We start from the raw sequence: 56466 nt of genomic DNA, 5'->3' as shown, positions 1-56466 counted from the left end.
GTTCTCGATGGCCCGCGCCGGCAGCAAGCGGTTCCAGTGCTGGCGCCGTGCGCCCGGCCAGTTGGCGGTGTACAGCAGCAGGTCCGTGTCCTGCGCATCGCGACTCCACACCGGGAAACGCAGGTCGTAGCAAATCAGCGGCCGCACTCGCCAGCCCTTGAGTTCGAACTGCACCTGGCGTTCGCCCGGGGTGAAGTGATTGTGCTCGCCGGCCATGCGGAACAGGTGACGTTTGTCGTAGTGCCACACTTCGCCGTCCGGCCGCGCCCACAACAGGCGGTTACGATGGCTGCCATCAGCGGCCTGCACAATCACGCTACCGGTGATCACTGCCTCGAATTTTGCCGCCTGAGCCCGCAACCATTTACTGGTCGGTCCGTTTTCCGCTTCAGCGAGGGTCTCGGACTCCATCGAGAAACCGGTGGTGAACATCTCCGGCAGAATGATCAGGTCCGCGCCGCGAGCCTGTTCCAGCAAGTGCTCGAAATGCTCCAGGTTGGCCTGGCGATCGTGCCAGGCCAGGGTGGTCTGGATCAGCGCAACGGTCAGGTTCGGCAGCGCACTCAGATCACGCATAATTTTTCCGCTGCTTCACGCAGGGTCTCCTCACGTTTGGCAAAGCACAGGCGTATCAGGCGCTGGCCTTCAGGCGGCGTCTGGTAGAACACCGAGATCGGGATGCTCGCAACGCCGTGTTCACGGGTCATCCACAGGGCCATCTCAACGTCGTTGAGATCCGGGCGGATCTGCGAGTAGTCGACCAGCTGGAAATACGTACCGCTTACCCGGGTGAAGCTGAAGCGCGAAGGCGCCAGCAGGTCGCAAAACAGGTCGCGCTTGGCCTGATAGAACGCCGGCAACTCTTCCACGTGTTCCGGGTGTTCGGCCATGAAGTCGGCCAAGGCATACTGCAACGGTGTGACGCCGCAGAAATTCACGTACTGGTGCACCTTGCGCAGCTCTGCCGTGAGCGCCGGCGGCGCGACTACATAGCCGGTTTTCCAGCCGGTGACGTGATAGGTCTTGCCGAAGGAGCTGACCACGAAGGCGCGCTGATACAGCTCTTCATGGGCCAGCACACTGACGTGGGGCACACCGTCGTAGACCAGGTGTTCGTAGACCTCATCGCTGATCACATAGATGTCACGATCGCGGATTAACGCCGCCAGTTGGTCCAGCTCCGCACGGTTGATCAGTGCGCCGCTGGGATTGTGCGGAGTGTTGAGGATGATCATCCGCGTACGCGGACTCAGTGCCTGGGCGAGCTTCTGGAAATCGATGCTGAAGTCATCCAACCCCAGTTGCACATGAACGCAACGACCACCGGCCAGCTCAACCGAAGGCTCGTAACTGTCATAAGCCGGGTCGAACACGATGACTTCGTCACCGCTGTGGATAACGGCCTGGATGGCGCAGAAAATCGCCTCGGTCGCGCCGGGCGTCACGGTCACTTCGTTGTCCACATCGACGCTGACGCCATAGCTGCGGGCGATTTTCGCCGCGATCTGCTGACGCAGTACCGGCAGCCCGGTCATTGGCGAGTATTGGTTGTGGCCATTGGCAATATGCCGGCCGACCGCATCGCACAGGGCCTGCGGAGCAGCGAAATCGGGAAAGCCCTGGGACAGGTTGAGCGCCCCGGTTTGCGCCGCGAGCTGAGACATCTGAGTGAAGATGGTGACGCCGACATTCGGCAGCTTACTGGTGATCATCGAGGATTCCCTGCTCTACACCCGGCTCTAACGGCGGCGCGGGAGAGCCCGAGGATAGCCCAAACGGCGCCCATAAAAAAAGGGCGCCAAAAGCGCCCTTCTTCTCGTCCTACCCTGTGGGAGCGAGCCTGCTCGCGAAGGCGGTGTGTCAGTCGCGATAAACGTTGACTGACAGATTGCATTCGCGAGCAGGCTCGCTCCCACATGAGTGAGGCAAGCCTTAGATCAGCGCTTGTCGCGGCGCTTCTTGTCGGCTTTCTTGTGGTGCGACATCAAGCGACGCTTCTTGTTGACCTGGCGGTCGGTCAGCGAGTTCTTGTTGCCTTCATACGGGTTCTCGCCGCCCTTGAACTCGATGCGGATCGGCGTACCGACCAGCTTCAAGACACGGCGGTAAGTGTTTTCCAGGTAACGCACGTAAGACTTCGGCACCTTCTCGATCTGGTTACCGTGGATCACGATGATCGGCGGGTTCGCACCACCCAAGTGGGCGTAACGCAGCTTGATCCGGCGGTTGTTGACCATTGGCGGTGCGTGCTCGCCAACCGCGTCTTCCAGGATCTGGGTCAGACGGTTGGTCGGCCAGCGGGTGACCGCGGACTTGAACGAGTTCTGCACCGAGGCGTAAAGGTTGCCCACGCCAGTGCCGTGCAGGGCCGAGATGAAGTGGATGTCGGCGTAGTCAACGAAGAACAGACGACGCTGCAGCTCGACCTTCACGAAGTCGCGCTCGCTCGGCGTCATGCCGTCCCACTTGTTGATCGCGATGACCAGCGCACGACCCGACTCGATGGCGAAGCCCAGCAGGTTGAGGTCGTGGTCCACCACGCCTTCGCGGGCGTCCATCACGAAGATCACCACGTTGGCGTCTTTGATCGCTTGCAGGGTTTTGACCACGGAGAACTTTTCGACTTCTTCGTGGATCTTGCCGCGCTTGCGCACACCGGCGGTGTCGATCAGCGTGTACTTCTCGTCGTTACGCTCGAACGGGATGTAGATACTGTCGCGGGTGGTGCCGGGTTGGTCATAGACGATCACCCGGTCTTCACCGAGCATGCGGTTGACCAGGGTCGACTTGCCGACGTTCGGGCGACCGATGATCGCGATCTTGATCCCGTCTTTTTCGCTCGGGCCAGGAATGCGCTTGGCTTCCTCGCCTTCGGCGACGTCCTCTTCCTCGCCTTCTTCCGGCTCTTCTGCGTCTTTCGGGAACTCGCTCAGGGCGATTTCCAGCATCTGGGTGATGCCACGGCCATGCGCACCGGCGATCGGGATCGCGTGGCCCATGCCCAACGGAGCGAATTCGGCGCGGGCCATGTCAGGGTCGATGTTGTCGACCTTGTTGGCAACCACGTAGGAACGCTTGTTACGTTTGCGCAAATGCTCGGCGATCATCTGGTCGGCGGCGGTGAAACCGGCCTTGGCATCTACCAGGAATAGAACGACATCCGCTTCTTCAATGGCCAGCAGCGACTGCTCGGCCATTTTTTCGTCCATACCATGCTCGTCACCGGAGATACCGCCGGTGTCGACCAGAATGTAGGAACGCCCTTGCCACTTGGCCTCACCGTACTGGCGATCACGGGTCAGACCGGACAAGTCGCCGACGATAGCGTCGCGAGTCCTGGTCAGGCGGTTGAACAAGGTGGACTTGCCGACGTTCGGTCGGCCCACCAGGGCGATTACGGGAACCATGCGGCTCTCCACTTCGTTTATTTCAGAAAATACAAAAGCCGCTGCGAGGGCAGCGGCTGGTGCTCGGGGCAACACTGTGCGCTTGTCTGTGGGAGCGAGCCTGCTCCGGGCGGCGTTCCGACGAAAAACGCCGGAGCACCGCGTTTATTCAGGATGCAAACGTTATCGTTGACGTCCATCGCGAGCAGGCTCGCTCCCACATTCATATCCACAAGTGAAGCAGCCCGGGGGATTAACCCCAAGCATAGTCGTTACTTAATGGTCAGGGCTTCCAGTTTGCCGCTGTTGCCATATACATAAATCGTGTCACCCACCACCAGCGGACGGGCACGCAGGCCGTCGCTGTCGATGCGCTCGCGGCCGACGAATCGACCGTCCACCTGACTCAACAGGTGCAGGTAACCTTCCAGGTCACCGACTGCAACATAACTGGAGAACACTTCTGGAGCCGACAGTTGGCGGCGAGCCAGCGAATCGTTGCTCCACAAGGCTGTGGTGGAGCGCTCGTCGACGCCTTCAACGGTGCCCGAGGACAGGCTCACGTAGACGCTGCCGAAACCCTGGGCGACACCGGCATAGCTGGAAGCATCACGCTGCCAGAGTTGCCGACCGCTTTGCAGGTCCAGTGCCGCAACGCGACCCTGGTAGCTGGCGACATAAATCGTCTCACCGGACAACAGCAAGCCGCCATCGATGTCGACAACACGCTCCAGTTCCGAACGACCTTGCGGGATCGCTACACGCTGTTCCCACACCGGCACGCCGTTGGAAATGTCGAGAGCGACCACTTTACCAGTCGAGAAGCCAGCCACCGCGAGGCGGTTGGTCACGATCGGTGCGCTGGTACCGCGCAGGGTCAGTACCGCAGGCGTGCTGTCATACAACCAGCGCTGGTTGCCAGTGGCGGCATCCAGACCGATCAAACGATCGTCCTGGGTCTGGACCACGACCACATCGCCATTGTTGGCCGGCGGTGCGAGGACTTCACTGGACACGCGCGCGCGCCATTTCTCTTCGCCGTTGATGGCGTCCAGGGCAACGATTTCACCCTTGATCGTACCCACCGTCAGCAGACCGTAACCCACGCCAACAGCGCCGGAAACAGGCAGTTCGAGATCTTTCTTCCATTTGACGTCGCCGTTGCTGCGATCCAACGCCATTACCACACCGGTGACATCGGCGGCATAGATGGTATCGCCATCGATGGCCGGAACCAGCATGTTGTAGGTTTCGCCCTGACCGTCACCGATCGAACGACTCCACTGCTTCTGCAGGACCACTTCTTCCTTGAAGTCGGTCAATTCGGCCGGTGGCAATTCTTTCTTGCTGTTGCTGCTGCAACCCGCGGCCAAAATGGCCAGGGCCAGCAATGCTGCATGCTTCCAACGAATCACGTCACGCATCCCCTTTGGCCAGGTCGTCCAGCTTGATTTGCAGGCCACCGACCGCCGCTTCATCCGACAGTGCCGCCTTGGCTTTTTGATACGCCGCGTGCGCTTCGTCGGTACGACCCAACTGCACCAGCAGGTCGCCCTTGAGTTCTTCGCGAGTGGCCAGGAAGGCCTTGTCGGCATCGCCTTCCAGCAGCTTCAGGGCTTCATCGACCTTGTCCTGCGCGGCCAGTACCTGCGCCAGGCGCTGACGGGCGATTTCGCCCAGTGCCGGGTTGGCCGGCTTGGCGACGATGGCCTTGAGCTCGCTGGCTGCGTCATCGAGCTTGCCACTGTCGACCGCGACTTTCGCCACGAACAGGCTGCCGTATTGCGCATAGGCGCTGCCGCCGAACTCGCTGTTGAGCTTGCCGGCCAGGTCCGAGACACGCGCCGCATCTGGCTTGCCGTCAGGCGTCAGCGTGGTTTCGAGCAATTGCTGATAGAGCATCGAGGCACCTTGCGACTGGTTGCTCTGATACTTCTGGAACGCCTGCCAACCGAACACGATGACCAGCGCCAACAGGCCGCCAGTCACCAGGGGCTTGCCGTTGCGTGACCACCATTCCTTAAAATCCGCCAGCTGTTCGTCTTCGGTACTCGACACCCCAATACTCCTTAATCGCTAATTCGGCTGTTATGACAGCTTCAACCCTGCACGACGCAGGTGGCCAGGTGTGCAGCAAGCGCATCCCAGGCAATGCTTTGTTGTTCGCCCTGGCCACGCAGGGGTTTGAAACCTACCACTTGCTGGGCCATCTCGTCGTCGCCGAGGATCAGTGCGAACAGCGCACCGCTCTTGTCGGCCTTCTTGAACTGGCTCTTGAAGCTGCCAGCGCCGGCATTGACTTGCAGGCGCAGGTTGGGCAACTGGTCGCGCACGCGCTCGGCCAAGGCCAGGCCTGCCAGCTCGGCGGCTTCACCGAAGGCACAGAGGTAGACGTCGACCTGACGGGAGATTTCTTCCGGGATCTGCTCCAGGGTTTCCAGCAGCAATACCAGGCGCTCGATACCCATGGCGAAACCGACGCCGGCAGTAGGCTTGCCGCCCATCTGCTCGACCAGGCCGTCGTAACGACCACCGGCACACACTGTGCCTTGGGCGCCAAGTTTGTCGGTGACCCATTCGAAAACGGTCTTGCTGTAGTAGTCCAGCCCGCGAACCAGCTTCGGGTTGATCACATAGGGGATGCCGGCGGCGTCCAGGCGAGCCTTGAGGCCCTCGAAGTGCACGCGAGATTCTTCGTCGAGGTAGTCGGCCATTTTCGGCGCATCGACCAGAATCGCCTGTGTATCGGCATTCTTGGTGTCCAGGACCCGCAGCGGGTTGGTTTTCAAGCGGCGCTGGCTGTCTTCGTCCAGCTTGTCCAGGTGACCGGACAGGAACTCGACCAGCGCTTCACGATAGCGGCCACGGGACTCGCTGGTGCCCAGGCTGTTGAGTTCGAGCTTGACCGCATCGCGGATGCCCAGCTCGCCCCACAGGCGCCAGGTCAGCACGATCAGTTCGGCGTCGATGTCCGGACCGTCGAGGTTGAAAACCTCGACACCGATCTGGTGGAACTGGCGGTAACGGCCTTTCTGCGGACGCTCGTGGCGGAACATCGGACCGATGTACCAGAGCTTCTGCACCTGGCCACCGCCGGTGATGCCGTGCTCGAGCACCGCACGCACGCACGCTGCCGTGCCTTCGGGACGCAGGGTCAGGGAGTCGCCGTTACGGTCGTCGAAGGTGTACATCTCTTTTTCAACGATGTCGGTCACTTCACCGATGGAGCGCTTGAACAGCTCGGTGAACTCGACGATCGGCATGCGGATCTGCTTGTAACCGTAGTTATCCAGCAGGCGCGAAACGGTGCCTTCGAAATGACGCCACAGGGGGGTCTGTTCGGGCAGGATGTCGTTCATGCCACGAATGGCTTGCAGAGACTTGCTCACATTAAATCCTTAAATTCCGTTCGGCTCTTCAGTCGGCTCAGCCGCGCGCGATAACCGCTGCGTCGGCTTCGACCTTTTCGGCCGCTTTCTCGCGGATCAAGCGTTCAAGCTCATCCACCAGATTGTCATTCGTCAGTTTCTGCGACGGCTTGCCGTCGATGTAAATCAGGTTTGGCGTGCCGCCGGTCAAGCCGATATGGGCTTCCTTGGCTTCGCCCGGCCCGTTGACCACGCAACCGATGACCGCGACGTCAAGCGGCACCAGCAGGTCTTCGAGGCGCCCTTCCAGCTCGTTCATGGTCTTGACCACATCGAAGTTCTGCCGCGAGCAACTCGGGCAGGCGATGAAGTTGATGCCACGGGAACGCAGATGCAGGGACTTGAGAATGTCGTAGCCGACTTTCACTTCCTCGACCGGATCAGCCGCCAACGAGATGCGAATGGTATCGCCAATCCCTTCGGCGAGCAGCATACCGAGGCCCACGGCAGATTTCACCGTGCCTGAACGCAAACCACCGGCTTCGGTGATGCCCAGGTGCAGCGGCTGGACGATTTCCTTCGCCAGCAAGCGGTAGGCTTCGACGGCCATGAACACGTCGGAAGCTTTCACGCTGACCTTGAAGTCCTGGAAGTTCAGGCGCTCAAGGTGTTCGACGTGGCGCAGCGCCGATTCAACCAGCGCGGCTGGCGTCGGCTCGCCGTATTTTTTCTGCAGGTCTTTTTCCAGGGAGCCGGCGTTCACCCCGATACGGATCGGAATGCCACGATCGCGGGCGGCATCGACCACCGCGCGCACGCGGTCTTCGCGACCGATGTTGCCCGGGTTGATCCGCAGGCAGTCAACGCCAAGTTCGGCCACGCGCAAGGCGATGCGGTAGTCGAAGTGAATGTCGGCGACCAAGGGCACCTTGACCAGTTGCTTGATCTTGCCGAAGGCCTCGGCGGCGTCCATGTCCGGCACGGACACCCGCACGATATCGACACCCGCGGCTTCCAGGCGATTGATTTGCGCGACGGTCGCAGCGACGTCGTTGGTGTCGCTGTTGGTCATGCTTTGCACAGCGATGGGCGCATCGCCGCCAACAGGTACATTACCGACCCAGATCTTGCGCGATTCGCGACGTTTGATTGGAGATTCGCCGTGCATGACTTATTGACCCAACTTCAGGCGAGCAGTCTCGCCACTGGTGAACGGAGCGACATTGACCGCCTGACCGTTGTAGCTGACCTGCGCGCCGCGGGCATAACCCAGGCGCACGGAAAACGGCGGCTTGCCATTGAGGGAAACGCTTTCGCCTTTACGCTTCAGGCCGCTCAACAGCACCTTGCCGTTGCCGTCGGTGACCTGGGTCCAGCAGTCGGCGCTGTACTGTAGTTGGACCTGGCCCTGGCCTGCCACCGCAGGCGCTGCTGGCGCCGGTGCCGCAGCGGTTGGCGCTGCAACACTTGGAGCAACCGGTGCAGTCACCGTCGGCGCTGCAACAGCTGGAGCTGCAGGAACAGCCGGGGCTGGCGTCACAGGCGTGGCGGCGGTCGGTGCGGCGGCTGTCGGTGCAACGGGTGCCGGCGCTGGCGTTTCAGCCGGAGCCGGGGTCGCGGAGTCGGCCTGCGGCAATGCCAGGGCCGTGGTGTTTTGCGCCTCACCCTCGGCCACCGCCTGGTCTTCCGGCTCATCCAGCGGATGAATCTGGGTAGTGCCATCGGCACCTTCGACTTCCACGTGTTCCGGGGTCAGGCTGATCAGGTCCTTGGTGCGCAGCGAGGTCTGGTCCTGCCACCAGACAAAACCACCACCCACCACGGCCACCAGCAACAACAGGCTGACAATGCGCAAGATGGTGTGGGACACGCGAACTGGCTCTTCGATACGGCCCAGGCTGTGAACGCTGCTGCCCTTGGAGTCGGTACCGGTGGATTGGTCGAACTGCTGGACCAGGACGGCCTGGTCCATGCCGAGCAATTTGGCATAAGCACGGATATAGCCGCGGGCGAAGGTATGCCCTGGCAGCTTGTCGAAATCGCCGGCTTCCAGATTGCTCAGGGAATTGACGGTAAGGTTGAGCTTAAGGGCCACTTCGGCCAGCGACCAGCCATTGCTTTCGCGGGCCTGGCGCAAGGTCTCACCGGGGTTAACGCGATTCGCTGCTACAACTTCGGGATGCGCCGCTTTCATCATTGCTCCGACAGGTATTGCTGATATTCCGATGTACCGGGATAAAGTCGTTTTAATTGCAGGCCCGCACTGGCGGCCTTGTCGCGATCATCAAACACTTTTGCCAGGCGAATGCCGAGCAATAGACTACGTGCATTTTGCTCGGCAAGCAGGCTAAAACGGTCGTAAAAGTCACGCGCGGGCACATAATGCCTGTCTTCGTAAGACAACTCAGCCATTTCCAACAATGCCCGAGGCTGTTGTCGATTCAAACGCAGGGCTTTTTCCAGTTGCTGCTGGGCCAACTCGCGCTGGCCGAGCATCGAAGCCGTCATGCCCAGGTTCTCGAACACGCGCGAACGCTCAGGATACAGGGTATCGGCGGCGGCCTGTTCAAAACGCTCGTAGGCTTCCTTGTAACGTTTCTGCTCGTAGAGAAAGCTGCCGTAGTTGTTGAGGATTCGCGCATCGGCGGGACGGGAAGCCAGCGCCTTGCGAAAATGCTGGTCAGCCAGTTCCGGCTCCATTTCGGCCTGGAACACCAACCCCAGCGCGGCATTGGCGTCCGGGTCTGCGGCGTCCAGCTCCAGCGCCTTCTTCAGGGGCACTTTTGCTCGCTCGGTCATGCCTTGTTGCAAATAACCGATGCCCAGTTGCACGTAGGCCTCGCGCGCCTCGCCACGGCCTTTGCTGGTCTTCATCGGGTTGTAGTCGCCCGAAAGCACACAGCCAGCGCACAGGCTGGCCATTAGCAAAAGCAGCGCAAAGCGCAGGGACATGGAGATCCTCTCTTGATTACTTCGCAGCGTTCGACGCCATATCGTTGTCGGCGCTCAGTTCACGCACGGCGATATAACGTTCGCTGCGACGGGTGCGATCCAGCACCTGCCCTACCAATTGACCACAGGCCGCGTCGATGTCTTCACCACGGGTGGTGCGTACAGTGACGTTGAAACCGGCATGATGAAGCTGATCCTGGAACCGACGAATGGCATTGTTGCTAGGCCGCTCGTAACCGGAGTGCGGGAACGGGTTGAACGGGATCAGGTTGATCTTGCACGGGATGTTCTTGAGCAGCTCGATCATTTCAACGGCGTGCTCGACCTTGTCGTTCACGTCCTTGAGCAAGGTGTACTCGATGGTCAGCACGCGCTTTTCGCCCAGGGACGACATGTAGCGCTGGCACGATTCGAGGAGCATCTTAAGCGGATACTTCTTGTTGATCGGCACCAATTGGTTACGCAATGCGTCATTCGGTGCGTGCAGGGACAACGCCAGGGAGACGTCGATGTGCTTGGACAGCTCATCGATCATCGGCACCACGCCGGAGGTCGACAGGGTCACGCGGCGCTTGGAAATGCCGTAGCCCAGGTCGTCCATCATCAGGTGCATGGCCGCGATGACGTTGTCGAAGTTCAGCAGCGGCTCACCCATGCCCATCATCACCACGTTGGTGATGGCACGGTCGACGGTTGCCGGGACGCTGCCAAAGGATTTGTTGGCAATCCACACCTGGCCGATGACTTCGGCGGCGGTGAGGTTGCTATTGAAGCCTTGCTTGCCGGTGGAGCAGAAACTGCAATCCAGGGCACAGCCTGCCTGGGACGAAACGCACAAGGTGCCGCGCTTGCCCTGGGGAATGTACACAGTCTCGACGCAGCTGCCGGACGCCACGCGCACCACCCACTTGCGGGTGCCGTCGCTGGAGATGTCCTCGCTGACCACTTCCGGACCGCGAACTTCAGCAACGGCCTTGAGCTTCTCGCGCAGGGCCTTGCTGACGTTCGTCATGGCGTCGAAATCATCGACGCCAAAGTGGTGAATCCATTTCATTACCTGACCGGCACGGAAACGCTTCTCCCCGATTGAGTCGAAGAATTTTTCCATTTCCTGTTGAGTCAGACCCAGCAGGTTGGTTTTTACAGTCGATGTAGTCATGGATTCACCTTCACTCTTAAGCCAATGCTTAGCGAGTGGTTACTTCAGTAGCTGCGAAGAAGTATGCGATTTCGCGAGCGGCAGCGGCTTCGGAGTCCGAACCGTGTACGGCGTTGGCGTCGATCGATTCAGCGAAGTCAGCACGGATGGTGCCGGCAGCAGCTTCTTTAGGGTTGGTAGCGCCCATCAGCTCACGGTTGCGAGCGATGGCGTTTTCGCCTTCCAGAACCTGGACGACAACCGGACCGGAGGTCATGAACGCTACCAGGTCACCGAAGAAACCGCGCTCGCTGTGCTCAGCGTAGAAGCCTTCGGCTTCGGCTTTGGACAGTTGCTTCATTTTCGAAGCTACAACGCGCAGGCCAGCGTCTTCGAAACGGGAAACGATCTTGCCGATCACGTTTTTAGCAACGGCGTCAGGCTTGATGATGGAGAAAGTACGTTGAACAGCCATGGTGTAACTCCAGAAACGGTAATTTGCGAAAAATTAAACCCGCGAATTATACGCGGGTTCTTGGGTATTGCCTAACTGTGTACAGGTCGCCAGCTCTGTAGGAGCTGCCGAAGGCTGCGATCCTTTGATCCTGGCCTTTCGCTTGAGATTCAAGTGGCACCGGAAAGATCGCAGCCTCGCTTCGCGAGTCAGCTCCTACAAGCGTTCTTCGATCCAGTGGGCCTGAATGGCCTCCAGGATCTTTTCGCCACAATGCTCAGGCTTGTCGTCGAATTCGGGCAATTCCATCACCCATTTACGCAGATCGACGAAGTTGACCGACATAGGGTCCACTTCAGGCTTGCTTTCAGCCAGCTGGATCGCGATTTCCAGCACATCAGTCCACTTGAGACTCATGACAGTTCCTTGAATCAGTGCGGCGCTTCGGCTGCGTGGTTGAGCGAGTACTTCGGAATTTCAACGGTCAGGTCTTCGGTGCCGACCTTGGCCTGACAGCCCAGGCGCGACTCACGCTCCAGCCCCCAGGCCTTGTCGAGGTAGTCCTCCTCCAGCTCGTCAGCCTCTTCCAGCGAATCGAAACCTTCGCGGATGATGCAGTGGCAGGTGGTGCAGGCGCAGACGCCGCCACAGGCACTTTCCATCTCGATATGGTGTTCGTGAGCCAGCTCGAGGATGGAAATACCCGGCTCAGCCTCGACGACCATGCCTTCAGGGCAAAACTTCTCGTGTGGCAGAAAAATGACCTGCGGCATCGTTATTCCTCAATCTCATTCAGGTTGCGCCCCGCCAGCGCGGCTTTCACCGTCGAGTCCAGGCGGCGGGCAGCAAAGGCGTCGGTCACTTGCGACAGACGCTTGGTCTGCTGCTCGATGGCGTAGCCATCGGTACCTTTCATCAGTTCGGTCAGTTCCTGCACTTGCAGTTCGATGACCATGCGCTCGTCGGCGTCCAGCAAGCGCTCGCCGTCAGCTTCCAGGGCGGCCTGTACCGCCTCGATCAGGCGCTGGGCATCGACCTGCTGCTCACGCAGAACGCGGGCAACCTTGTCGTCGTTGGCGTGCTGGAACGAATCCTTGAGCATCTTGGCGATTTCGCCGTCGGTCAGGCCGTAGGACGGCTTGACCTGGATGCTGGCCTCGACGCCCGAACCCAGTTCGCGAGCGGAAACACTGAGCAAGCCATCGGCATCGACCTGGAAGGTCACGCGAATCTTCGCCGCGCCGGCCACCATCGCCGGAATACCGCGCAATTCGAAGCGCGCCAGGGAGCGGCAATCGCTGATCAGCTCGCGCTCGCCCTGCAACACGTGGATCGCCATGGCCGACTGGCCATCTTTGTAAGTCGTGAAGTCCTGCGCCCGAGCGACGGGGATGGTGGTGTTGCGTGGAATCACCTTCTCCATCAGGCCGCCCATGGTTTCCAGGCCCAGGGACAACGGAATCACGTCCAGCAGCAGCAATTCATCGCCATCGCGCTTGTTGCCGGCCAGGGTATCGGCCTGGATCGCGGCACCGATGGCCACCACTTGATCCGGGTCGATTTCAGTCAGAGGCTGGCGCCCAAAAGCTTCGGCGACAGCTTCGCGAACACGAGGCACGCGAGTCGAGCCGCCAACCATGACCACCGCATGCACGTCTTCCAGCTCTACACCGGAATCACGCACCGCGCGGCGACAGGCTTTCAGGCTGCGCGCGATCATCGGCTCGATCAAGGCATCGAAGGCTTCGCGGGTCAGCTCGGCTTTCCAGTCGCCATGAGTCACTTCGACCGACGAGGCGTTGGTCAGGGCTTCCTTGGCGGCGCAAGCCGTTTGCAGCAGCTGACGCTGCGCACCCGGATCGAGGTTGGCGGACAGACCGGCGCTCTCGATGATCCAGCCAGCAATTGCGTGGTCGAAGTCATCACCGCCCAGGGCGCTGTCGCCGCCGGTAGCCAGGACTTCGAACACACCGCCGGTCAGGCGCAGAATCGAAATATCGAAGGTGCCGCCGCCCAGGTCATAGATGGCAACCAGGCCTTCGGCGTGCTGGTCCAGACCGTAAGCCACCGCCGCGGCGGTCGGCTCGTTGAGCAAACGCAGCACATTCAGGCCGGCCAGTTTGGCCGCATCCTTGGTGGCTTGACGCTGGGCATCGTCGAAATAGGCCGGAACAGTGATGACCGCACCTACCAGCTCGCCGCCCAAAGTGGCTTCGGCACGCTGGCGCAAGACCTTGAGGATGTCCGCCGAGACTTCGACCGGGCTTTTCGGCCCCTGGATCGTCTCGATGAACGGCATGTGCGACTCGCCGCCGACAAAGCGGTACGGCAACTGATCACCCAATTGCTTGACGTCGGACAGACCACGACCCATCAAGCGCTTGACCGACAGCACGGTATTCAAGGGATCGGTGGCGGCAGCCAGCTTGGCGGATTCGCCAACCTCGACGCGATCGGCGTGATAGCGCACGGCAGACGGCAAGATGACCTGCCCTTGCGCGTCAGCCAGAGGCTCGGAAAGACCACTGCGCAACGCAGCGACCAGCGAATTGGTAGTGCCCAAGTCGATCCCCACAGCCAGGCGACGCTGGTGCGGTTGAGGACTTTGGCCGGGTTCGGCGATCTGCAGTAGGGCCATCGTTATCAGGACTTATCTGTATATCAGGCGTGCGACCGGAGCGGCACTGGGTTAATCGTCGAGGCGCTCTTCCAGCTGGCGCACTTCGTAGGTCAGCTTGTCGAGGAACTGCATGCGCCGCATCAGGCGTTCGGCCTGTTCACGTTGCGCTGCATCATTCCAGCAAGCTGCGAAACTGTCGTTCAGTTTTTCCTGGGCCACTTTCAGGCGGCGCTTGAAGACGGCAACGCCATTAAGGTCGGCGCTGTCCTGCAGGTCTTCGAGCTCTTCGCGCAACTCCATCTGTTGCAGAAGAAACTCCGGATCATGCACCGTGACCTCCAGCGGCAACTCACCACCATTCAAGGCGAGCAGGTAACGCGCGCGCTTGGGTGGACTCTTGAGCGTCTGGTAGGCCTCGTTGAGGCTCGCGGATTGCTCTAGCGCCAGCCGCTGCTCCCGCTCGGAAGCGTCGGCAAAGCGGTCTGGATGAACACTGCGCGCCAACTCACGGTAGCGCGTAGCCAGCTGGTCGAGATCCAGGTTGAAGCTCGGTTGCAGCTCGAATAAAGCGAAATGACAAGGAGTACCCACGACAAGCCTCAGATGTTGAAGCTTTCGCCGCAGCCACATTCACCGCGCACGTTGGGGTTGTTGAACTTGAAGCCTTCGTTCAACCCTTCCTTGACGAAATCGAGCTCGGTGCCGTCCAGGTAGGCCAGGCTTTTCGGGTCGATGATCACTTTCTCGCCGTGACTCTCGAACACCTGGTCCTCTGCAACCACCTCGTCGACAAACTCCAGCACGTAGGCAAGGCCGGAGCAGCCCGTGGTGCGAACACCCAGGCGAATCCCCTCACCTTTGCCGCGCCCGTCAAGGGAGCGTCGCACGTGTCGAGCAGCCGCTTCTGTCATGCTGATAGCCATCGGTGACTCCTTACTCGTCGCCAAAAACTGAAAGTCAGATCAAGCCTTTCTTCTGCTTGTAGTCGCGAACAGCCGCCTTGATGGCGTCTTCGGCGAGTACCGAGCAGTGAATTTTGACTGGCGGCAGGGCCAGCTCTTCAGCCAGCTGGGTGTTCTTGATGGTTTCCGCTTCGTCCAGGGTCTTGCCCTTCATCCACTCGGTGGCGAGGGAGCTGGAAGCGATAGCCGAACCGCAGCCGTAGGTCTTGAACTTGGCATCTTCGATGATGCCGGCGTCGTTGACCTTGATCTGCAGGCGCATCACGTCGCCGCACGCCGGAGCGCCGACCATGCCGGTGCCGACATCAGGATCTTCCGCGTCCATCTTGCCGACGTTGCGCGGGTTTTCGTAGTGGTCGATGACCTTTTCGCTGTAAGCCATGATTCTCAATCCTCACTCATCAGGGCCGCTCTTGAGACCCTGTAGCTGCGCTTGCGTCAGTCGCCGCGTCGCTACAGGAGCTGTATCTGGCGGCTTCTTTATTTAGTGTGCCGCCCACTCGATCTTCGAGATATCGACGCCGTCTTTGTACATGTCCCACAGCGGCGACAAAGCGCGCAGCTTGGTAACGGCCTCGCAAACTTTCTGCGCGGCATAATCGATTTCTTCTTCGGTGGTGAAACGGCCGAAGGTGAAGCGGATCGAGCTGTGTGCCAGTTCGTCGTTGCGGCCCAGGGCGCGCAGTACGTACGAAGGCTCAAGGGACGCCGAGGTGCAGGCCGAACCGGACGAAACCGCCAGGTCCTTGAGCGCCATGATCAGCGACTCGCCTTCAACGTAGTTGAAGCTCAGGTTCAGGTTGTGCGGGACGCGGGCGGTCATGCTGCCGTTGACGTACAGCTCTTCCAGGTGCTCGACCTGCTTGTAGAAACGGTCGCTCAAGGCCTTGATGCGCACGTTCTCGGCAGCCATGTCTTCCTTGGCTACGCGGAAAGCTTCGCCCATGCCGACGATCTGGTGGGTCGCCAGGGTGCCCGAACGCATGCCGCGCTCGTGACCGCCGCCGTGCATGGTCGCTTCGATGCGAACACGTGGCTTGCGGCTGACGTACAGGGCGCCGATGCCTTTAGGACCGTAGGTCTTGTGGGCGGAGAACGACATCATGTCGACTTTCAGCTTCTGCAGGTCGATCTCGACCTTGCCAGTGGACTGGGCGGCGTCGACGTGGAACAGGATGCCCTTGGAACGGGTCAGTTCGCCGATGGCCGCGATGTCGTTGATGGTGCCGATTTCGTTGTTCACGTGCATGACCGAAACCAGGATGGTGTCGTCGCGCAGTTCGGCTTCGATCATCTCAGGCGTGACCAGGCCGTCGGTGCGAGGCTCGATGTAGGTCACTTCGAAACCTTCACGCTCCAGTTGGCGCATGGTGTCCAGGACAGCCTTGTGCTCGATCTTGGTGGTGATCAGGTGCTTGCCTTTGGTGGCATAGAAATGTGCCGCACCCTTGATTGCCAGGTTGTCGGATTCGGTGGCACCGGAGGTCCAGACGATTTCGCGCGGGTCGGCGTTGACCAGGTCGGCCACCTGACGACGGGCATTTTCGACGGACTCTTCGGCTTTCCAGCCAAACACGTGGGAACGGGACGCCGGGTTACCGAAGTTTCCGTCGACCAGCAGGCATTCACTCATCTTTTGCGCGACACGCGGATCAACCGGGGTAGTCGCAGAGTAATCAAGGTAAATCGGCAATTTCATGGACTATCTCCTAAATCAGGCTGGCTGGCGTGCCGCTAGCTCTCTGGCTGTCATTCGACGGCGGACGCTTCAATCTTGTCCAGGCGTGGCGCCTTGCTGTTGCAACGGCGTTGATCCTGACGCTGGGCTACTTCTTGCACCTCACGGCGAGTCACAAGGTCAGCCAAGCTGATACCGCTCAGAAATTCGTGAATCTGCAGGCTCAGATCGCACCACAAGTGGTGGGTCAGGCAGGTGTCGCCTTGATGGCAATCACCCTGGCCCTGGCATTTGGTTGCATCGACCGATTCGTTCACCGCATCGATCACCTGGGCGACCTGGATACCTTGCATGTCGCGTGACAGCTGGTAACCGCCGCCTGGACCGCGAACGCTGGACACCAGATTGCTACGGCGCAATTTGGCAAACAGCTGCTCGAGGTAGGACAGGGAGATGCCTTGGCGCTCGGAGATATCGGCCAGGGACACGGGCCCGTGCTGCGCGTGCAACGCCAGGTCGAGCATGGCGGTCACGGCGTATCGGCCTTTTGTAGTCAGTCGCATGGACAATTACCACGGAGTTCGGAATGAGGCGAGTATGCAATTCCCGAGTATTTAAGTCAACTATAAGACCTAGTACTTTAGTCAGGTTTACCCGCAAAAGAGCGGCCGCATCATATCAGGATCTGCGACTTAATGGCACACCGCTTAGCGCGGTGCCATTGTCTAAATGCGACCTGTAGGAGCTGCCGCAGGCTGCGATCTTTTGATTTTGCTTATATTAAGACAAGATCAAAAGATCGCAGCCTGCGGCAGCTCCTACAGGGGGGGGGGATTCAGCCGGCCTGACTCTGATCCTTGTCCTTCACACAGGCGAAGTCTTCTTCGCGCAGCGAAGGCAGGTCCTTGGCACAGTAATTACTGCCCAGGTCCTTCAACGCCCCGCACATCCCCTCCAGACGCCCATCGACCGCCTGCAGGTGGTCGAGCAACTGGTTGATGGCGCGTGCCACCGGGTCCGGCATGTCTTCAGTCACGCCATAGGCATCGAAGCCAATCTTCTCGGCCATGGCCTTGCGCTTGGCATCCAGCTCCTGGTCCGGCTTGACGATGATCCGCCCCGGAATGCCCACCACCGTGGCGCCAGGCGGCACCTCTTTGGTCACAACGGCATTGGAGCCGACTTTGGCACCCGCCCCCACAGTGAACGGGCCAAGCACCTTGGCACCGGCGCCGACCACCACACCATCACCCAGGGTCGGGTGGCGCTTGCCCTTGTTCCAACTAGTGCCGCCCAGGGTCACGCCCTGGTAAATGGTCACGTCATCGCCGATTTCGGCGGTTTCACCAATGACGATGCCCATGCCATGGTCAATGAAGAATCGCCGGCCGACCTTGGCCCCCGGGTGGATCTCGATCCCGGTCAGCCAGCGGCCGAAGTTCGACACCAGCCGCGCCAGCCATTTAAGGTCGGCGCGCCACAGCATCGCCGACAAACGGTGGATCCAGATGGCATGCATGCCGGGGTAGCAGGTCAGGACTTCAAAAGCGTTACGCGCTGCCGGGTCTCGATGGAAAACACTCTGGATATCTTCACGCAAACGCTCAAACATCATTAATCCTTCCGCTTAAGAAGCTCACCACGGGCCGCTTTCTGGGTTTCCGTGAGGATGCCACGCAAAATGTTCATTTCCGCTCGGCTGACCGAGCTGCGTCCGTACAACCGGCGCAGGCGCGCCATCAAGTGCCGTGGTTTTTCCGGGTCGAGGAATTCGATGGACACCAGGGTTTGTTCCAGGTGCTCATAGAACCGCTCCAGCTCATCCATAGTCGCCAGCTCAGCGCTTTTGACCGATGCCACTTCTTCCTTCTCGACCTTGGTTGGCTGACCTTGGGCGGCCAGCCAGGCCATGCGCACTTCATAACTCAACACCTGCACCGCCGCCCCAAGGTTCAGCGAACTGAACTCAGGGTCTGATGGAATGTGCACGTGATAGTGACATCGCTGCAGCTCTTCGTTGGTCAGGCCGGAATCTTCACGACCGAACACCAGGGCGATCTCGGCCCCCTGCCCGGCCTCCTCGACCACTTTGGTCCCGCATTCGCGCGGGTCCAGCAGCGGCCAGGGAATGCGCCGGTCGCGAGCACTGGTGCCCAGCACCAGATTGCAGCCGACCAAGGCATCTTCCAAGGTGGCGACGACTTGCGCCTTTTCAAGGATGTCACCGGCACCGGAAGCACGGGCATCGGCCTCGTGGTGCGGAAACAGGCGTGGTTCGACCAGCACCAGGCGCGACAGCCCCATGTTTTTCATGGCGCGCGCGGTCCCGCCGATATTGCCCGGATGGCTGGTATTGACCAGGACGACACGAATGTTTTGCAGCAAGGGAGGCGCTCTCGAACACATTATCGGGAGCAGAATCTTACAGCGCCCACTACCGTTAAGCCATGAAAGCGAACGTCGTCCTTCTCCTGTAGAAACTTTCTGATAGAATGCCCGGCTTTCTTTAACAACCTTAGGTGACACATCCATGCAGCCCATGCTGAATATCGCGCTGCGCGCCGCCCGCAGCGCCAGTGAATTGATCTTCCGCTCCATCGAGCGCCTGGATACCATCAAGGTCGACGAAAAAGACGCCAAGGATTACGTATCCGAGGTGGACCGCGCCGCCGAACAGAAAATCATCGACGCACTGCGCAAGGCGTACCCGAATCACTCGATCATGGGTGAAGAGACCGGCCTGCACGCCGGCACCGGCATCGAAGGCGAAGAGTACCTGTGGATCATCGATCCGCTGGACGGCACCACCAACTTCCTGCGCGGCATTCCTCACTTCGCTGTCAGCATCGCCTGCAAATACCGCGGTCGCCTGGAACACGCTGTGGTCCTGGACCCGGTTCGTCAGGAAGAATTCACCGCCAGCCGTGGTCGCGGCGCCCAACTGAACGGCCGTCGCCTGCGCGTCAGCGGTCGCACAAGCCTGGACGGCGCCTTGCTGGGTACCGGCTTCCCGTTCCGTGACGACCAGATGGACAACCTCGACAACTACCTGGGCATGTTCCGCGCCCTGGTTGGCCAGACCGCCGGCATCCGCCGCGCTGGCTCGGCGAGCCTGGACCTGGCCTACGTGGCCGCCGGTCGTTTCGACGCCTTCTGGGAGTCGGGCCTGTCCGAGTGGGACATGGCAGCAGGCGCCCTGTTGATCCAGGAAGCAGGCGGCCTGGTGAGCGACTTCACCGGCGGTCATGACTTCCTTGAAAAAGGCCACGTCGTAGCCGGCAACACCAAATGCTTCAAGGCAGTACTGACGGCCATCCAGCCGCACCTGCCAGCCTCGCTGAAGCGCTAAGCGTCCAAGCGACAGAAAAAGCACCCTACGGGGTGCTTTTTTTATGCCTGGAATCCATCTCCGGCGGCAACACTACCCCCCTGTGGGAGCGAGCCTGCTCGCGAAAGCGGTGTATCAGCCGCCATCATTGCTGGATGCGGGGACGCCTTCGCGAGCAGGCTCGCTCCCACAGGGGATTGGGGTGCGGCATGACTCGTGCGCACAAAAAAGCACCCCGCAGGGTGCTTCTTTTTGAATCTGACTTCAGCGGATCAATGTGCCTGCTGATTCTCCGACAAGATCAACTTGCCCTCTTTATCCACAGGGATCTGGTTCCCTGGATCGCGATCCATCCGCACCTTGCCTTCCTTGCCATCAAGCGAATAACGCACGTCGTAACCCACGACCTTGTCGCTGATGTCATTCACCGTATTACAACGCGTCTGCGTCGTGGTGTAGGTGTCACGCTCTTGCATGCCCTCCTGCACCTTGTTACCGGCATAACCACCACCGACAGCGCCTGCAACCGTGGCAATCTTCTTGCCCGTGCCGCCGCCGATCTGGTTACCCAGCAAACCACCTGCCAGCGCACCTACCACGGTACCGGCAATCTGGTGTTGATCTTTGACCGGCGCTTGCCGGGTGACCGCCACATCCTTGCACACTTCACGTGGAGTCTTGATTTGCGTCTTGACCGGCTCAACCGCGAGTACTTGCGCGTACTCAGGGCCATTATCCTTAACCAGGCTGTAGGTGGCCACAGCACCGCCGGCAGTTACACCGACAGCACCCAGTACAGCACCAACCAGCATCGACTTGTTCACATGAACCTCCTGAACATCAAATGCGGAGCGCGTCCGCGCTTCTCCCAGCCTTGGAGTATAAAAAAAGGCGCGAGTTCAACTCGCGCCTTTTTGGACTACATCACTGAAGGAATTGCCCTTCAAGGACGGTCGTCGACTTCGCTCTCGGTGTTGACCGCAGGAATCAGGTCTTCGGAGCTCAGGTTCAGCCAGATCAGCACCACGTTGGCGATGTAGATCGACGAGTAAGTACCCGCCAGCACACCAATGAACAGCGCGATGGAGAAGCCGAACAGGTTGTCGCCACCGAAGAACAGCAGGGCCGCGATCGCCAGCAAGGTAGAGATCGAGGTGGCCATGGTGCGCAGCAGGGTTTGCGTGGTCGAGATGTTGATGTTCTCGATCAGGCTGGCCTTGCGCAGTACCCGGAAGTTCTCACGAACCCGGTCGAATACCACGATGGTGTCGTTGAGCGAGTAACCGATGATCGCCAGTACCGCCGCCAGCACCGTCAGGTCGAAGGTGATCTGGAAGAACGACAGGATACCGATGGTCACGATCACGTCGTGGATCAGGGACACGATCGCCCCGACCGCGAACTTCCACTGGAAGCGGAACGCCAGGTAGATCAGGATGCCGCCCAGCGCCATCAGCATGCCGAGGCCGCCCTGGTCGCGCAGTTCTTCACCAACCTGCGGGCCCACGTACTCGACGCGCTTGACCACAGCCGGGTTGTCGCCACCGACTTTTTGCAGCGCTTCAGCGACTTGATGACCCAGTTGCGGGTCTTCACCCGGCATACGCACCAGCAAATCGGTGGTTGCACCAAAGCTCTGCACGATGGCGTCGTTATAACCCGAAGTGGCCAGCTGCTCACGCACCTTGGTGACATCGGCCGGACGCTCGTAGGTCAGCTCGATGAGCGTACCGCCGGTGAAGTCCAGGCCCCAGTTCATGCCCTTGGTGACGACACTGAACAAGGCCAGCACGGTAAGGAACAATGTGACGCCGAACGCAACGTTGCGAACGCCCATGAAGTTGATTGTACGTAACATGGCAGCCCCTTAAATCCACAACTTCTTGAAGTCACGTCCGCCGAAGATCAGGTTGACCATCGCGCGGGTCACCATGATGGCCGTGAACATCGAGGTAAAGATCCCGAGGGACATGGTCACTGCGAAACCCTTGACTGGGCCGGTGCCCATCGCAAAGAGAATCCCGCCGACCAACAAGGTGGTCAGGTTGGCGTCGAGAATCGCGGTAAATGCCCGGCCGAAGCCTTCATTGATTGCCCGCTGAACAGTCATGCCCGCCGCAATCTCTTCACGAATCCGCGAGAAGATCAGCACGTTGGCGTCGACCGCCATACCCATGGTCAACACGATACCGGCGATGCCCGGCAGGGTCAGCGTGGCCCCCAGCAGCGACATCAAGGCCAGCAGCAACACCATGTTCACCGTCAGTGCAACGGTGGCGATGATACCGAAGAAGCGGTAGATGGCGATGATGAACAGCGAGACAAACAGCATGCCCCACAGCGACGCATCGATACCTTTGGTGATGTTGTCGGCACCCAGGCTCGGGCCAATGGTGCGCTCTTCAGCGAAGTACATCGGTGCAGCCAGGCCACCGGCACGCAGCAGCAGGGCCAGTTCGGACGACTCGCCCTGGCCGTTCAGGCCGGTGATGCGGAATTGCGCACCCAGCGGCGACTGGATGGTCGCCAGGCTGATGATCTTCTTCTCTTCTTTGAACGTTTGAACCGGAACGTCTTTCTCGACGCCGTTGACCACTTGCTTGGTGTAAGTGGTGACCGGGCGCTGCTCGATGAAGATCACCGCCATGCTGCGACCCACGTTCGAACGGGTCGCGCGGCTCATCAGCTCGCCACCATGGCCATCCAGGCGGATGTTCACTTCTGGCGTACCGTTTTCGCCGAAACCAGCCTTGGCGTCGGTCACCTGGTCACCGGTGATGATCAGGCCACGCTCGATCAGCGCAGGAGGACGCTTGCCCTCACGGAACTCGAATTCCTCGGACGTGGCCTTCGAAGCGCCAGGCTCGGCGGCCAGGCGGAACTCAAGGTTGGCCGTCTTGCCGAGGATACGCTTGGCTTCGGCTGTGTCCTGCACGCCCGGCAGCTCAACCACGATGCGGTTGGCGCCCTGACGCTGGACGATCGGTTCGGCAACACCCAGCTCGTTGACGCGGTTACGGACCGTGGTCAAGTTCTGCTTGATGGAGTATTCACGGATTTCCGCCAGCTTGGCCGGGGTCATCGCCAGACGCAGCACCGGTTGGCCATTGAGGTCGGCCGGAACAATGTCGAAATCGTTGAAATTCTTGCGGATCAGGCTGCGGGCCTGTTCACGGCTGTCTTCATCGGAGAAGCCCAGCTGAATGGCGCCGTTGAGTTGCGGCAGGCTGCGATAGCGCAGTTTCTCTTTACGCAACAGGCTCTTTACATCGCCTTCGTACACTTTCAAGCGTGCATCCAGGGCTTTGTCCATGTCCACTTCCAGCAGGAAGTGCACGCCACCGGACAAGTCCAGGCCCAGCTTCATCGGGTGCGCGCCCAGGCTGCGCAGCCATTGCGGGGTGGTTTGCGCCAGGTTCAGTGCAACGACGTAGTCATCACCCAATGCCTTGCGCACGACGTCTTTGGCCGGCAACTGGTCTTCAGCCTTGGTCAGGCGAATCAAACCGCCCTTGCCGTTGGCAGCCAGGGTGGCAGCCTTGACGCTGATCCCGGATTCCTTGAGCGCAGCGCTCACACGATCCAGATCAGCCTGATTGACCTGCAGTGCAGTGCTTGCACCGCTGACCTGAATGGCCGGGTCATCAGGATAAAGATTGGGAGCGGAATAAATCAGACCGATCGCCAGCACCGCCAGGATCAGAATGTATTTCCACAGAGGGTATTTGTTCAGCATCACGCCGCCCGCTTATGACGCGGGGCGCCTTGCGCGCCCCGTCGATTGAGTAAAAGTTGAAACTTAGATCGCTTTGAGCGTGCCTTTTGGCAGCGTGGCGGCGATGGCGCCTTTCTGGAACTTCATTTCGACGGTGTCGGAAACTTCCAGAACCACGAAATCGTCGGCCACTTTGGTGATCTTGCCGGCGATGCCGCCGGTGGTCACCACTTCGTCGCCTTTCTGCAGGCTGCTCAGCAGGTTCTTCTGCTCTTTGGCGCGCTTGGCCTGTGGACGCCAGATCATCAGGTAGAAGATGACCAGGAAGCCGACCAGGAAAATCCACTCAAAGCCGCCGCCCATAGGGCCTGCCGCAGGTGCAGCAGCGTCTGCCATGGCGTTAGAGATAAAAAAGCTCATTTAGCACTCCAGTTGCAAATGTTGAATATTGGGGTCAGGAAACTCAGTCCAAAGGCGGCACGGGTAGCCCGCGCTTGGCGTAGAAGGCATCGACAAAGGCGGCCAATGTACCCTGTTGAATAGCCTCGCGCAAACCAGCCATAAGCACTTGATAATGACGCAAGTTATGGATGGTATTGAGCATGCTTCCCAGCATTTCGCCGCACTTGTCCAGGTGATGCAGATAAGCACGGGAGAAGTTCTGGCAGGTATAGCAATCGCAGGTCGGATCCAGCGGCGAATCATCATGGCGATGGAACGCGTTACGGATCTTGATCACGCCTGTGTCAATGAACAGATGCCCATTGCGGGCATTACGGGTTGGCATCACGCAATCGAACATGTCCACACCGCGGCGCACACCCTCCACGAGATCTTCCGGTTTGCCAACGCCCATAAGGTAACGAGGTTTGTCAGCCGGCATCTGGCCCGGCAGATAGTCCAGCACCTTTATCATTTCATGCTTGGGCTCGCCCACCGACAGACCGCCGATGGCCAGGCCGTCGAAGCCGATCTTGTCCAGGCCCTCCAGGGAGCGCATGCGCAAATCCTGGTGCATGCCGCCCTGAACGATACCGAACAGCGCCGCCGTGTTGTCGGCATGGGCGTTTTTCGAGCGCTGGGCCCAGCGCAGCGACAACTCCATGGACACGCGAGCGACGTCTTCGTCGGCCGGGTACGGCGTGCATTCGTCAAAAATCATTACGATGTCCGAGCCCAGGTCGCGCTGGACCTGCATCGACTCTTCCGGGCCCATGAACACCTTGGCGCCGTCGACCGGGGAGGCGAAGGTCACGCCCTCCTCCTTGATCTTGCGCATGGCGCCCAGGCTGAACACCTGGAAACCACCGGAGTCGGTCAAAATCGGGCCTTTCCACTGCATGAAATCGTGCAGGTCGCCGTGCTTCTTGATCACTTCCATGCCCGGGCGCAGCCACAGGTGGAAGGTGTTGCCCAGAATGATTTCCGCGCCAGTGGCCTCGATATCCCGCGGCAACATGCCCTTGACCGTGCCGTAGGTGCCCACCGGCATGAAGGCCGGGGTTTCGACGGTACCGCGTGGGAAGGTCAAACGACCGCGACGAGCCTTGCCGTCAGTAGCAAGTAACTCAAACGACATACGACATTGGCGACTCATTCTTTGTCCTCGGGGCCACGTGGTGCGGGGTTACGGGTGATAAACATCGCATCACCGTAGCTGAAAAAGCGATATTCGTTGTCGACGGCGGCCTTATAGGCGGCCATGGTTTCCGGATAACCGGCAAACGCCGAGACCAGCATCAACAACGTGGATTCAGGTAAATGGAAATTGGTGACCAGGGCATCGACCACATGAAACGGCCGGCCCGGGTAGATGAAAATGTCGGTATCGCCGCTGAACGGCTTGAGCACGCCATCGCGGGCGGCACTTTCCAGGGAACGCACGCTGGTCGTCCCCACCGCCACCACCCGACCGCCGCGAGCGCGACAGGCGGCCACCGCATCCACCACGTCCTGGCCAACTTCCAGCCATTCAGTGTGCATGTGGTGGTCTTCGATCTTCTCGACCCGCACCGGCTGGAAGGTGCCAGCACCCACGTGCAGGGTCACGAACGCCGTCTCAACGCCCTTGGCGGCAATCGCCTCCATCAGCACCTGATCGAAATGCAGCCCCGCCGTCGGCGCCGCCACCGCGCCCAGGCGCTGGGCGTAGACGGTCTGGTAACGCTCGCGGTCCGAGCCTTCGTCCGGGCGGTCTATATAAGGAGGCAGCGGCATGTGCCCGACGCGGTCGAGCAGCGGCAATACCTCTTCGGCAAAGCCCAGCTCGAACAACGCATCATGACGCGCCAGCATCTCGGCCTCGCCACCGCCGTCGATCAAAATCTTCGACCCGGGCTTGGGCGACTTGCTGGAACGCACATGGGCCAGCACGCGATGACTGTCCAGCACCCGCTCCACCAGGATTTCCAGCTTGCCGCCGGAAGCCTTCTGGCCAAACAGCCGCGCCGGGATCACCCGGGTATTGTTGAACACCATCAAATCGCCAGGGCGCAAATGCTCCAGCAAATCAGTGAATTGACGGTGTGCCAGGGCGCCGCTGACCCCATCCAGGGTCAACAGGCGACTACCGCGACGCTCGGCCAAAGGGTGGCGGGCGATCAGCGAATCAGGGAGCTCGAAAGTAAAGTCAGCAACGCGCATGATGGGGTTCGTCTAGCAGGGCCGGGAAGTCTAGCGGAAATATCAAAAATTCTCCATGTACCTGATTGACCGACGGTTATCTCATCTTTATACTCCGCGGCCATTGCCCTGATGGCGGAATTGGTAGACGCGGCGGATTCAAAATCCGTTTTCGAAAGGAGTGGGAGTTCGAGTCTCCCTCGGGGCACCAAATTAAGAAAGGTCTTGCTTAGCAAGGCCTTTTTTTTTCGCCCGCAGAAAAGCACCTGACACCCCGCGCCAACGCGCTGACCTGTAGGAGCTGCCGAAGGCTGCGATCTTTTGATCTTGCTTCTCTCTTTTGCCCTTCACCCTGACCCTTTCACAAGGACTCCCCCCATGGAATCGCACCTGGAAACCGTCGCCCTCTTCTCCCTCAAGCTGACTTATGAGACGGAAGGTTCAAGCCCGATTTTGCGGGATGATTTGGTCATGGGTGATTACCAACGGGATGTGTTTGAGCTGCTGGTGCGGCGGGGGGATGTTGAGGGGATTCAGGTGAAGGTGGGTGAGTGTGTGGGGTTGGCGTTGGAGGCTGTTGGGGGTGTGGATAAGCCGTTGGGGCGGGAGTTGCGTAGGTTGGCGGGGGAATTTTCCAACATTCAGACGATCACGCATCTTGATGCCCCGCTCATCGCGCTCAAGGATTATCTGAAAGTCATCCAATGATTGACGGCGAGCGATCGAAAAAACGGGAACGCCCGTAGCCGGGCCGAAGTTGGTCGCCATATTCATCCAATAATAAATCTGAGAATCATCTGCCCTGCCCCCTGCTCTGAAGTTGCACGCTCCTTTTAGGCCCTACCAACGTTGCTGATACACCCGACTGACGGTGCGTCTTTGATCGAGGTGGTTTTGAGTGCTGGGACTTGTACCAGTGCGAAAAATCGCCGGATAAGGTATGCAGGCTGCTACCCAGCTCTGCGATGCCACCTTTACCCCTTGACACAAGTTCAAACAAAGGACGCTTGCTTTGCGTCCGTAGCAAGGCGAGGATGAACCATCAAATAGCCATCATCGAAGGAGATTGCGATGCCGCTTCAAACAAGGAACGTGTTTGTAGATACAGAATTTTTTGTAAAAGCTGGTTTGGATTTTTCATCAAAGACACTGGAATCATTCAAAGAGATCTGTGGTGATGGCGAGCTGAATCACCTCACAACCACGATAGTCGTCCGCGAGGTAAAACGTAAGATTAGTGAGCATATTGGGGACGCTCTTAACGGGGTCAACGCATTTCGCCGCAAAGCAAAAATTTTAACAAACTCCAATGATACGGGAGTTAAAAACCTATTTGCTCCATTCGACCAAAAAGAAATCGAAAACCATGCAATTCAAGTTTTTGATAATTTCCTCGATGAGTCGAACACCACCATTGTCGATCTGAGCAAAGTGGATGGCAATGAAATTGTCGATATGTATTTTGATCAAAGCCCTCCATTTCAGGGAGGCAAAAAGAAAAACGAATTCCCTGATGCGTTTACGCTTCTAGCGATTCGGAGTGCTCTTAAAAGCCGAGAAGAAATATACGTCGTTTCTGAAGATAAAGATTTAATCACATTCTGCGAAGAGAACCCTCGCTTCCTTCAAATCGAGAGCCTAAGCAAGCTTCTTGATCTCTACAACGCACATGATGAAGATCGCTCGAAATTCATCAAAGACTACATTGAAGATCATGAAGAAGAAATCAAGCAGAACATCAAATCTCAGATTGAGGATGCAGATGCCTACAACTCATCAACTTGGGAAGATGCTGAGGTAGATGAGTTCACTATTATTAATGTTGGTGACTTCGAGCCATCAATCATCCATATAGATGATGAAAATTGTCAAATTGTTTGCGATCTTGAGGTCCGTTACCGGGTGTCTGTAACGGGGCCGGATTATGCCAATGGTCGATACGACAGAGAAGATGATGTCATCTATACATTTGACGATACCACGCAGGTCGAGGAAGGGAAGCTTGAATTCACTGTAGAAATCGATCTATCTTATGAGGTAGATGATGGGGAATTTACCATTCAAGACATGGATATTCACGTTCAAGGGCTACATAGCGGCATCGAATTTTCTGTTGAAGAAACCCCTTACGAAGATTACCGATAGCTTGATCAGTGAATAGCATTAAAAATTAAAAGATAAGGGCCGCTATTGCGGCCTTTTTTCTGATGGGGCGCTTCGCTTGGAAAAAATGAAAAAAAGGGAACGGATTTATTTTCAGATTCACTTTCATAAAGCAAAGAATAAAGGACAATAAATCCGCCCCCTTCCCCACCGCCCCCTTCCCCCCCCAAAAGCCCGACCGACGCTGGTTATCACGTCTATAATAAATCTGCGCGCCTATCCCCGTTGCTTATCCCGGACACCGGGTATCAACAAAGCGTTGCCAGCTTCAATATATCTTAGAAATGACGGGCTTCCACATTGAATGACTGCTTAAGCTCAAACGACGTGAACCATAGATGATTAGTAAGACGGTGCCACTTAAATCAATGAAGCGGGTCAGCATTTCAAAATTTCAGGATCTATTACCCAAGCTTCGAGGTCGAGTATTTCACGTCACGACATCAGATTATTATGAAAAAATCCTAGTCTCTGAGGAGCTCATCCCGAGTGATCTCGGCCATCCTTCCCCCTTTGGCAATACGCTTAACGGCTACTTCCGTTTGAAAGGATGCGTTTCCTTGTTTGACTACCGCAGATACGAGTCTCCTGAATGGGAGGAGTTTTACGATAGGTGCCTACCAACTATGCCACTTAAACCTGAAACACCCATCGTAATACTATTTCTCTCACCGCACTTCTATGAACAACTCATCAGCTGGGAAAACTGGAAGACAGAGCAATGCTGGTCTCAGCGAGTTGTCCCCCATGTGGAATGCGGCTTTCCTGGAGGAATTCCACTTTCGTACATACATGACCAGCTATGGATTACAAAAAAATAGAAGAATAATAAATCCGTTCCCCTTTCCCTACCTTTTCCCCACTTTCCCCTCTCTTTTCCCTCTTGCCCCTTAGTCCCATTTTCCCTTCATTGCCTACATCTCATCTCCCTAGCGCACTGACTTCGTGCATCGCACCTTCAAAATCACTGCTCCAAGTAAAAAATGAAAAAAGGAGAAATGTTTTTGTTAATTGACACCCCTCCTTTTTACACCACCTTTTACGTTCTACTATCTTGATCAAGTAAAACGTTTACATCCTGTTCTAGAACTGCGCTTTCGACAAAAGAACCCATCACCGAAGCCATAGAGCTATAAATTCCGGAACTTTTGCTACTCCCTTCAAAAGTCAGCACAAACGAAACCTCTTGCTCCGGTAATTCATGATGGCTATTCATATTGAACTGGTAAAGATCACGAGCAAAAACTCGCGCATACAATCGAACAGTCTTCACATCAATTGACTTTCGTTTGAATGTGTTGCAATGACGTCGAATTGGCGACCATTTTGAAAGCTCAGCCCGTGCCTCCATTTCCGTTTCCTTCGACTCCTTCATTGAGCCTAAAAGATTTACCGTATCGCCCGCAGGCGAGTCGGCTTGGAGTGCGACCTGCAATCGAGTTGAAAAATAATTTGGACCACCTAGCTCTGACACTTCGGGCTTTAAAATTGCAGTTAATGTAGCTCGCCCTGCCAACTTACCACCCTTCAACATTTCTGGCGGTATCGGGATCTCATTCCAATAATAGGCATACCCAGGCTTTATCTTAGACACCCACGCGAGAGTCACCGCCCCCTCTTTACAAAGCCAAGGCTCCAAGCCATTCGCCCAAGGACTGCCCCACCCTAAGTCATTACAATGTTCATCACCATCAGCATTGTTAATTAGCAGCGCCCGCACTAAATCAGGCGTAGGAGACTTTAGGTTAGCAAATGTATGTGCTGCCAATGAAGATACAAGTGCCGTGCTATAACTAGTGCCCACATGGGTCCCCCCCCCGATCATCCGAAGCTCAGAGAACCAAGAAAGATCAGGTTTCTTCATGCCTGCGGGAGCAGGCCCCCGGAGGCTCTGCAAACATGGCGTCGCGGGTATTCCTGTAGCACTCGCTGTCCGCCCACTAATAGTAAGTGCTGACTCGCAGTCTGCAGGCGGGCAAAGTTCTTTCGCATTAACGACCGATGAATTCCCAATAGATATAACCGGAAGAAACCCATGCTTCCTCGCCAACTTATTTATTTCATGCCCAAGATAACTAATTTCCTCAGGATTCGCATTTGGGAGAACCTCATTAAACGAAAGATTCCATACTCTTGCTCCCTTCAAATCGCTTTCAGCAAGGCCATTCAAATACTCGACGAAACGGCTTGGAGTAGGTTGAACCCGCACTCCATCCTTCGTAAGTACTTGCGCAGTTACGAAATTGCAATCCAATTTTGGCAATAACAGCATGTTATTCCAAGCATGACCTTGGCAAACCAAAGAAGAAATTTGATTACCGTGAACTAGATCAGCAGAATACATATCAACAAGTGGTGGCGCACACAAAACCTCGCAGTGCTGATAACTCGAGGCGGATCTTCCCCCATCAACGATAACAACTGTTGGCAATTTGGTGGCAGTTGTAGGTGGCTTTGGCTCAGGCCCTTTACCAGGAGGCGATGAAGCTACAGAAATTTGAGAAACAGGTTCAATCCTATACGAAACTCCAGATGCCGCAAGTTGCTGAAGACTTTCTTCATCGTCAACCAATGCAGAAAATGATGCATTTCCCGTGGCCAAATATCGATTTAACACTTTAATAAAACTTTGCGGAATAGGCGTTTGATTAGCCGAAACCACCACCTCCGCATCTGCTATATCGAATGGATTAGAATAACTCTCATCGCCATAAGAAATTTTCTTTTCATTATAAAAACTCATAAGCGCATCGCAAACCGACTGCCGGGATGCTAGGTCGTTGAACGGCATTAACCAGAAGTTGAATTGATTCGCATAAGGTCTTCTACCCCAAATTTCTTTGGAAGTTTTATTTCTTAATGTCTCTTTTGAATCAAAAACAGCTACCGACTGCACACGTGAGATATCAACTAGATCCACAACGGTATTGGCGATCCTGAGACGCTTTGACATTTCTTTGAATTTTGACACGTCGACTTCGACCAAATAACCATCAAATGCCGGCGCCACAACTCTACACCCGAAATTCGGATTAAAAATATCCTTGGGAGTCCAAGATGGCGCATTTGAATCTTTAAACATACGCGCAATGATATGCGTCTTATTCGCATGCTTTGAGATCACACTTTTTCGTTCATCAAAACTTTCGAAGCTTTTTGCAAGAACTTCCCGCTGCTGCAAAAGCCTATAACTAACAATCCCCTCCCTACTTTTACCTCCGGCAGTTATACTAGATGGTGTTGGATCTTTCAACAACGTGAGCACAGGATTAAGTAGAGGACTATTATTCGATCCTTGGACCATTTTATATTTCCTTTAGATAGCTTGAAACAGTCTGACGACTTACACCCAGAAGCTTCCATATCTCAGACTGATTCATTTTTATTTTCTTATGCAGTGTAACAACCAGGCTTTTTTTCTCCTGCGTAGACAACTCCCTAGATACAGGAATAGCGCTGTTACTAGCAACACTATTAAGTGTTGCCTGGACAATTGCTGCCAAATTGAGAGGCTGCTTACTCAGGATGCTTCTCCGCCGAGCGGACAATGAAATACTTTCAATATCAGCACCAGTTAAATTTTCTGAAGCTTTGGCTAGCGCACTACACACTACTTCATCGCCTTGATCAGCGAAGAGAAAATGCCCCCAAAGATCTGCTCGAACCTTTTCATTTGGAGATGCAAGATTTATCTTGTAAGGGAAACGCCTCCAAATAGCAGGATCCAATAATCCACTATGGTTAGTTGCTGCAATCACCACAGCACTATCATCGAGAGAGTCCAACCCTTGAATAAGGGTATTTACGACACGCTTAAGCTCTCCAAGTTCATGTTGGTCATCACGCAGCTTAGCGACGGCATCTACCTCATCAAGAAAAAGCACACCACACTTCTGCGGCACATAATCAAAAATCTGCCGTAAGTTTTTTGCTGTATCACCTAACAAAGAAGAAATCACAGAATCTAATCGCACTACGTAAAGCGGCTTATTTAATTGCGATGCAATATGTCCAGCGATAAGGCTTTTTCCAGTCCCAGGTGGTCCTGATAAAAGCAAATTAAGACGCCCTGCGAGACCATGGGCAACCAACTCATCCACATGTTTCACATCGGAAATGAACGTCTCAAAAACGTTCATGGCGTTCTCATCAATAAATAGAGGAGAAACAGGCCAAGCTTGCTCTTCCACCAAAGGCATTCGCGACTTGGGATCTACAGGTAGACTTTCCATATATCCAGAGTTTCTAAGCGGAACTCCCTTACGTCTTATGATCGATTTTATTTGCTGCGCAACCTCCAAATCGGTAGAGCTCAGCGATTTAGCTATACGGCCGCCAATGCTCTTTACCTCCGTATAATTCGCATCAAGTGAAGCCTCAATTAGCTCAACGATATCTTGTCTAGCGACGTGCATTTCAACCCCTGATTCAGCCTGCAACATCTCAGTAGAGGCCGTAAAGATATTTGAGCCTTTTGTAAGGTTTTTTCTTAGATTTGTCATCATTTTTTAGGATCTATGCTCAAAAAATCCTCCAAACGGTACAAGCATCGTCTATAGCTACTCAACGCCATCACTTCTCCTTCAAGCGCAAGGGGGCGACAGCTAATTCGACTATTCGGTATACGATTCGATTGGGGAATGCCGTAAACTCGTATTGAGCACATCCATGCACCCCACATCGCGACACTAAGCGTAAGCAAGGGCTTTCGGAGGTTGCAGGAAAAAGCCCCCCACGATACCCTTCCGCCGTCGCTGCCAATTTAGCGACCGGGCTTGGTAACCCGAGGTAAATCACTGCGCAACAGTGCTATGCGTTCGCAGGCGCTTTTTTTTCGCCTGCGATCTGCGTTATGGCGGCTGTGCGTAGGACGTCTTCGGACGTGCCGGTTTCCTTGATTTCCCGGTTTACCAACCTGCGCACAGCTGCCACCCATTCGCTTGGTAACGAATTGTGGCAGCTCTTCAAATTAAGGAGCTTCACGATGCGCAGTATCAATCCGTTTGAAATTTGGCTTTCCCCTCCACGCAATTCCCAATCGCTCAACACCCTCCCCCATTGCCGCTCCATCCTCGGAGGTGGCCAATGACTGAACAATCCGAACTCAAAACCATCGGCCTGACACCCGCCATCTACTGCGCGGATCAAGCGCTGTTTCATGTCACTCGCGGCGTTCCTCTCGGCGATGCGTTGTCCATGGCTTCCGATTTTCTGTTCCTGGCCAAGCCGCTCACTGAAGATGCTGCTTATGCCAGAGACACTGATCGTCATGCCTGGGCTGCGCATTATTTGACGTCGATGAGTAAGGCGTTGGTGGATGATGCGGTGAAGGTGCTGGAGCGGGATCGGGCGGTTGGTCCGATGGGCAAGCGGGCGGCGGAGGCTGGAGGGTAGCTTTTGCGTTTTAGACGTCAGGCATGACGCTTGTAGGGATGGGTTTGGTTGCGGGGGCTTTGGGCATTCTGTGGGCGTGGGGGTTGCCTTGGGTTTTTCGCGAGCATGCTCGCTCCTACAGGAAGCTGGTATGGGCAATCTTCGTGGTTTGTAAACAAGAAGGCCCGAATGTAATGCCGGACTGAGCCAGTCTGATGATTGTGGCAATTTCGATTTCGCATTGAACACTGGTTTTGGTGACACCCGTGCGGGTGGCTAGCTTCAGCACTGATGTTGGCTGGGCTGGCGTTATCGCTGGCAAGCCAGCTCCTACAGGGTATTGCGGAAGGCTGGTGGGTATTGTTTGGCCCTGGTGGGTGAGTTGTTTTTTTATGCAGGACCCCATTTGGTATTTGTGTTGGCTGGGCTGGTGCTTTCGCGAGCAGGCTCGCTCCCACAGGGGGTTCACACAGGGGTTTTGCGTGCCGTTCGGTTGGATTAGCCCCGAGTTTCGGGCTTTGGTTGAGCGGACCGCTGCTTTTCCCGGAATGGTTTTGCCCATCTGCTCCGCAGAATTGCCTACGGTTCTGAGGCTTCTTTCCACCTGTAATGCTTGTTATACATCCCTCATCGACAAGCCTTCAGGCCGTTAGGCCAGTGTATGAACGCCCCCTGCGGCGCTCATCTAGACTTTATGCATAGTCGTAGGCAGAACCGAGCACGTCGCTTTGGTGCGGTTTGATCAATAGCGGCGTGGCAAGCTGCCCTTTATGCCCAGTTGAGGTGCGGCGAAGACCGTGCCGGGCACAACAAGATGCCCGCTCAGGGTGCCCTGGCCAACGGCCTGTCAATGCCACGATGCCGTGACGTGGTGTGAGTGCCGCAGCCGACACTTTCGGACGACCGACGACCTTCTGGTTTGTCCGTGACCGTGAGGATTGCTGAATGCCTGATGTTGAGTTGCACCTGTCTGTGGTCAATACCCTGCTGGAGCGCCATAAGGGCACTCCCGGTGCTCTGTTGCCGATTCTTCATGATATTCAGGAGCGCATTGGGTATATCCCCGATGCGGCCGTGCCCGAGATTGCCCACGCGCTGAACCAGAGTCAGGCCGAGGTGCGCGGGGTGATCAGTTTTTACCATGACTTCCGTACTGCGCCGCCTGCCCGGCATATCCTGCGGCTGTGCCGCGCCGAGTCGTGCAAGAGCCGCGGTGCCGAGCAGTTGGCGGCGCAATTGCGTGAGCGTCTGCAGCTGGATGATCACGGCAGCAGCGCCGATGGCAGCATCAGTTTGCGGCCGGTGTATTGCCTGGGTGCTTGTGCCTGCTCGCCGGCCCTGGAGCTGGACGGCCGGGTGCATGCGCGGCTGAGCGCTGAGCGTCTGGATGCCTTGCTCGACGCTTGCCGGGAGGACGCATGATGCCGACTCTTTATCTGCCGACCGACTCGCTGGCCCGTGCCGTGGGGGCCGATGAGGTGTCCGCGGCGCTGATCACTCAGGCCAGGGAACGCAATCTGCCACTGGAGTTGCAGCGCACCAGTTCGCGCGGCCTGTATTGGCTGGAGCCGTTGCTGGAGGTGGACTCGCCACAAGGCCGGATTGGCTTTGGTCCGCTGACCGCTGCCGATGTGCCGTCCGTTCTCGAAGCCCTAAACAGCTCAACCGAACATCCTCTGTCCCTGGGCCTGGTAGAAGAGCTGCCTTATCTGAAGACCCAACAACGCCTGCTGTTCGCCCGCGCCGGCATTACCCGGCCGTTGTCGCTGGACGACTACCGCGCCCACGGCGGTTTCGAAGGCCTGGCAAGGGCTGTCGCCATCGGCGGCGAGCAAACCGCCACAGCGGTGTTCGATTCGGGCCTGCGTGGCCGTGGCGGCGCGGCTTTCCCCGCCGGGATCAAATGGCGCACGGTGCGCGGCACCCAGGCTGCGCAAAAGTACATTGTGTGCAACGCCGACGAAGGCGACTCCGGCACCTTTGCCGACCGCATGTTGATGGAAGGCGACCCTTTCCTGCTGATCGAAGGCATGGCCATTGCCGGCATTACCGTCGGCGCCAGCTTCGGCTACATCTATGTGCGATCGGAATATCCAGACGCCGTCGCTACTCTGCGCGCAGCGCTGAACATCGCCCGTGACGCCGGCTATCTCGGCGCCAATGTCGGCGGCAGCGGCCAGGCGTTCGATATGGAAGTGCGGGTCGGTGCCGGCGCGTACATCTGCGGTGAGGAAACCGCCCTGCTGGATTCGCTCGAAGGCAAGCGCGGGGTCGTTCGCGCCAAGCCGCCGATCCCCGCGTTGCAGGGCCTGTTCGGCCAGCCGACGCTGGTGCACAACGTGCTGACCCTGGCCTCGGCGCCGCTGATTTTGGCCAAGGGTGCGCAGTTCTATCGCGACTACGGCATGGGCCGTTCCCTGGGCACCATGCCCTTCCAGTTGGCGGGCAATGTTCGTCACGGCGGCCTGGTGGAACGGGCCTTTGGCCTGACCCTGCGCGAGTTGGTGGAAGGCTACGGCGGCGGCACTGCCAGTGGCCGACCGCTGAAGGCTGCGCAGGTGGGTGGCCCGCTTGGCGCCTGGGTGCCGCCGGCGCAATTCGACACGCCGCTGGATTACGAGGCCTTCGCCGCCATGGGCGCGATGCTCGGTCACGGTGGTGTGGTGGTGGCGGACGACACGCTAGACATGGCCCACATGGCGCGTTTCGCCATGGAGTTCTGCGCCGAGGAATCCTGTGGCAAATGCACGCCGTGCCGTATCGGCTCGACCCGGGGCGTGGAGGTGATCGACCGCTTGCTGGCCGCATCGGACCAGGGAGGTCGCGATGAGCAAGTGATCATCCTCAAGGACCTGTGCGACACGATGCAATACGGTTCGCTGTGCGCCTTGGGCGGCATGGTCTCCTTTCCGGTCGCCAGCGCCCTCAAGTACTTCCCCGCCGACTTCGGCTTGCAGCCCTCGGAGGCCGAGCAATGATCACTGTATTCGATCCGAAAACCGACATGGATCTGGGCACGCCAGCCCGTGAAAGCCAGGTGCAGGTCACCCTGAACATCGATGGTCAAACCATCAGCGTGCCCGAAGGTACTTCGGTGATGCGCGCTGCCGCATTGCTGGGCACCACCATTCCCAAACTCTGTGCCACCGACAGCCTGGAAGCCTTCGGCTCCTGCCGCATGTGCCTGGTGGAGATCGACGGTATGCGCGGCTATCCCGCGTCCTGCACCACGCCGGTCACCGAAGGCATGACCGTGCACACCCAGACGCCGAAGCTCGCGACCCTGCGGCGCAACGTCATGGAGCTGTACATCTCCGATCACCCGCTGGACTGCCTGACCTGCTCGGCCAACGGCAACTGCGAGCTGCAAACCGTGGCCGGTCAGGTCGGCCTGCGGGAGGTGCGTTACGGCTATGAAGGCGACAACCATCTGGCCGATGTGAAGGACACTTCCAACCCCTACTTCGACTACGACCCGAGCAAGTGCATCGTCTGTAACCGCTGCGTGCGTGCCTGCGAAGAAACCCAGGGCACCTTTGCCCTGACCATCACCGGGCGCGGTTTTGAATCCCGGGTGGCGGCGGCGGGCGGGGATAACTTCCTCGATTCGGAATGCGTGTCCTGCGGCGCCTGTGTACAGGCCTGCCCGACCGCCACGCTGATGGAAAAAAGCGTGGTCGAACTGGGTCAGCCCGAACACAGCGTGATCACCACCTGCGCCTATTGCGGCGTGGGCTGCTCGTTCCGCGCCGAGATGAAAGGCGACCAACTGGTGCGCATGGTCCCGGACAAGAACGGCCAGGCCAACCACGGCCACTCCTGCGTCAAGGGGCGCTTTGCCTGGGGCTACGCCACCCACCCGGATCGCATCACCAAACCTATGATCCGCAGGCACATCAACGACCCGTGGCAGGAAGTCAGCTGGGATGAGGCGGTGACCTACGCCGCCAGCGAATTCCGCCGCCTGCAGCAGAAATATGGCCGCGATTCCATCGGCGGCATCACCTCCAGCCGCTGCACCAACGAAGAAACCTACCTGGTACAAAAACTGGTGCGCGCCGCGTTCGGCAACAACAACGTCGACACCTGTGCCCGGGTCTGCCATTCGCCGACCGGTTATGGCTTGAAGCAAACGTTGGGTGAGTCCGCTGGCACCCAGAGTTTCGACTCGGTGATGCAGGCCGACGTGATCCTGGTGATGGGCGCCAACCCGAGCGATGCGCACCCGGTGTTCGCTTCGCAACTCAAGCGCCGCCTGCGTGAAGGTGCGCGGCTGATCGTCATCGACCCACGGCGTATTGATCTGGTGGACTCGGTGCATGCCCGCGCCGACTATCACTTGGCCCTGCGTCCCGGCACCAACGTCGCCATGCTCAACGCCCTGGCCCATGTGATCGTCACCGAAGGCCTGCTCAACCAGCCCTTCATCGACGCCCGCTGCGAAGGCAACGATTTCGCCCGCTGGAGCGAGTTTGTCAGCCGTGCGGAGAACTCACCGGAAGCCCTTGCCCCAGTCTGTGGGGTCGACGCCGCCGATATTCGTGCGGCCGCGCGCCTGTACGCCACCGGCGGCAACGCCGCGATCTATTACGGCCTGGGCGTCACCGAGCACAGCCAGGGCAGCACCGCGGTGATGGGCATCGCCAACCTGGCCATGGCCACCGGCAACATCGGCCGCGAAGGCGTGGGCGTGAACCCGCTGCGGGGGCAGAACAACGTGCAGGGCTCCTGCGACATGGGCTCCTTCCCCCACGAGTTGCCCGGCTACCGGCACATTTCCAACGAAGTGGTGCGCGCGCAGTTCGAGCAGGCGTGGAACGTCACGTTGCAACCCGATCCGGGCTTGCGCATTCCCAACATGTTCGAGTCGGCGCTGGCCGGCAGCTTCAAGGGCTTGTACTGCCAGGGCGAAGACATCGCCCAGAGCGACCCGAATACCCAGCACGTCACCGCGGCCCTGTCGGCCATGGAGTGCGTGGTGGTGCAGGATATCTTCCTCAACGAAACCGCCAAGTTCGCTCACGTGTTCCTGCCGGGCGCTTCGTTCCTGGAAAAAGACGGCACCTTCACCAACGCCGAGCGGCGCATCTCGCGGGTACGCAAGGTCATGGATCCCCTGGGCGGCAAGGCCGACTGGGAAGGCACGGTGGCGCTGGCCAATGCCTTGGGTTACCCGATGAACTACAAGCATCCATCGGAAATCATGGATGAAATCGCCCGCCTGACGCCGACCTTCACCAACGTCAGCTACGCCGAACTCGAGCGCCACGGCAGCCTGCAATGGCCGTGCAACGCCGAGGCACCGGACGGTACGCCGACCATGCACATCGATCAATTCGTGCGCGGCAAGGGGCGCTTCATGCTCACCGGCTACGTGCCCACCGAGGAGAAGGTCAACAGCCGCTATCCGCTGCTGCTGACCACCGGGCGCATCCTCAGCCAGTACAACGTCGGCGCCCAGACCCGGCGAACCGAAAACGTCGCCTGGCACGATGAAGACCGCCTGGAAATCCACCCGACCGACGCCGAGAGCCGTGGCATCAACGAAGGCGACTGGGTCGGCATCGGCAGCCGCGCCGGGCAGACCGTGCTGCGCGCGCGGGTCACTGAACGAGTGGCGCCGGGCGTGGTGTACACCACCTTCCACTTCCCGGAATCGGGGGCCAACGTTATCACCACCGACAACTCCGACTGGGCCACCAACTGTCCGGAGTACAAGGTCACGGCCGTGGAGGTCAGCCGCGTGTACCACCCTTCGGAGTGGCAAAAACGCTTCCAGGAATTCACCGAAGAACAGCACCGCTTGCTCAAGGAACGCCGTCATGCCCGTGGCGATAAGGCAGAGGTGCGCCGATGAGCACCGAAAACCTGATCAAGATGGCCAACCAGATCGCCCAGTACTTCGCCAGCGAACCGGACCGGCAACAGGCAGTACTGGGTGTGCGTAATCATCTGCAGATGTACTGGACGCCGGGCATGCGCAAGGAGCTGCTGGCCTGGCAGACCGAGCATCATGGCGCGGATATGCACCCGCTGGCGCAAGAGGCGGTCAGTGGAGCGGGTTGGGAGGCTTAGCCTGCTGGCGGAAAACCTGTAGGAGCGAGCATGCTCGCGATGGACTCGAGAACGCCGCGGGGTGCCAGGCTTCCCGCGTTATCGTTAACGACCATCGCGACGGTGCGACGATTCGACATGCTCGCTCCTACAGGGTTATGTATCAATTTTGAATGCAGCTTTCGTCTTTGAGGTAGCGCGACAACTCATGTTGCCGCTGACAACCAAGCAACAGCCAAAGCAGTACCCTGGCTTTACGCGGACATAGAAATCCCGCCATCGATGCACCCTTGCGAATCAAATCCATCTCACTGCCGTGAAAACCATAGCTGGCTTGCGCGGTAGAGCCGGAACCGGTGCGAGTCGCGATGATGACCGGGATACTTTCGGCGACGTGCTCAATCACGGTCGCCCAGCTCTGCGAGACATGTCCGGCGCCGAAACCGGCTATCACCAGCCCGTCATAACCGAGGGTGAGGGTGCTTTCCAGAAACAGCGTGTCGGCCGAGAGGGATGCCTCGAGCATCGCAACCTTCTGTGTTGTCTGGTGTGGCAAAGGCAAAACCGTGCGCTGAGCCGGCGCACGCAGGTAGTGAACGCGGTCTTCCATGATCAAGCCTGTAGGCCCCACGACCGGAGAGGTAAACGCCTGCAGCGCCAGCGAATCGGTTTTGCGCACGCGTCTCGCTTGATGAATCTCCCCGTTCATAACGACATGAACGCCCCGCCGCCGGCTATTCTCGGACAGCGCTACGCGGCATGCATCCAGCAGATTCGCTGGCCCCTCGGCCCCCGGCTGTGCTGCCGAGCGCATCGCACCGGTCAGCACCAGCGGCGCGTCGTGAGGCCACAGGTAATCGAAAAAAACTGCCGTTTCTTCGAGTGTGTCGGTGCCTTGGATCAACACGACACCCACGGCGCCTTGTTTGATTTGAAATTCTGCCCAAGACAATACGTTCAGTAAAAGTTCGAAATCCAGTGAAGCGCTGGGAAGCAGTCCAAGGGTTTCAACGGTCACCCGGGCAAGCGTCGTCAATTGCGGAACGGACGCCAGTAGAGTCTCGCCGCTGACGGTCGGGATAACGCCTTCACCAGCATTCCTGGCTTGCATGCTCACTGTGCCACCGAGCGCCGCGATAGCTAGTTTGGGCAGATCCATGTGATACCTCACGTGTTCAGGAAAAGAGGTGGCTGTACCCGGTTCAAGACGGGGACAGCCGAAGGGGCGGGGGCATTTACTCCGCGACAAGAACGCCGATCAGCGGCACGATCAACAACGTGCTGATGGCCATGGACAGGACATTGCCGATGTAGGCATGCATGTCGGCCGGCAATCGCTTGGCAATCGCACAGGCCAGGGGCGGTGCGATCAATGCCCCCAGCAACGCACTCGAGCCGATCACCAGCCCACTGCCACCATGGGTCAGGATCGCAGCGGGCACCACTGACACCAGAGGCACGTAAGTGGGGTACCAGCCGCGCAACATCCATTGTCGACGCCACACCAGCACCCCGATGGCCGAGCTCAGCGCTTGTGCAGCAATGATATGAAGCAATAGTCCCGACCCGTACGCCGGGCTGATCGGGTTCATCGCGTACGCCAGCAATACCCCCAGTAACAAGCCAAGACTGGCCAGTTCATTGCCAAAGAATGGCGCTTCGGAAAAGTCTGCCAAGACCCGGCGCAGGCTCCAGACGACCCCGTAGTCGGGCGCTTTGGTGACGGGCGCGGGAGACTTGGCGGGTGGTATCACGGACTGCTCGGACTTCATCAGACCGGGTCGATAGCGGCACAGTAGAAATGCCACGACGCTGGCGACCGCCATGCCCAGCACATTGCCGATCACCGCTGGCAACCCCAAGGGGTTACACAGGTAATTAACGATCAACAGGCACATGGGTGTGACGAGTACGGCCCCCATGATTGCGCCGTTGATCGTGACCTTCCAGCCCCTGCCAAACATCAGCACCATCGCCGCTGGCAGCGACACGAACGCGGCGAATGTCGGTTGCCAGCTGGTGGCGGTCACCGTCCAGCCCCACAGCACGTTACTCAGCAACAACCCGAGCAACGAACTGGTGATCAGCCACGGCCATAACCCGGTGCCGTAGGCAATGCTGAAGCCTTGCCAGGCTCTGCCCGTTCGATTCGCCCAATAGGCGAGATAGGCGCCCGCCAAGAGTCCGATCGAGGCGAACTCGTGTTTGTAGAACGCCACCTCGCTGATGTCGCCAAGCAGCCAGCGCAACCAGGCACTCGGCTGGGAAAGGCTCGACACCATGTCGCTGTAACTCGGCCAATGCGCGGCCCAGAGCGAGCGATAGGTGAATGAAAGCCAGATGATCAGCAATGTCGCGCCGACCAGCATCAGGATGACCGCCATATCAAATGGCGATCTGTGGGCAATGCGGTTTTTGTCGGTAGTCGTTTGCATGTCAGGTCTCCCCTATCAGCGTGGGAGACATGGGTGTTGGGTGTAGCCGAGCATCTGATCGTAGAGGTCGGCTCTACGGTCACGATGCAGATCGTTCAGGTTGTTCCAGATGGGGGCGCTGCGGGAGCTGGTCAGGTCAATATCGGCATACAGGATTTCCTCCTGGTCTGCCGAGGCTACGGCGCCAATCGGCCAGCCATTGGTGCCAGCGATCAGCGAGCATCCGAGGTAGCGGGCACCTCGTTCCTCACCGATCCGGCTGGCAGCGGCGATAAACACATTGTTTACGTGCGCCGCTGTCATCGTCAGGTACGACGCCATGCATTTGCCGGCATCGTCGAACAGCGGCGGCGGTGTCCAGACCCAGTTATTGGGACTGCAAATGATGTCGGCGCCTTGTTGACTCAGGATGCGTGGCACCTCGGGGAACCAGATATCCCAGCAAATCAACATGCCGATTCGACCAATCGGCGTATCAAAAACCGGAAACCCCAGATCGCCGGGTGTGAACCAGAGTTTCTCCAGGTTCCACAAATGCGCCTTTCGATACTTGCCGATAAAACCGTCAGGGCCGACCAACATCGCGGTGTTGAACAGTCGCATGCCGTCGCGCTCCGCCAGGCCGGCCACGAGGTAGACGTTGTGCCTGCAGGCAAAATCGATCCACAGTTGCGCGCTTGGCCCGCCGGGTATCAACTGCGCATGTGCAAAGGCATCCTGCCGACTGCTGAAGAAATAACCGGTGCTGGACAGCTCAGGCAGCACGATAAGATTCGCACCGCCGTTGACCGCCTCCAGCGCCAATTCCAGGCTGCGACACAGATTTGCATCACAATTTTCAATGCCGACTTGTGGATCGAATTGCACGACTGCTACACGCACAGGGCTTGTTGGCTCGCTCATTTCGGGTGACCTCTTTTTATTTTTTTTCACGCTGTTTAATTGCGTGTTTATGAGAGTCGAAATGCCAGCGGGTGTAAGTCAGATGCTTCCGGTAGGGCTGTAGCCTGTGTCCGAAGATGTATGAGGGAGTTTCTTTAGTTTGATTCGGAAAAAGGGTCTGCATTTGCAGGCCCTTTTTGTGTGTGAAGAGCCCTCAAGTTCCCCCCCCTGTGGGAGCGGGCTTGCCCGCGAAGAGGCCAGTACTTTCAACGGGGATGCCGACCGGGCGAGCGCCTTCGCGGGCAAGCCCGCTCCCACAGGGTATGCATCGTTCTCGAGTTCCTGTTTTGATCACTCGATCTCAATCGGCCCCTTGGTCCCGGCATCACTGTCCGTCCAGTAATCCTCGCCCGTCAGCCGCCGATCACCTTGAAGCGTGAAGGTAAGTTTGCCCTGGTGAAATTGCAGGGTGCCGTCGGTGCGTTTGGCGTCAACCCGTTTGCCGTTCACCCAGACCTGTTCCTTGGCATCGATGCGGATGGTGGCCACTGTCGCGCCTGCATCGCTTTTGGCTACCCACTGGCCGGCATAGGGCGTCTGGGTCGTCGAGTTGTCGGTGGCGGGGTTGGTGAAACCGGCCTTGGCGTTTTCCGCCTTGCTTTTGTGGATATCACAGCCCTGGGTCTCGCTGACCTGGGTGCAGCCCGATTGCTCGAGTTGCTTGCGGTACTTGTCGTTGATGGCAAACGCCGGGGATTGCGCGGTCAGCAGGATTGCCAGCACTGGCAGGATGATTCTGTTCATGATTGCCCTCTTATTGATCAACAACTTGGTCATTGGCTGCGAACAGTATGGTGGGATGGAGCGGTGACCCATGCCTGCGGACGGCGTTCCGACGAGGGCGCCGCGGGGTGCCAGGGTTCCCGCGTTATCGTTAACGACCATCGTCGGAACGCCGCCCGGAGCGTGCTCGCTCCTACAGGGGGTGTTAGAGCAGGTGTTGGGAGATCAGCTTGGAGATCTCGACCATCGAGGTCTTGCCGGTGAACTCGAATTTTACTTTGCCCAATGACGAAAAGTAGATTTCCAGCTCGGAATCCAGGTCGAACGTCCCCGAAGTTTCCACCGAATACGCCACGATGTTTTTGTATGGCAACGAGGTGAAGTCTTTCTTGCTGCCGGTGATGCCTTGTACGTTCACCGCAATGATGCGCTTGTTGGTGAACACCACGCCGTCGCGCATGGACTTGTAGGAATCGATGACCTGTTCGCCGTCGAGCAAAAGGTCGGCAACGCGTTCGGCGTATTCCGCATTTTGCTTGAGCTTGAAGAATCCCTTGTTGTTGAAGTCGATCATTGGCCTCTCCCTGATTGTCAAAAAGTGCATCTAAGCACGACTTCATGCCATCGGCTGCCTTACTTTTCTCCGCCGGTCGCGCGTACCGCACTCTCGATCGCCTGCACGCTGATCGCCGCAAAGATCGCGGTGAGCAGCACGCCGTTGAACCCCAGCAATATCGCGAGTATTCGCGACATCGGCAGTTTCGGCACGAGTTCGCCGTAGCCGATGGTCAACCCGGTCACGAAACCGAAGTAAATGCCGTCGAAAGCGTCCCAGCCTTCCAGGTAGCTGATGATCAGGCCGCAGATGACGATGACGACCAGCATGGTGGAAAAAATCGGCCAGACAATTCGCAGGTAGTAACCTACGGCTTTGTAGAACTCTCGACGGATGTGCGAGGTATGGGTGGGCTTCATGTCATGGGTATCCTGGGGGCGGCGGATCATTTCGTGACAGACGCAATCGCCACTTCACTTTAGCCTGTGTCGCCGTCAGCTGCGCTATCATCGCCCGCCTCTGTATCTTCAAGAGTTTGTATCCCGGATGTCCCAAGCGCAGGCAATACCCGATGCCCCTCAATCGCTGCCACCCGTGCTGGCCGGCCCGCTGTTGCGACGCCTGGAACCCACGCGGCTGGTGCTGTGGCTGGTGGGCTCGCGGGCGCTGGAGCTGACGCTACGCTTGCAGGGCGTGGGCGATATTCGCCTCGATGCCGCGCAGTGCACGGTCGTTGCGGTGGGTACCCATGGGTTTGTGCACCTGATTGATGTGGCGCTGGACGTTGCCCTGCCCTGCGATGAATTGATCGAATACGACCTGCTGATCGATGACGGGACCGGCATCGCCACCTGGGCGCCGCATCTGTTGTATGGCGACGCCACTGCGCCGAACTTTGTCCTGCGCGCTCGCGTCGATCAGTTGCTGCACGGCTCCTGCCGCAAACCCCATCACCCGGCCTCCGACGGGCTGCTGTGTGTCGACGAGCTGTTGGCGCAAGACCATCCGGCCACGGACCGTCCGGCGCTGCTGATGATGAGCGGCGATCAGGTCTACGCCGATGATGTTGCCGGGCCGACCCTGCGGGCGATCCATGCCTTGATCGAACGCCTGGGGTTGTTCGGTGAGCATCTGGAGGGCGCCGTGGTCAGCGACAGCGCCGAGCTTTACGGGCACGCGGCCTGTTATTACCACCGCGCGGATTTGTTACCGGCGCTGGAGAGCAACGAAACCCTGCGCGAGCGCTTTTTCGGCGGTGCGCGCAAGCCGATTTTCACCAGCAGCAGTGCCGACAATCACCTGGTGACGTTCGCCGAAGTCATGGCCATGTACCTGTTGGTCTGGTCGCCGACGCCCTGGACCCTGATCGCGCCAAAACCGCCGAAACTGATCAAGGAGCGGCGCGAGCGGTATGCCCTGGAACAGACGCGCATCGACGGATTCAAGGCCGGCCTGGGCAAGGTCGCCCGAGCCCTGGCGCACGTGCCGACGCTGATGATTTTCGACGACCACGACATTACCGACGACTGGAATCTTTCCGCGCAGTGGGAGGAAACGGCCTACGGCCATCCGTTTTCCAAACGCATCATCGGCAATGCGCTGCTTGCCTACATGTTGTGCCAGGGCTGGGGCAACAATCCGGATGCCTTCACCGCTGTCCTGGAAAAGACCCGTTTGCTCAGCGCCACCGGCGATGATCGCTACCTCGACAGCGATGTCCAGGACGCTTTGATCGATGAGCTGCTGCGCTTCCAGCATTGGCATTACGTGCTGCCCACCACACCGGCCATGGTGGTGCTCGATACCCGTACCCGGCGCTGGCGCAGCGAGATGAACCTCAAGCAACCGTCGGGCCTGCTGGACTGGGAAGCCCTCTGCGAACTGCAGCAGGAGCTGCTCGATCACCCCTCGGCGATCATCGTGTCGCCGGCACCGATCTTCGGCGTCAAACTGATTGAAACCGTGCAAAGAGTGTTCAGCTGGCTGGGCTATCCACTGCTGGTGGACGCCGAGAACTGGATGGCCCATCGCGGCGCGGCCCAGGTGATCCTGAACATCTTCCGCCACTCGCGCACGCCGGGTAACTATGTGGTGCTGTCCGGCGATGTGCATTACTCCTTCGTCTACGAAGTGCTGATCCGCCACCGCAAGGCCGGCCCGCGCATCTGGCAGATCACCAGCAGCGGGATCAAGAACGAATTTCCACCGACCCTGCTGGAGTGGTTCGACCGCCTCAATCGCTGGCTGTACTCACCGCGCTCGCCGCTGAACTGGCTGACCAAGCGCCGACGCATGCGCATCGTGCCGCACGTGCCCGAACATGCCGAAGCGGGCGAGCGACTGTGGAATTCGGCGGGGATCGGCCAGGTGTACTTCAATGAACAAGGGCAGCCCCGGGATATTTTTCAGCACAACGCCAATGGTTCGCCGAAGACGCGGATGGTGGCGCCTGCAAACGATGACTGAGGGGCTGTACGGAGAACCTGTGGGAGCGACGGTGCGGCGATCCGACCTGCTCGCGAAGACTGCTTAACATTCAGCATTTATGCTACCTGATACACCGCTTTCGCGAGCAGGCTCGCTCCCACAGTTTGATCGGTGTCGCTCATGGACCTCACCCGAACCCTGATCATCGGTAACTCCGGCTCCGGCAAGAGCTGGCTGGCGCAACGCCTGGCCGAGCGATTGCAGGTGCCATGGACCGATCTCGACCGCATTCACTGGCTGTCCGACGAACACAGCATCCCCCGCCCCCGCGCTGAAGCCTTGGCCATGGCGCGGGTCGCGGCCGAGCAAGAACGCTGGGTGATCGAAGGCGTGTATGGCTGGATCGCCAGCGAACTGCTGCCCCGCACGACGACGCTGATCTGGTTGAGCGTTGCCGACGAGGTTTGCGTCGCCAACATCCGCCAACGTGAAGCCAACGACGACGAACGCCTGATCGCCCTGCTGGAGTGGGCGGGGAGCTATCGCCAGCGCGATGGGTCCAGCGGATATACGGCCCATCGGCAGCTGTTCGAAGGGTTTGACGGTTGCAGAATTCAATTGATGGACTGGACTGAAATCACCGATTTTGCCAGCGCAATGCACTACGCCGATTGATTTATCTTCACGGCTTCTCATCAGATAAGGACTACAGCGTTCTCGGAAACGTCCCGAGAAGGTTTCGACGATACTCAGGAGAAGCGTTGATGCGCCAATTGCATAACGACCATTCGGAGCTATCGCCTTGTCAACCTGTACTGATTTCTGTACGTTCCTTGCATCGAGCGAGGATTTCACCATGCACACCATCAATTACACCACCGCACGCGCGCACCTGGCTGAAACCATGGATCGCGTCAATGAAGACCGCACCCCACTACTGGTCACCCGCCAGAAAGGCGAGCCGGTGGTGATGATGTCGCTGGCGGAATACAACGCCCTTGAGGAGACCGCCTACCTGCTTCGCTCCCCCGCCAACGCTGAACGCCTGATCAAGTCGATTGGCAACCTGCGCGCCGGGAAAACCAAGTCTCGGCAACTCATTGAAGAATGAATATCGAGTTCACTCCTGAAGGCTGGGACGACTACCTTTGGTTTCAGCAAAACGATAAGGCGGGACTCAAACGCATCAACCTGCTGATCAAAGCCATCCTGCGTGAACCGTTCGAGGGTCTCGGAAAACCGGAACCGCTCAAACACAACTTGAGCGGCTTCTGGTCGCGCCGGATAACGGCTGAACATCGCTTGGTCTACACCATCGAAGACGGTGAGTTATGCGTTGTCATGTGCAGATACCACTACTGAACTCACTCCCCTGACAATCATCTCCACCTCCCGCTCATCAATCGTCAGCGGCGGCAACAAACGAATGGTTTGCCCCCGCGTCACGTTGATCAGCAGCCCGTGGTCCCGGGCGGCGATCAGGCTCAGGTCGCGGATCGGTTGCTTGAGTTCGATGCCGATCATCAGGCCCTGGCCACGGATCGCCAGGACGTTCGGTTGGTCCGCCAATTCCATGCGCAACCTGCTTATCAGGCGTTCGCCCTGAAGCCGGGCATTTTCCAGCAAGCCTTGCTCCTCGATGATGTCCAGCACCGTGCAACCGACCCGACAGGCCAGCGGGTTGCCGCCGAAGGTGCTGCCGTGACTACCGGGGGTAAAGAGTTCGGCGGCTCTGCCACGGGCCAGGCAGGCGCCGATCGGGACGCCGTTACCCAGGCCTTTGGCCAGGGTCATCACATCCGGGACGATGCCTTCGTGCTGGAACGCGAACCACTGCCCGGTACGGCCGATGCCGGTCTGGATTTCATCCAGCATCAACAACCAGGAGCGCCGGTTGCAGAGCTCGCGCACGGCTTTCAAGTAACCGGGTGGTGCCAGCTGCACACCGCCTTCGCCCTGGATCGGCTCCATCAGGATGGCCACGATGCGCGAGCCGTGATCCTGGCGCACCTTGTCCAGTGCCTTGAGGTCGCCGAACGGCACTTTGACGAAGTCCCCTGGCAACTTGTTGAAACCCAGGCGCACCGCCGGGCCATCGCTGGCGCACAGGGTGCCGAGGGTGCGGCCGTGGAAAGCGTTTTCCATGACCACCACCAAGGGTTGCTCGATGCCTTTGTGCCAGCCATGCAGGCGGGCAATTTTCAGCGCCGTTTCATTGGCCTCGGCCCCGGAGTTGTTGAAGAACGCCCGGTCCATGCCTGACAGTTGGGTCAGTTTGCGCGCCAGGCGTTGCTGCCAGTCGATGCTGTAGAGGTTGGAAGTGTGCAGCAACAGGCCGGCCTGTTCGCTGATCGCCGCGACGATTTTCGGGTGAGAGTGGCCGACGTTGGTCACCGCCACCCCGGCCACCGCGTCCAGGTATTCACGACCGGCCTGGTCCCACAGGCGCGTGCCCAGGCCCTTGTGGAAACTCAAGGCCAAGGGTTGGTAAGTGCTCATCAGGCAGGCGGCGGTCATGACATCAAGCTCCATCAAGGGTCAGTGTTTTTGCAGTATGGTTAGCCACCTGAACTGGATAAATACTGCAATACTTCAATCATTTTAAAGTTGAGCTTGATAATGGACCTGTTCCAGGCAATGACCGTCTACGTCAAGGTGGTGGAAACCGGCAGCATGACGAGCGCCGCTGCGCAGTGCAAAATGTCCACGACCATGGTCGGCAACCACCTCAAGGCCCTCGAGCAGCGCCTGGGCGTGCGCCTGCTCAACCGCACGACCCGGCGCCAGCGGTTGACCGAATTTGGCGTTGCGTATTACCAGCGCTGCCTCGAAGTGTTGGGGCTGGTGGCTGATTCCGAACGCCTGGCCGAGCAAGCGCTGGATGAACCCAGCGGCACGTTGCGCATCTCGGCGCCCTTGACCTTCGGCACGGAAAAACTGGCACCCGCCCTGAGCGAATTCGCCCTGCTCTACCCCAGGGTAAAACTCGACGTGATGCTCACCAACCGGCGTCCGGACCTGCTGGAAAACGGACTGGACGTGGCCTTTCGCCTGGGCGCTATCGAGGCGTCCAACCTGATCGCCCGCCCGCTGCTCGACTACACCCTGACCATGTGCGCATCGCCGGCGTATGTGGCCCGTCGCGGCGCACCGCAAACCCCTGAAGACCTGCGCCACCACGATTGCCTGTCCTTCGCCTATCCGGCTGGCGATGACTGGCATTCGGTGGAGAAAGAATGGCGCCTGGCCGGCCCGGAAGGCGAAGTCACGGTAGCGGTCAGCGGACCGATGCTGATCAACAGCTCGGCAGGGCTGCATCAGGCGGCGCGAACCGGCATGGGTATCGTGATGTTGCCCGATGTCCTGGTCGAGCAAGACATCCAGGACGGCAAACTGCTGGCCTTGATGCCCGGATTCAACCCGCCGAGCCGGCCGATGCACCTGATGTATGCCCAGGATCGCTACCGCCTGCCGAAATTGCGACGTTTCGTCGACTTCGCCGTGCAGATGTGGGGCAAGCACTAGCAGCCTCGCCGAGCCTTGGACTAATCTCCCTGACTGAGCAGGTCATTGGCTATCAGGCGTGTGCCAGGGAGAGCAGCGATGGGAGAAGCATCGAGTATCGAACCCTTGAAGTTCAATGTCTCGGACATGAACGAAGGCATGCTGCACACCATCATGGAACTGGTCAGCGACGGAATATGGGACTGGAACGCCAACACCGGCTTCGTCTACCGCAACGCCCGTTGGTACGAAATGCTCGGCTACACGCCGCACTCCCTGGATAACAACGTGTTGACCTGGGAAAACATCATCCACCCCGATGATTTCCCGCAGGTGATGGCTCTGTTCGATGACTACCTGAGTCAGCGCACGCCCGTGTATCAGGCCGAGTACCGCTGCCGCACGCATGATGGCCGTTATATCTGGATCGAAGACCGCGGCCACGTGCTGGCACGCAATGCCGACGGTTCAGTGGCGCGGATGGTCGGTGCCCACCGCAGCATCGAAGACAAGAAGCGCCTGCTCGAAGCCCTCGAACGGCGCAATCAATCCCTTGAGGCCCTCGTTGAAGAACGCACCCGCGAGCTGTCCAGCGTCAATCAGCAACTGCAGAGGCAACTGGAAGAAAATCGTAAGTTGGCTGAAACCGATGCCCTGACGTCGACTGCCAATCGATATCGCCTGGATCAGGCCCTGCGCCAGGAATGCGAGCGGTCCCAGCGCTTTCGCCAGCCGTTGTCACTGATCGCCATGGACATCGACGATTTCAAGAGCATCAACGATCACTACGGCCATGCACTGGGCGATGCCGCCTTGATTCAGGTGGTCGAACGAGTCAAGCGCAGTTTGCGTGCGGGGGATGTGCTGGCCCGTTGGGGCGGCGACGAATTCATCGCGGTACTGCCCGATACCTCGCTGGCTGAGGCCAGGACCCTGGCCGAAGCCATCCGCCAGGGTCTATCGGAGATGCCATTGGTGGGCGACTTTCACGTGAGCATGAGTTTCGGCGTGGTCCAGCGCTTCGAGGAGGAGCAACAGAGCGGCCTGATGGCCAGGGCCGATCAGGCACTGTATCGGTCGAAAGTCGCCGGCAAGAATGTGATCAGCGGATAACCGCCGTCACATCCCCGTCTTCACCAGCACCGGTTTTTCCTGATAGCGATCCGGGTACAGCTGCTTGAGCTGTGCCACCTTTGGCAAGTCATTGATCACGATGTAGGGATAGGTCGGGTGCTCGGTCAGGAAGTCCTGGTGTTCTTCTTCGGCCGGATAAAAACCGTTGAAGCTCTCCAGCTTGGTCACGATCGGCTTGTCGAACGAATGCGCGGCATCGAGCTGGGCAATGTAGGCCTGGGCGACCCGTTGCTGTTCGCTGCTCTTGGTAAAGATCGCCGAGCGGTATTGGGTGCCGGTGTCGGGCCCCTGGCGGTTGAGTTCGGTCGGGTTGTGGGCCACGGAAAAGTAGATCTGCAACAAGGTACCGTAGCTGACCTGGCTTGGGTCGAAGGTCACTTCCACCGATTCCGCATGCCCGGTACTGCCGCTGCTGACGCGTTCGTACTGCGCCGTGTTGGCTGCGCCACCGGCGTAACCGGAGACGGCATTTTTCACGCCTTTGACATGCTGGAACACCCCTTGCACACCCCAGAAGCAACCACCGGCGAACACCGCGGTTTCGCTGCGGGCCTGGGTGGTTTCGTCGAGGGCCGGCGGGGGTAGGAGAACGCCTTCTTCAGCCCCGCCCAGGGAAAATGCCGAGCATTGGCCGATGATGCCGGCAGCGGCCAGACCCAACAGCGTGCGGCGCCAGGTGAAAAGATTTTTCATGTCACAGACTCCTGGGAAATTCAGACGGCTTTGGGCTCGAACTTGAGCGCCAGACCGTTCATGCAGTAACGCAAACCGGTCGGTTTCGGCCCGTCGTCGAAGACATGGCCCAGATGCCCGCCGCAACGCCGGCAGTGCACCTCTTCGCGCGACATGCCGTAGGAACGGTCCTGGCGAGTGGCCACGGCCTTGTCCAGCGGCGCCCAGAAACTCGGCCAGCCGGTATGGCTATCGAACTTGGTCGCCGATGAGAACAGCGGCAACTGGCACCCGGCGCAGAGGAATGTGCCGTCGCGGTGCTCATTGTTCAGCGGGCTGCTGTAGGCCCGTTCAGTGCCTTCTTCGCGGAGGATTTCGTACTGTTCGTCGCTCAGGATGGCGTGCCATTCGCTGTCGCTGTGGGTCACTTCGAACGCCTCGGCGGCGCTGGCATCGCTGATCAATGCCGTGCCTGTGGAAAACTTCGGCAACAGGCCGATTGCCAGGGCTGCCACCCCCAGCCCGCCGCTCGCGAGAAGAAATTGCCGTCGTGAAAACATGCTCGTCTCCAAAAATCCAGGGGTGTTTCATGGAACACAGCCTAGGCTTTGGGTGATCGCCAAATCCTCACGGGAAGTTAAACAATTCGTGATAACTCGGGCCACGAAAAACCCGCACAATGGACCCTTCACTGACTTCACTGACTTGACTGACTTAATTGTAGGAGCTGCCGCAGGCTGCGATCTTTTGATCTTGTTTTTTTAAATCAAAGTCAAAAGATCGCAGCCTTCGGCAGCTCCTACAGTGAGTGGCATTACGCACATTGCGCCGAAGGATTGAAGTGGATGGAACAGACCAAACGCGTCCTCGTGGTCGAGGACGACCTGCATATCGCCGACCTGATTTGCCTGCACCTGCGTGACGAGCAGTTCGAGGTGGTGCACAGCGCCGACGGCAATGAAGGCATGCGCCTGCTGCAGCAAGGCAACTGGGATGCGCTGATCCTCGACCTGATGCTGCCCGGTGTCGACGGCCTGGAAATCTGCCGCCGCGCCCGCGCCATGGCCCGCTACACGCCGATCATCATCACCAGTGCGCGCTCCAGCGAAGTGCACCGGATCCTCGGCCTGGAGCTCGGTGCCGACGATTACCTGGCCAAGCCATTTTCCATGCTCGAACTGGTGGCCCGGGTCAAAGCTTTGCTGCGCCGGGTGGATGCCATGTCACGCAACCTGAAGATGGACGCCGGCAGCCTGCTCATCGACGGACTGGCCATTGACCCGATCACCCGCGAAGTGTCCCAGGGCGGCCGACGCCTGGACCTCACACCCCGGGAGTTCGACTTGCTGTACTTCTTCGCCCGCCAGCCGGGCAAGGTGTTTTCGCGCATGGACCTGCTCAACGCCGTCTGGGGCTATAGCCACGAAGGCTATGAGCACACGGTCAACACCCACATCAATCGCCTGCGCGCCAAGATCGAGGCCGACCCGGCGCAACCGGTGCGCATCCTCACGGTCTGGGGCCGCGGCTACAAGTTCGCCACCGGGGAGGAATCGCCGCCATGAGGCTGACCCTGACGCAGCGCCTGTCCCTGGTGTTCGCCGTGCTACTGCTGGTGTGCTGCGGCACCTCGGCGTGGCTACAGGTGCGTTCCAACCAGATGCATGAACAGGAAGTGGTGCAAGGGTTGTCCCGGGACCTGGCGCAGCACATCGCCAGTGACACGGTGCTGATGGACACCCAGGGCCTGATGCCCAATGCCGTGCGGGATCTGTTCAGCAAGCTGATGCAGGTCAACCCCAGTGTCGAGGTGTACCTGTTGGACACCGAGGGCAAGATTGTCGGCAGTGCCGCGCCCGAAGGCAGGATTCGACGCGAGCGTGTCGACCTGGCGCCAATCCAGCGCCTGCTCAGGGGCGACGCCCTGCCGATTACCGGTGATGATCCGCGCAGCGTCGACGCGCGCAAGGTGTTCAGCGCCGCACCGTTGAAGGTCAATGGCAAGGCCGTCGGGTATCTCTACGTGGTGCTGCTGGGCGAAGACCATGATCGCCTGGCCGAACGGGGCGCCACCAGTGCTGCACTCAATACCGCCCTGATGTCCATTGGATTGGTTGCGCTGTTGTGCCTGATTGCCGGTCTCACCGCGTTTGCGCTGATCACCCGGCCATTGCGCCGCCTCACCGAAACCGTCAGCCAGTTCGACATCGATGGCGTCCCGGTGACGCCGGCCCTGCCCGTCCCGCTGGAAAAAGTCGCCAGCCACGATGAAATTGCTGTTCTCGACGCTGCCTTCCGGCAGATGCAGGCGCGTTTGGGCGAACAATGGCGCTCATTGACCCGCCAGGACCAGGAACGCCGCGAACTGGTGGCAAACATCTCCCACGATCTGCGTACGCCGCTGGCCTCGTTGCACGGCTATCTGGAAACCCTGTCGCTCAAGGACGCCACGCTGTCCGCCACCGACCGCCGCCGCTACCTGGGCATCGCCCTTGATCAAAGCCGCAAGGTCGGCGGGCTGGCGCAGTCGCTGCTGGAACTGGTGCGCCTGGAACATGGTTTTGTGCAACCGGTGCTGGAGCGTTTTTCGCTGACCGACCTGGTCCAGGACATTTTCCAGAAGTTCGAACTGACGGCCGAGGCGCGGCAGGTTGAATTGAAGGCCACGTTCGCCCCCAACGTTTCTGCAGCTTGCGCTGACCTGGGATTGATCGAGCGGGTGTTGACCAATCTTTTCGACAACGCGTTGCGCCATACACCGCCAGGTGGCGAGATCGAACTGGGTTTGCGTCCCCAAGGCTCGTTCATTGAAGTGACTGTCAGCGACACTGGCCCTGGTATCGCTCCCGAATTGCGCGAGGGTCTGTTTTTGCGGCCGTTCAATATCGGTGGCGCACGGCGCGATGGCGGGCTGGGGTTGCGTATTGTGCACCGCATCCTGCAATTGCATGGGCTTGAGATTCAGTTGATCGACAGGCCGGGGCGTGGGGCGACGTTTCGGTTTTTGTTGCCGATCGATGAACAGACTGCGGCGGGATTGGCGGAGCGGTCGATGAACCTGAATACCCCTCGGCAAGTCTGAAAAGTCAGGGCGCCTGACAAACCGCTTTCGCGAGCAGGCTCGCTCCCACAGGGGATTTGCGTCGTACACAGAATTTGTGGCAACCCGAATCAACTGTGGGAGCGAGCCTGCTCGCGAATAGGCCAGCTCGAACAACCGAGCATTCAGGTCAGTCCCGATAATCCGGCGCCACACGCTCCAGCAATCTCAGCAACGCCGCCCAGGCCAGTTGCATGGCATCTGGATCATTGAGCTCACCCTCCTCCAGCGCCCGTCCCGGCTCATTGAACTGCCGCTCGGTATGCGCGCAAACCTCGGGCGACGGCAACACCAGCTCCCCGGCAGCCATGGCTGCCAACTGAATGTCGCAGGCCTTTTCCAAGTAATACATGCGCATGAACGCCTGCCCCACCGTCTCCCCCCACCGTCAGCAAACCGTGATTGCGCAGCATCAGCACCGGCTTGTCGCCCATGTCCGCCACCAGCCGCTATTCGCTCATGTCCAGCGCCACGCCTTCGTAGTCGTGGTAGGCCACACGGTTGTAGAACTCCATGGAAATCTGGTTCACCGGCAACAGCCCGCACTTCAACGCCGCCATCGCGCAACCGGATTTTGTGTGCGTGTGCAACACGCATTGCGCGTCTTCACGAGCACCGTGAATGGCGCTGTGAATCACGAAACCGGCCGGGTTCACCGGGTACGGCGACGGTTCCACCGCGTTGCCATCGAGGTCGATTTTCACCAGGTTCGACGCCGTGATCTCATCGAACATCAGCCCGTAGGGGTTGATCAGGAAGTGATGCTCCGGCCCCGGAATGCGCACTGAGATGTGGGTGAAGATCAAATCGGTCATGCGAAAATGCGCTGCTGGCCCTGGTCAGCGCATTGATCTGGGTGCTGTTGAAAATGACCCGCGTGAACCGACTGGTAGGCTGAGATCACTATGAACACCCATCGTACAAGCCTGAGTACCCGCCTGCTGGCCGTGGTCGCCATGGCCTTCATGCTGTTCCCGTTGCTGACGGTCATCCCGGTGTCGTTCACCAGCAAGCGTTTCCTGTCGATGCCCCAAGGCAATTGGTCGCTGCGGCATTACGAAGCGCTGATGAGCAACCCTGACTGGTTCAATGCCATCAGCCAAAGCCTGACCATCGCCTTTGCCACGAGCATCATCGCGACCTTGCTGGCCGCCAGCTTC

The 56466-nt window shown here is 58.6% G+C and carries 55 protein-coding genes, 1 tRNA gene and 1 pseudogene (1 of these 57 only partly in view); 18 read left to right on the top strand and 39 right to left on the bottom strand.

Annotated elements, in window-relative coordinates:
• The 21 genes from PG5_RS03070 to trmJ form a co-directional block, all read right to left on the bottom strand.
• Positions 1–576: the 5' portion of an amidohydrolase gene (locus PG5_RS03070; protein WP_020795614.1), read on the bottom strand. 216 nt of this gene lie to the left of the window's left edge; 576 of the gene's 792 nt are visible here — the first part of the coding sequence; its start codon is at positions 574–576; its stop codon lies beyond the left edge, outside the window.
• Positions 564–1712, bottom strand: coding sequence for a pyridoxal phosphate-dependent aminotransferase (locus tag PG5_RS03065; protein WP_020795613.1), 1149 nt, complete (start codon positions 1710–1712; stop codon positions 564–566). Before PG5_RS03065 ends, PG5_RS03070 begins: the two co-directional genes overlap by 13 nt.
• A gap of 225 nt (positions 1713–1937) precedes the next feature.
• Complete coding sequence (der, locus tag PG5_RS03060; protein WP_020795612.1) at positions 1938–3407, bottom strand: ribosome biogenesis GTPase Der; 1470 nt, start codon at positions 3405–3407, stop codon at positions 1938–1940.
• Between the two features lie 251 nt (positions 3408–3658).
• Complete coding sequence (gene bamB / locus PG5_RS03055; RefSeq protein ID WP_020795610.1) at positions 3659–4810, bottom strand: outer membrane protein assembly factor BamB; 1152 nt, start codon at positions 4808–4810, stop codon at positions 3659–3661.
• A complete protein-coding gene (locus PG5_RS03050; RefSeq protein ID WP_020795609.1) occupies positions 4803–5444 on the bottom strand; it encodes a tetratricopeptide repeat protein in 642 nt (213 codons plus the stop codon). Before PG5_RS03050 ends, bamB begins: the two co-directional genes overlap by 8 nt.
• Before the next feature lie 41 nt (positions 5445–5485).
• Complete coding sequence (hisS, locus tag PG5_RS03045; protein WP_020795608.1) at positions 5486–6775, bottom strand: histidine--tRNA ligase; 1290 nt, start codon at positions 6773–6775, stop codon at positions 5486–5488.
• A gap of 37 nt (positions 6776–6812) precedes the next feature.
• Positions 6813–7922 (bottom strand): flavodoxin-dependent (E)-4-hydroxy-3-methylbut-2-enyl-diphosphate synthase, encoded by a 1110-nt coding sequence (gene ispG / locus PG5_RS03040; RefSeq protein WP_020795607.1) that lies wholly within the window; start codon positions 7920–7922, stop codon positions 6813–6815.
• A 3-nt stretch (positions 7923–7925) separates the two neighbouring features.
• Positions 7926–8948 (bottom strand): RodZ domain-containing protein, encoded by a 1023-nt coding sequence (locus PG5_RS03035; protein ID WP_020795606.1) that lies wholly within the window; start codon positions 8946–8948, stop codon positions 7926–7928.
• Positions 8948–9706 carry a type IV pilus biogenesis/stability protein PilW gene (gene pilW / locus PG5_RS03030; protein ID WP_020795605.1) on the bottom strand — a complete coding sequence of 253 codons (759 nt, stop codon included), beginning with the start codon at positions 9704–9706 and terminating at the stop codon, positions 8948–8950. The genes PG5_RS03035 and pilW overlap by 1 nt, the downstream gene beginning before the upstream one ends.
• A 16-nt stretch (positions 9707–9722) precedes the next feature.
• On the bottom strand, positions 9723–10865 hold the full coding sequence (gene rlmN / locus PG5_RS03025; protein WP_020795604.1) for a 23S rRNA (adenine(2503)-C(2))-methyltransferase RlmN: 1143 nt from the start codon (positions 10863–10865) through the stop codon (positions 9723–9725).
• A gap of 28 nt (positions 10866–10893) precedes the next feature.
• On the bottom strand, positions 10894–11319 hold the full coding sequence (ndk, locus tag PG5_RS03020) for a nucleoside-diphosphate kinase (RefSeq protein WP_020795603.1): 426 nt from the start codon (positions 11317–11319) through the stop codon (positions 10894–10896).
• Between the two features lie 195 nt (positions 11320–11514).
• Entirely contained in the window at positions 11515–11715 is a 201-nt protein-coding gene (gene iscX, locus PG5_RS03015; protein WP_020795602.1) for a Fe-S cluster assembly protein IscX, read from the bottom strand.
• Between the two features lie 14 nt (positions 11716–11729).
• On the bottom strand, positions 11730–12071 hold the full coding sequence (gene fdx / locus PG5_RS03010) for an ISC system 2Fe-2S type ferredoxin (RefSeq protein ID WP_020795601.1): 342 nt from the start codon (positions 12069–12071) through the stop codon (positions 11730–11732).
• Positions 12072–12073: 2 nt separating this feature from the next.
• Positions 12074–13936 carry a Fe-S protein assembly chaperone HscA gene (hscA, locus tag PG5_RS03005; RefSeq protein ID WP_033043497.1) on the bottom strand — a complete coding sequence of 621 codons (1863 nt, stop codon included), beginning with the start codon at positions 13934–13936 and terminating at the stop codon, positions 12074–12076.
• A 51-nt stretch (positions 13937–13987) separates the two neighbouring features.
• Complete coding sequence (gene hscB, locus PG5_RS03000; RefSeq protein WP_008025499.1) at positions 13988–14509, bottom strand: co-chaperone HscB; 522 nt, start codon at positions 14507–14509, stop codon at positions 13988–13990.
• A gap of 8 nt (positions 14510–14517) precedes the next feature.
• Positions 14518–14841, bottom strand: coding sequence for an iron-sulfur cluster assembly protein IscA (gene iscA / locus PG5_RS02995; RefSeq protein ID WP_003227904.1), 324 nt, complete (start codon positions 14839–14841; stop codon positions 14518–14520).
• Between the two features lie 34 nt (positions 14842–14875).
• The gene (iscU, locus tag PG5_RS02990; RefSeq protein ID WP_007974006.1) at positions 14876–15262 is read right to left on the bottom strand and encodes a Fe-S cluster assembly scaffold IscU; all 387 of its coding nucleotides are present in this window, start codon (positions 15260–15262) and stop codon (positions 14876–14878) included.
• A 102-nt stretch (positions 15263–15364) separates the two neighbouring features.
• On the bottom strand, positions 15365–16579 hold the full coding sequence (locus PG5_RS02985) for an IscS subfamily cysteine desulfurase (RefSeq protein ID WP_020795599.1): 1215 nt from the start codon (positions 16577–16579) through the stop codon (positions 15365–15367).
• Positions 16580–16629: 50 nt separating this feature from the next.
• The gene (gene iscR, locus PG5_RS02980; protein ID WP_007903581.1) at positions 16630–17121 is read right to left on the bottom strand and encodes a Fe-S cluster assembly transcriptional regulator IscR; all 492 of its coding nucleotides are present in this window, start codon (positions 17119–17121) and stop codon (positions 16630–16632) included.
• A 272-nt stretch (positions 17122–17393) separates the two neighbouring features.
• Entirely contained in the window at positions 17394–18170 is a 777-nt protein-coding gene (gene cysE, locus PG5_RS02975) for a serine O-acetyltransferase (RefSeq protein WP_020795597.1), read from the bottom strand.
• A gap of 2 nt (positions 18171–18172) precedes the next feature.
• The gene (trmJ, locus tag PG5_RS02970; RefSeq protein WP_020795596.1) at positions 18173–18943 is read right to left on the bottom strand and encodes a tRNA (cytosine(32)/uridine(32)-2'-O)-methyltransferase TrmJ; all 771 of its coding nucleotides are present in this window, start codon (positions 18941–18943) and stop codon (positions 18173–18175) included.
• A gap of 145 nt (positions 18944–19088) precedes the next feature.
• Between trmJ and suhB the strand changes: the two genes are divergently transcribed.
• Positions 19089–19907: an inositol-phosphate phosphatase gene (gene suhB / locus PG5_RS02965; protein WP_007941397.1), complete on the top strand. Its 819-nt coding sequence runs from the start codon at positions 19089–19091 to the stop codon at positions 19905–19907.
• A 251-nt stretch (positions 19908–20158) separates the two neighbouring features.
• On the opposite strand, the gene PG5_RS02960 is transcribed toward suhB, so the two are convergent.
• The 6 genes from PG5_RS02960 to queA form a co-directional block, all read right to left on the bottom strand.
• Entirely contained in the window at positions 20159–20710 is a 552-nt protein-coding gene (locus PG5_RS02960; protein WP_020795595.1) for a glycine zipper 2TM domain-containing protein, read from the bottom strand.
• Positions 20711–20829: 119 nt separating this feature from the next.
• A complete protein-coding gene (gene secF / locus PG5_RS02955; RefSeq protein WP_020795594.1) occupies positions 20830–21744 on the bottom strand; it encodes a protein translocase subunit SecF in 915 nt (304 codons plus the stop codon).
• Positions 21745–21753: 9 nt separating this feature from the next.
• A complete protein-coding gene (secD, locus tag PG5_RS02950) occupies positions 21754–23622 on the bottom strand; it encodes a protein translocase subunit SecD (RefSeq protein ID WP_020795593.1) in 1869 nt (622 codons plus the stop codon).
• A gap of 63 nt (positions 23623–23685) precedes the next feature.
• Positions 23686–24021 (bottom strand): preprotein translocase subunit YajC, encoded by a 336-nt coding sequence (gene yajC, locus PG5_RS02945; protein WP_007982729.1) that lies wholly within the window; start codon positions 24019–24021, stop codon positions 23686–23688.
• 43 nt (positions 24022–24064) lie between these two features.
• The gene (gene tgt, locus PG5_RS02940; protein ID WP_020795592.1) at positions 24065–25180 is read right to left on the bottom strand and encodes a tRNA guanosine(34) transglycosylase Tgt; all 1116 of its coding nucleotides are present in this window, start codon (positions 25178–25180) and stop codon (positions 24065–24067) included.
• A gap of 14 nt (positions 25181–25194) precedes the next feature.
• On the bottom strand, positions 25195–26244 hold the full coding sequence (gene queA, locus PG5_RS02935; RefSeq protein ID WP_020795591.1) for a tRNA preQ1(34) S-adenosylmethionine ribosyltransferase-isomerase QueA: 1050 nt from the start codon (positions 26242–26244) through the stop codon (positions 25195–25197).
• A 105-nt stretch (positions 26245–26349) separates the two neighbouring features.
• On the opposite strand from queA, the gene PG5_RS02930 reads away from it, so the two are divergent.
• The 3 genes from PG5_RS02930 (at position 26350) to PG5_RS02920 (ending at position 28368) form a co-directional block, all read left to right on the top strand.
• Positions 26350–26434, top strand: a tRNA-Leu gene (locus tag PG5_RS02930).
• A 167-nt stretch (positions 26435–26601) separates the two neighbouring features.
• Positions 26602–26931: a hypothetical protein gene (locus PG5_RS02925; RefSeq protein ID WP_020795590.1), complete on the top strand. Its 330-nt coding sequence runs from the start codon at positions 26602–26604 to the stop codon at positions 26929–26931.
• Between the two features lie 363 nt (positions 26932–27294).
• Entirely contained in the window at positions 27295–28368 is a 1074-nt protein-coding gene (locus PG5_RS02920; RefSeq protein ID WP_020795589.1) for a PIN domain-containing protein, read from the top strand.
• Between the two features lie 1057 nt (positions 28369–29425).
• Here the strand turns inward: PG5_RS02920 and PG5_RS33155 are convergent.
• Both PG5_RS33155 and PG5_RS33150 read right to left on the bottom strand, forming a co-directional pair.
• On the bottom strand, positions 29426–31690 hold the full coding sequence (locus tag PG5_RS33155) for a S8 family serine peptidase (RefSeq protein ID WP_020795588.1): 2265 nt from the start codon (positions 31688–31690) through the stop codon (positions 29426–29428).
• A 1-nt stretch (position 31691) separates the two neighbouring features.
• A complete protein-coding gene (locus PG5_RS33150) occupies positions 31692–32891 on the bottom strand; it encodes an ATP-binding protein (RefSeq protein WP_020795587.1) in 1200 nt (399 codons plus the stop codon).
• Positions 32892–33471: 580 nt separating this feature from the next.
• On the opposite strand from PG5_RS33150, the gene PG5_RS02900 reads away from it, so the two are divergent.
• The 5 genes from PG5_RS02900 to PG5_RS02880 all read left to right on the top strand — a co-directional run bounded on the left by PG5_RS02900 (position 33472) and on the right by PG5_RS02880 (position 39834).
• Complete coding sequence (locus PG5_RS02900) at positions 33472–33780, top strand: DUF3077 domain-containing protein (protein WP_020795585.1); 309 nt, start codon at positions 33472–33474, stop codon at positions 33778–33780.
• Positions 33781–34704: 924 nt separating this feature from the next.
• Positions 34705–35181 (top strand): formate dehydrogenase subunit gamma, encoded by a 477-nt coding sequence (locus tag PG5_RS02895; protein WP_020795582.1) that lies wholly within the window; start codon positions 34705–34707, stop codon positions 35179–35181.
• A complete protein-coding gene (locus PG5_RS02890; RefSeq protein ID WP_020795581.1) occupies positions 35178–36737 on the top strand; it encodes an NADH-quinone oxidoreductase subunit NuoF in 1560 nt (519 codons plus the stop codon). The genes PG5_RS02895 and PG5_RS02890 overlap by 4 nt, the downstream gene beginning before the upstream one ends.
• Entirely contained in the window at positions 36734–39616 is a 2883-nt protein-coding gene (fdhF, locus tag PG5_RS02885; protein WP_020795580.1) for a formate dehydrogenase subunit alpha, read from the top strand. Before PG5_RS02890 ends, fdhF begins: the two co-directional genes overlap by 4 nt.
• Complete coding sequence (locus PG5_RS02880; protein ID WP_020795579.1) at positions 39613–39834, top strand: formate dehydrogenase subunit delta; 222 nt, start codon at positions 39613–39615, stop codon at positions 39832–39834. The genes fdhF and PG5_RS02880 overlap by 4 nt, the downstream gene beginning before the upstream one ends.
• A gap of 142 nt (positions 39835–39976) precedes the next feature.
• On the opposite strand, the gene PG5_RS02875 is transcribed toward PG5_RS02880, so the two are convergent.
• The 6 genes from PG5_RS02875 to PG5_RS02850 all read right to left on the bottom strand — a co-directional run bounded on the left by PG5_RS02875 (position 39977) and on the right by PG5_RS02850 (position 44888).
• Positions 39977–40972 (bottom strand): asparaginase, encoded by a 996-nt coding sequence (locus PG5_RS02875; protein ID WP_020795577.1) that lies wholly within the window; start codon positions 40970–40972, stop codon positions 39977–39979.
• A gap of 76 nt (positions 40973–41048) precedes the next feature.
• Positions 41049–42248 carry a hypothetical protein gene (locus tag PG5_RS02870; RefSeq protein WP_020795576.1) on the bottom strand — a complete coding sequence of 400 codons (1200 nt, stop codon included), beginning with the start codon at positions 42246–42248 and terminating at the stop codon, positions 41049–41051.
• A gap of 15 nt (positions 42249–42263) precedes the next feature.
• Positions 42264–43151: a nitrilase family protein gene (locus tag PG5_RS02865; RefSeq protein WP_020795575.1), complete on the bottom strand. Its 888-nt coding sequence runs from the start codon at positions 43149–43151 to the stop codon at positions 42264–42266.
• 330 nt (positions 43152–43481) lie between these two features.
• Complete coding sequence (locus PG5_RS02860) at positions 43482–43934, bottom strand: hypothetical protein (protein ID WP_020795574.1); 453 nt, start codon at positions 43932–43934, stop codon at positions 43482–43484.
• Positions 43935–44118: 184 nt separating this feature from the next.
• Positions 44119–44487, bottom strand: a complete 369-nt coding sequence (locus tag PG5_RS02855; protein WP_020795573.1) for a PH domain-containing protein — start codon at positions 44485–44487, stop codon at positions 44119–44121.
• A 59-nt stretch (positions 44488–44546) separates the two neighbouring features.
• Positions 44547–44888 carry a potassium channel family protein gene (locus tag PG5_RS02850; protein WP_020795572.1) on the bottom strand — a complete coding sequence of 114 codons (342 nt, stop codon included), beginning with the start codon at positions 44886–44888 and terminating at the stop codon, positions 44547–44549.
• 127 nt (positions 44889–45015) lie between these two features.
• Here PG5_RS02850 and PG5_RS02845 point away from each other — a divergent pair, with 127 nt between their 5' ends.
• The 4 genes from PG5_RS02845 (at position 45016) to PG5_RS02830 (ending at position 48258) form a co-directional block, all read left to right on the top strand.
• Positions 45016–46935, top strand: coding sequence for an alkaline phosphatase D family protein (locus PG5_RS02845; protein WP_020795571.1), 1920 nt, complete (start codon positions 45016–45018; stop codon positions 46933–46935).
• A gap of 141 nt (positions 46936–47076) precedes the next feature.
• Complete coding sequence (locus tag PG5_RS02840) at positions 47077–47571, top strand: AAA family ATPase (RefSeq protein WP_020795570.1); 495 nt, start codon at positions 47077–47079, stop codon at positions 47569–47571.
• 181 nt (positions 47572–47752) lie between these two features.
• Positions 47753–48007 carry a type II toxin-antitoxin system Phd/YefM family antitoxin gene (locus PG5_RS02835; RefSeq protein WP_020795569.1) on the top strand — a complete coding sequence of 85 codons (255 nt, stop codon included), beginning with the start codon at positions 47753–47755 and terminating at the stop codon, positions 48005–48007.
• The gene (locus PG5_RS02830) at positions 48004–48258 is read left to right on the top strand and encodes a Txe/YoeB family addiction module toxin (RefSeq protein WP_020795568.1); all 255 of its coding nucleotides are present in this window, start codon (positions 48004–48006) and stop codon (positions 48256–48258) included. The genes PG5_RS02835 and PG5_RS02830 overlap by 4 nt, the downstream gene beginning before the upstream one ends.
• Here PG5_RS02830 and PG5_RS02825 read toward each other — a convergent pair.
• The gene (locus PG5_RS02825) at positions 48226–49413 is read right to left on the bottom strand and encodes an aspartate aminotransferase family protein (RefSeq protein WP_020795567.1); all 1188 of its coding nucleotides are present in this window, start codon (positions 49411–49413) and stop codon (positions 48226–48228) included. The genes PG5_RS02830 and PG5_RS02825 overlap by 33 nt on opposite strands.
• A gap of 102 nt (positions 49414–49515) precedes the next feature.
• Here PG5_RS02825 and PG5_RS02820 point away from each other — a divergent pair, with 102 nt between their 5' ends.
• A complete protein-coding gene (locus tag PG5_RS02820) occupies positions 49516–50421 on the top strand; it encodes a LysR family transcriptional regulator (protein ID WP_020795566.1) in 906 nt (301 codons plus the stop codon).
• Positions 50422–50499: 78 nt separating this feature from the next.
• Positions 50500–51513 carry a sensor domain-containing diguanylate cyclase gene (locus tag PG5_RS02815; protein WP_020795565.1) on the top strand — a complete coding sequence of 338 codons (1014 nt, stop codon included), beginning with the start codon at positions 50500–50502 and terminating at the stop codon, positions 51511–51513.
• 6 nt (positions 51514–51519) lie between these two features.
• On the opposite strand, the gene msrA is transcribed toward PG5_RS02815, so the two are convergent.
• Both msrA and msrB read right to left on the bottom strand, forming a co-directional pair.
• Complete coding sequence (gene msrA, locus PG5_RS02810; RefSeq protein WP_020795564.1) at positions 51520–52227, bottom strand: peptide-methionine (S)-S-oxide reductase MsrA; 708 nt, start codon at positions 52225–52227, stop codon at positions 51520–51522.
• A gap of 20 nt (positions 52228–52247) precedes the next feature.
• Positions 52248–52766 carry a peptide-methionine (R)-S-oxide reductase MsrB gene (gene msrB, locus PG5_RS02805; RefSeq protein ID WP_020795563.1) on the bottom strand — a complete coding sequence of 173 codons (519 nt, stop codon included), beginning with the start codon at positions 52764–52766 and terminating at the stop codon, positions 52248–52250.
• A 285-nt stretch (positions 52767–53051) separates the two neighbouring features.
• Between msrB and PG5_RS02800 the strand changes: the two genes are divergently transcribed.
• Together PG5_RS02800 and PG5_RS02795 are read left to right on the top strand one after the other, a co-directional pair.
• Positions 53052–53771 (top strand): response regulator transcription factor, encoded by a 720-nt coding sequence (locus tag PG5_RS02800; protein ID WP_020795562.1) that lies wholly within the window; start codon positions 53052–53054, stop codon positions 53769–53771.
• Positions 53768–55288: a HAMP domain-containing sensor histidine kinase gene (locus PG5_RS02795; protein WP_020795561.1), complete on the top strand. Its 1521-nt coding sequence runs from the start codon at positions 53768–53770 to the stop codon at positions 55286–55288. Before PG5_RS02800 ends, PG5_RS02795 begins: the two co-directional genes overlap by 4 nt.
• 148 nt (positions 55289–55436) lie before the next feature.
• Here the strand turns inward: PG5_RS02795 and PG5_RS02790 are convergent.
• Positions 55437–56133, bottom strand: a pseudogene (locus tag PG5_RS02790) (class II aldolase/adducin family protein); the annotation flags it as partial.
• 78 nt (positions 56134–56211) lie between these two features.
• On the opposite strand from PG5_RS02790, the gene PG5_RS02785 reads away from it, so the two are divergent.
• Positions 56212–56466, top strand: a 255-nt coding sequence (locus PG5_RS02785) for a polyamine ABC transporter permease (RefSeq protein ID WP_042955218.1), incomplete at its 3' end; no start/stop codon positions are given.

The sequence above is a fragment of the Pseudomonas sp. G5(2012) genome (genome assembly GCF_000408945.1).
Lineage (GTDB): Bacteria > Pseudomonadota > Gammaproteobacteria > Pseudomonadales > Pseudomonadaceae > Aquipseudomonas > Aquipseudomonas umsongensis.
The sequence above is the reverse complement of the archived record's forward strand: the minus strand, read 5'-3'. Positions and strand labels throughout refer to the sequence as shown.

Bases quoted from the DNA above. Each gene is read 5' to 3' on its own strand.
- PG5_RS03065 (WP_020795613.1), bottom strand. From the start codon at position 1,712: ATGATCACCAGTAAGCTGCCGAATGTCGGCGTCACCATCTTCACTCAG.
- der (WP_020795612.1), bottom strand. From the start codon at position 3,407: ATGGTTCCCGTAATCGCCCTGGTGGGCCGACCGAACGTCGGCAAGTCC.
- bamB (WP_020795610.1), bottom strand. From the start codon at position 4,810: ATGCGTGACGTGATTCGTTGGAAGCATGCAGCATTGCTGGCCCTGGCC.
- ispG (WP_020795607.1), bottom strand. From the start codon at position 7,922: ATGCACGGCGAATCTCCAATCAAACGTCGCGAATCGCGCAAGATCTGG.
- PG5_RS03035 (WP_020795606.1), bottom strand. From the start codon at position 8,948: ATGAAAGCGGCGCATCCCGAAGTTGTAGCAGCGAATCGCGTTAACCCC.
- pilW (WP_020795605.1), bottom strand. From the start codon at position 9,706: ATGTCCCTGCGCTTTGCGCTGCTTTTGCTAATGGCCAGCCTGTGCGCT.
- rlmN (WP_020795604.1), bottom strand. From the start codon at position 10,865: ATGACTACATCGACTGTAAAAACCAACCTGCTGGGTCTGACTCAACAG.
- ndk (WP_020795603.1), bottom strand. From the start codon at position 11,319: ATGGCTGTTCAACGTACTTTCTCCATCATCAAGCCTGACGCCGTTGCT.
- iscX (WP_020795602.1), bottom strand. From the start codon at position 11,715: ATGAGTCTCAAGTGGACTGATGTGCTGGAAATCGCGATCCAGCTGGCT.
- fdx (WP_020795601.1), bottom strand. From the start codon at position 12,071: ATGCCGCAGGTCATTTTTCTGCCACACGAGAAGTTTTGCCCTGAAGGC.
- hscA (WP_033043497.1), bottom strand. From the start codon at position 13,936: ATGGCCCTACTGCAGATCGCCGAACCCGGCCAAAGTCCTCAACCGCAC.
- iscA (WP_003227904.1), bottom strand. From the start codon at position 14,841: ATGGCTATCAGCATGACAGAAGCGGCTGCTCGACACGTGCGACGCTCC.
- iscU (WP_007974006.1), bottom strand. From the start codon at position 15,262: ATGGCTTACAGCGAAAAGGTCATCGACCACTACGAAAACCCGCGCAAC.
- PG5_RS02985 (WP_020795599.1), bottom strand. From the start codon at position 16,579: ATGAAATTGCCGATTTACCTTGATTACTCTGCGACTACCCCGGTTGAT.
- iscR (WP_007903581.1), bottom strand. From the start codon at position 17,121: ATGCGACTGACTACAAAAGGCCGATACGCCGTGACCGCCATGCTCGAC.
- cysE (WP_020795597.1), bottom strand. From the start codon at position 18,170: ATGTTTGAGCGTTTGCGTGAAGATATCCAGAGTGTTTTCCATCGAGAC.
- suhB (WP_007941397.1), top strand. From the start codon at position 19,089: ATGCAGCCCATGCTGAATATCGCGCTGCGCGCCGCCCGCAGCGCCAGT.
- secF (WP_020795594.1), bottom strand. From the start codon at position 21,744: ATGTTACGTACAATCAACTTCATGGGCGTTCGCAACGTTGCGTTCGGC.
- secD (WP_020795593.1), bottom strand. From the start codon at position 23,622: ATGCTGAACAAATACCCTCTGTGGAAATACATTCTGATCCTGGCGGTG.
- yajC (WP_007982729.1), bottom strand. From the start codon at position 24,021: ATGAGCTTTTTTATCTCTAACGCCATGGCAGACGCTGCTGCACCTGCG.
- tgt (WP_020795592.1), bottom strand. From the start codon at position 25,180: ATGTCGTTTGAGTTACTTGCTACTGACGGCAAGGCTCGTCGCGGTCGT.
- queA (WP_020795591.1), bottom strand. From the start codon at position 26,244: ATGCGCGTTGCTGACTTTACTTTCGAGCTCCCTGATTCGCTGATCGCC.
- PG5_RS02925 (WP_020795590.1), top strand. From the start codon at position 26,602: ATGGAATCGCACCTGGAAACCGTCGCCCTCTTCTCCCTCAAGCTGACT.
- PG5_RS02920 (WP_020795589.1), top strand. From the start codon at position 27,295: ATGCCGCTTCAAACAAGGAACGTGTTTGTAGATACAGAATTTTTTGTA.
- PG5_RS33155 (WP_020795588.1), bottom strand. From the start codon at position 31,690: ATGGTCCAAGGATCGAATAATAGTCCTCTACTTAATCCTGTGCTCACG.
- PG5_RS33150 (WP_020795587.1), bottom strand. From the start codon at position 32,891: ATGATGACAAATCTAAGAAAAAACCTTACAAAAGGCTCAAATATCTTT.
- PG5_RS02900 (WP_020795585.1), top strand. From the start codon at position 33,472: ATGACTGAACAATCCGAACTCAAAACCATCGGCCTGACACCCGCCATC.
- PG5_RS02895 (WP_020795582.1), top strand. From the start codon at position 34,705: ATGCCTGATGTTGAGTTGCACCTGTCTGTGGTCAATACCCTGCTGGAG.
- PG5_RS02890 (WP_020795581.1), top strand. From the start codon at position 35,178: ATGATGCCGACTCTTTATCTGCCGACCGACTCGCTGGCCCGTGCCGTG.
- fdhF (WP_020795580.1), top strand. From the start codon at position 36,734: ATGATCACTGTATTCGATCCGAAAACCGACATGGATCTGGGCACGCCA.
- PG5_RS02880 (WP_020795579.1), top strand. From the start codon at position 39,613: ATGAGCACCGAAAACCTGATCAAGATGGCCAACCAGATCGCCCAGTAC.
- PG5_RS02875 (WP_020795577.1), bottom strand. From the start codon at position 40,972: ATGGATCTGCCCAAACTAGCTATCGCGGCGCTCGGTGGCACAGTGAGC.
- PG5_RS02870 (WP_020795576.1), bottom strand. From the start codon at position 42,248: ATGCAAACGACTACCGACAAAAACCGCATTGCCCACAGATCGCCATTT.
- PG5_RS02865 (WP_020795575.1), bottom strand. From the start codon at position 43,151: ATGAGCGAGCCAACAAGCCCTGTGCGTGTAGCAGTCGTGCAATTCGAT.
- PG5_RS02860 (WP_020795574.1), bottom strand. From the start codon at position 43,934: ATGAACAGAATCATCCTGCCAGTGCTGGCAATCCTGCTGACCGCGCAA.
- PG5_RS02855 (WP_020795573.1), bottom strand. From the start codon at position 44,487: ATGATCGACTTCAACAACAAGGGATTCTTCAAGCTCAAGCAAAATGCG.
- PG5_RS02850 (WP_020795572.1), bottom strand. From the start codon at position 44,888: ATGAAGCCCACCCATACCTCGCACATCCGTCGAGAGTTCTACAAAGCC.
- PG5_RS02845 (WP_020795571.1), top strand. From the start codon at position 45,016: ATGTCCCAAGCGCAGGCAATACCCGATGCCCCTCAATCGCTGCCACCC.
- PG5_RS02840 (WP_020795570.1), top strand. From the start codon at position 47,077: ATGGACCTCACCCGAACCCTGATCATCGGTAACTCCGGCTCCGGCAAG.
- PG5_RS02835 (WP_020795569.1), top strand. From the start codon at position 47,753: ATGCACACCATCAATTACACCACCGCACGCGCGCACCTGGCTGAAACC.
- PG5_RS02830 (WP_020795568.1), top strand. From the start codon at position 48,004: ATGAATATCGAGTTCACTCCTGAAGGCTGGGACGACTACCTTTGGTTT.
- PG5_RS02825 (WP_020795567.1), bottom strand. From the start codon at position 49,413: ATGACCGCCGCCTGCCTGATGAGCACTTACCAACCCTTGGCCTTGAGT.
- PG5_RS02820 (WP_020795566.1), top strand. From the start codon at position 49,516: ATGGACCTGTTCCAGGCAATGACCGTCTACGTCAAGGTGGTGGAAACC.
- PG5_RS02815 (WP_020795565.1), top strand. From the start codon at position 50,500: ATGGGAGAAGCATCGAGTATCGAACCCTTGAAGTTCAATGTCTCGGAC.
- msrA (WP_020795564.1), bottom strand. From the start codon at position 52,227: ATGAAAAATCTTTTCACCTGGCGCCGCACGCTGTTGGGTCTGGCCGCT.
- msrB (WP_020795563.1), bottom strand. From the start codon at position 52,766: ATGTTTTCACGACGGCAATTTCTTCTCGCGAGCGGCGGGCTGGGGGTG.
- PG5_RS02800 (WP_020795562.1), top strand. From the start codon at position 53,052: ATGGAACAGACCAAACGCGTCCTCGTGGTCGAGGACGACCTGCATATC.
- PG5_RS02795 (WP_020795561.1), top strand. From the start codon at position 53,768: ATGAGGCTGACCCTGACGCAGCGCCTGTCCCTGGTGTTCGCCGTGCTA.